The 57,671-nt window shown below is 65.6% G+C and carries 46 protein-coding genes; 38 read left to right on the top strand and 8 right to left on the bottom strand.

Features of this window, described 5'->3' with window-relative positions; genetic code table 11:
- Nucleotides 1-60: 60 nt before the first annotated feature.
- From VSR72_RS28430 to VSR72_RS28395, 8 genes are all read left to right on the top strand, one after another.
- Nucleotides 61-1,386: a nitrate/nitrite transporter gene (locus tag VSR72_RS28430; protein WP_342955668.1), complete on the top strand. Its 1,326-nt coding sequence runs from the start codon at nucleotides 61-63 to the stop codon at nucleotides 1,384-1,386.
- Between the two features lie 45 nt (nucleotides 1,387-1,431).
- Nucleotides 1,432-2,826 carry a NarK family nitrate/nitrite MFS transporter gene (locus VSR72_RS28425; protein WP_342955667.1) on the top strand — a complete coding sequence of 465 codons (1,395 nt, stop codon included), beginning with the start codon at nucleotides 1,432-1,434 and terminating at the stop codon, nucleotides 2,824-2,826.
- Nucleotides 2,827-3,032: 206 nt separating this feature from the next.
- Nucleotides 3,033-6,767 carry a nitrate reductase subunit alpha gene (locus tag VSR72_RS28420; RefSeq protein ID WP_342955666.1) on the top strand — a complete coding sequence of 1,245 codons (3,735 nt, stop codon included), beginning with the start codon at nucleotides 3,033-3,035 and terminating at the stop codon, nucleotides 6,765-6,767.
- Entirely contained in the window at nucleotides 6,764-8,317 is a 1,554-nt protein-coding gene (gene narH / locus VSR72_RS28415) for a nitrate reductase subunit beta (protein WP_342955665.1), read from the top strand. Before VSR72_RS28420 ends, narH begins: the two co-directional genes overlap by 4 nt.
- Nucleotides 8,318-8,334: 17 nt before the next feature.
- Nucleotides 8,335-9,021, top strand: a complete 687-nt coding sequence (gene narJ, locus VSR72_RS28410; RefSeq protein ID WP_342955664.1) for a nitrate reductase molybdenum cofactor assembly chaperone — start codon at nucleotides 8,335-8,337, stop codon at nucleotides 9,019-9,021.
- On the top strand, nucleotides 9,018-9,701 hold the full coding sequence (gene narI, locus VSR72_RS28405; protein WP_342955663.1) for a respiratory nitrate reductase subunit gamma: 684 nt from the start codon (nucleotides 9,018-9,020) through the stop codon (nucleotides 9,699-9,701). Before narJ ends, narI begins: the two co-directional genes overlap by 4 nt.
- Nucleotides 9,702-9,977: 276 nt before the next feature.
- Nucleotides 9,978-11,978: a type IV pili methyl-accepting chemotaxis transducer N-terminal domain-containing protein gene (locus VSR72_RS28400; RefSeq protein WP_342955662.1), complete on the top strand. Its 2,001-nt coding sequence runs from the start codon at nucleotides 9,978-9,980 to the stop codon at nucleotides 11,976-11,978.
- A 26-nt stretch (nucleotides 11,979-12,004) separates the two neighbouring features.
- On the top strand, nucleotides 12,005-12,709 hold the full coding sequence (locus VSR72_RS28395) for a response regulator transcription factor (protein WP_342955661.1): 705 nt from the start codon (nucleotides 12,005-12,007) through the stop codon (nucleotides 12,707-12,709).
- Between the two features lie 30 nt (nucleotides 12,710-12,739).
- Here VSR72_RS28395 and VSR72_RS28390 read toward each other — a convergent pair whose 3' ends face one another.
- A complete protein-coding gene (locus VSR72_RS28390) occupies nucleotides 12,740-13,825 on the bottom strand; it encodes an AI-2E family transporter (RefSeq protein ID WP_342955660.1) in 1,086 nt (361 codons plus the stop codon).
- Between the two features lie 112 nt (nucleotides 13,826-13,937).
- On the bottom strand, nucleotides 13,938-16,829 hold the full coding sequence (gene uvrA, locus VSR72_RS28385; RefSeq protein ID WP_342955659.1) for an excinuclease ABC subunit UvrA: 2,892 nt from the start codon (nucleotides 16,827-16,829) through the stop codon (nucleotides 13,938-13,940).
- A gap of 220 nt (nucleotides 16,830-17,049) precedes the next feature.
- On the opposite strand from uvrA, the gene VSR72_RS28380 reads away from it, so the two are divergent.
- The 6 genes from VSR72_RS28380 to VSR72_RS28355 all read left to right on the top strand — a co-directional run bounded on the left by VSR72_RS28380 (nucleotide 17,050) and on the right by VSR72_RS28355 (nucleotide 23,699).
- Nucleotides 17,050-18,225 carry an MFS transporter gene (locus tag VSR72_RS28380; RefSeq protein ID WP_342955749.1) on the top strand — a complete coding sequence of 392 codons (1,176 nt, stop codon included), beginning with the start codon at nucleotides 17,050-17,052 and terminating at the stop codon, nucleotides 18,223-18,225.
- 151 nt (nucleotides 18,226-18,376) lie between these two features.
- Complete coding sequence (locus tag VSR72_RS28375) at nucleotides 18,377-18,928, top strand: single-stranded DNA-binding protein (protein ID WP_342955658.1); 552 nt, start codon at nucleotides 18,377-18,379, stop codon at nucleotides 18,926-18,928.
- A gap of 271 nt (nucleotides 18,929-19,199) precedes the next feature.
- Entirely contained in the window at nucleotides 19,200-20,867 is a 1,668-nt protein-coding gene (hcp, locus tag VSR72_RS28370; protein ID WP_342955657.1) for a hydroxylamine reductase, read from the top strand.
- Between the two features lie 17 nt (nucleotides 20,868-20,884).
- Nucleotides 20,885-21,907, top strand: coding sequence for a 2Fe-2S iron-sulfur cluster binding domain-containing protein (locus tag VSR72_RS28365; protein ID WP_342955656.1), 1,023 nt, complete (start codon nucleotides 20,885-20,887; stop codon nucleotides 21,905-21,907).
- A gap of 155 nt (nucleotides 21,908-22,062) precedes the next feature.
- Nucleotides 22,063-22,731 carry a PAS domain-containing protein gene (locus VSR72_RS28360; RefSeq protein ID WP_342955655.1) on the top strand — a complete coding sequence of 223 codons (669 nt, stop codon included), beginning with the start codon at nucleotides 22,063-22,065 and terminating at the stop codon, nucleotides 22,729-22,731.
- Nucleotides 22,728-23,699: a threo-3-hydroxy-L-aspartate ammonia-lyase gene (locus tag VSR72_RS28355; RefSeq protein ID WP_342955654.1), complete on the top strand. Its 972-nt coding sequence runs from the start codon at nucleotides 22,728-22,730 to the stop codon at nucleotides 23,697-23,699. Before VSR72_RS28360 ends, VSR72_RS28355 begins: the two co-directional genes overlap by 4 nt.
- 40 nt (nucleotides 23,700-23,739) lie before the next feature.
- Here VSR72_RS28355 and VSR72_RS28350 read toward each other — a convergent pair whose 3' ends face one another.
- Complete coding sequence (locus tag VSR72_RS28350) at nucleotides 23,740-24,615, bottom strand: LysR family transcriptional regulator (RefSeq protein ID WP_342955653.1); 876 nt, start codon at nucleotides 24,613-24,615, stop codon at nucleotides 23,740-23,742.
- A 134-nt stretch (nucleotides 24,616-24,749) separates the two neighbouring features.
- On the opposite strand from VSR72_RS28350, the gene VSR72_RS28345 reads away from it, so the two are divergent.
- The 6 genes from VSR72_RS28345 (at nucleotide 24,750) to VSR72_RS28320 (ending at nucleotide 33,995) form a co-directional block, all read left to right on the top strand.
- A complete protein-coding gene (locus VSR72_RS28345; protein WP_342955652.1) occupies nucleotides 24,750-26,069 on the top strand; it encodes an MFS transporter in 1,320 nt (439 codons plus the stop codon).
- Between the two features lie 244 nt (nucleotides 26,070-26,313).
- Nucleotides 26,314-26,955 carry a response regulator transcription factor gene (locus VSR72_RS28340; RefSeq protein WP_342955651.1) on the top strand — a complete coding sequence of 214 codons (642 nt, stop codon included), beginning with the start codon at nucleotides 26,314-26,316 and terminating at the stop codon, nucleotides 26,953-26,955.
- Nucleotides 26,956-27,062: 107 nt separating this feature from the next.
- On the top strand, nucleotides 27,063-27,740 hold the full coding sequence (locus tag VSR72_RS28335) for a response regulator transcription factor (protein WP_342955748.1): 678 nt from the start codon (nucleotides 27,063-27,065) through the stop codon (nucleotides 27,738-27,740).
- Nucleotides 27,741-27,766: 26 nt separating this feature from the next.
- Nucleotides 27,767-28,447 carry a response regulator transcription factor gene (locus VSR72_RS28330; RefSeq protein ID WP_342955650.1) on the top strand — a complete coding sequence of 227 codons (681 nt, stop codon included), beginning with the start codon at nucleotides 27,767-27,769 and terminating at the stop codon, nucleotides 28,445-28,447.
- Between the two features lie 249 nt (nucleotides 28,448-28,696).
- Nucleotides 28,697-29,428 carry an aquaporin gene (locus VSR72_RS28325; RefSeq protein ID WP_342955649.1) on the top strand — a complete coding sequence of 244 codons (732 nt, stop codon included), beginning with the start codon at nucleotides 28,697-28,699 and terminating at the stop codon, nucleotides 29,426-29,428.
- 22 nt (nucleotides 29,429-29,450) lie between these two features.
- Nucleotides 29,451-33,995, top strand: coding sequence for a transporter substrate-binding domain-containing protein (locus tag VSR72_RS28320; protein ID WP_342955648.1), 4,545 nt, complete (start codon nucleotides 29,451-29,453; stop codon nucleotides 33,993-33,995).
- A gap of 172 nt (nucleotides 33,996-34,167) precedes the next feature.
- On the opposite strand, the gene VSR72_RS28315 is transcribed toward VSR72_RS28320, so the two are convergent.
- A complete protein-coding gene (locus VSR72_RS28315) occupies nucleotides 34,168-35,112 on the bottom strand; it encodes a LysR family transcriptional regulator (RefSeq protein WP_342955647.1) in 945 nt (314 codons plus the stop codon).
- A 466-nt stretch (nucleotides 35,113-35,578) separates the two neighbouring features.
- Here VSR72_RS28315 and VSR72_RS28310 point away from each other — a divergent pair, with 466 nt between their 5' ends.
- The 3 genes from VSR72_RS28310 (at nucleotide 35,579) to VSR72_RS28300 (ending at nucleotide 38,496) form a co-directional block, all read left to right on the top strand.
- Nucleotides 35,579-36,700: a porin gene (locus tag VSR72_RS28310; RefSeq protein WP_342955646.1), complete on the top strand. Its 1,122-nt coding sequence runs from the start codon at nucleotides 35,579-35,581 to the stop codon at nucleotides 36,698-36,700.
- Nucleotides 36,701-36,950: 250 nt separating this feature from the next.
- Entirely contained in the window at nucleotides 36,951-37,385 is a 435-nt protein-coding gene (locus tag VSR72_RS28305; protein ID WP_342955645.1) for a CHRD domain-containing protein, read from the top strand.
- Between the two features lie 142 nt (nucleotides 37,386-37,527).
- The gene (locus VSR72_RS28300) at nucleotides 37,528-38,496 is read left to right on the top strand and encodes an alpha/beta hydrolase (RefSeq protein WP_342955644.1); all 969 of its coding nucleotides are present in this window, start codon (nucleotides 37,528-37,530) and stop codon (nucleotides 38,494-38,496) included.
- Here VSR72_RS28300 and VSR72_RS28295 read toward each other — a convergent pair.
- Entirely contained in the window at nucleotides 38,466-39,329 is an 864-nt protein-coding gene (locus VSR72_RS28295; protein WP_342955643.1) for an EcsC family protein, read from the bottom strand. The two genes, VSR72_RS28300 and VSR72_RS28295, sit on opposite strands and share 31 nt — an antisense overlap.
- Nucleotides 39,330-39,450: 121 nt before the next feature.
- Between VSR72_RS28295 and VSR72_RS28290 the strand changes: the two genes are divergently transcribed.
- Complete coding sequence (locus VSR72_RS28290; protein WP_342955642.1) at nucleotides 39,451-41,046, top strand: MDR family MFS transporter; 1,596 nt, start codon at nucleotides 39,451-39,453, stop codon at nucleotides 41,044-41,046.
- A 78-nt stretch (nucleotides 41,047-41,124) separates the two neighbouring features.
- Nucleotides 41,125-41,601, top strand: a complete 477-nt coding sequence (locus VSR72_RS28285; protein WP_342955641.1) for a MarR family transcriptional regulator — start codon at nucleotides 41,125-41,127, stop codon at nucleotides 41,599-41,601.
- Between the two features lie 35 nt (nucleotides 41,602-41,636).
- Here the strand turns inward: VSR72_RS28285 and VSR72_RS28280 are convergent, their stop codons facing one another.
- Nucleotides 41,637-42,917 (bottom strand): amino acid deaminase, encoded by a 1,281-nt coding sequence (locus tag VSR72_RS28280; protein WP_342955640.1) that lies wholly within the window; start codon nucleotides 42,915-42,917, stop codon nucleotides 41,637-41,639.
- Between the two features lie 127 nt (nucleotides 42,918-43,044).
- Here VSR72_RS28280 and VSR72_RS28275 point away from each other — a divergent pair, with 127 nt between their 5' ends.
- The 3 genes from VSR72_RS28275 to VSR72_RS28265 all read left to right on the top strand — a co-directional run bounded on the left by VSR72_RS28275 (nucleotide 43,045) and on the right by VSR72_RS28265 (nucleotide 45,955).
- Nucleotides 43,045-43,965, top strand: a complete 921-nt coding sequence (locus VSR72_RS28275; RefSeq protein WP_342955639.1) for a MurR/RpiR family transcriptional regulator — start codon at nucleotides 43,045-43,047, stop codon at nucleotides 43,963-43,965.
- 34 nt (nucleotides 43,966-43,999) lie between these two features.
- Nucleotides 44,000-45,481 (top strand): D-aminoacylase, encoded by a 1,482-nt coding sequence (locus VSR72_RS28270; RefSeq protein WP_342955638.1) that lies wholly within the window; start codon nucleotides 44,000-44,002, stop codon nucleotides 45,479-45,481.
- An 84-nt stretch (nucleotides 45,482-45,565) separates the two neighbouring features.
- Complete coding sequence (locus VSR72_RS28265; protein ID WP_322032006.1) at nucleotides 45,566-45,955, top strand: RidA family protein; 390 nt, start codon at nucleotides 45,566-45,568, stop codon at nucleotides 45,953-45,955.
- A gap of 38 nt (nucleotides 45,956-45,993) precedes the next feature.
- Here the strand turns inward: VSR72_RS28265 and VSR72_RS28260 are convergent, their stop codons facing one another.
- Both VSR72_RS28260 and VSR72_RS28255 read right to left on the bottom strand, forming a co-directional pair.
- Nucleotides 45,994-46,335 (bottom strand): XRE family transcriptional regulator, encoded by a 342-nt coding sequence (locus tag VSR72_RS28260; RefSeq protein WP_342955637.1) that lies wholly within the window; start codon nucleotides 46,333-46,335, stop codon nucleotides 45,994-45,996.
- Entirely contained in the window at nucleotides 46,332-46,685 is a 354-nt protein-coding gene (locus tag VSR72_RS28255; protein ID WP_342955636.1) for a type II toxin-antitoxin system RelE/ParE family toxin, read from the bottom strand. Before VSR72_RS28255 ends, VSR72_RS28260 begins: the two co-directional genes overlap by 4 nt.
- A 466-nt stretch (nucleotides 46,686-47,151) precedes the next feature.
- Between VSR72_RS28255 and VSR72_RS28250 the strand changes: the two genes are divergently transcribed.
- The 10 genes from VSR72_RS28250 to VSR72_RS28205 all read left to right on the top strand — a co-directional run bounded on the left by VSR72_RS28250 (nucleotide 47,152) and on the right by VSR72_RS28205 (nucleotide 57,658).
- Nucleotides 47,152-48,087, top strand: a complete 936-nt coding sequence (locus tag VSR72_RS28250; protein WP_342955635.1) for an IclR family transcriptional regulator — start codon at nucleotides 47,152-47,154, stop codon at nucleotides 48,085-48,087.
- Complete coding sequence (locus VSR72_RS28245; RefSeq protein ID WP_342955634.1) at nucleotides 48,084-49,100, top strand: 2-dehydro-3-deoxygalactonokinase; 1,017 nt, start codon at nucleotides 48,084-48,086, stop codon at nucleotides 49,098-49,100. The genes VSR72_RS28250 and VSR72_RS28245 overlap by 4 nt, the downstream gene beginning before the upstream one ends.
- A 61-nt stretch (nucleotides 49,101-49,161) precedes the next feature.
- Nucleotides 49,162-49,839 carry a 2-dehydro-3-deoxy-6-phosphogalactonate aldolase gene (locus tag VSR72_RS28240; RefSeq protein WP_342955633.1) on the top strand — a complete coding sequence of 226 codons (678 nt, stop codon included), beginning with the start codon at nucleotides 49,162-49,164 and terminating at the stop codon, nucleotides 49,837-49,839.
- Nucleotides 49,836-50,615 carry an SDR family oxidoreductase gene (locus VSR72_RS28235; RefSeq protein ID WP_342955632.1) on the top strand — a complete coding sequence of 260 codons (780 nt, stop codon included), beginning with the start codon at nucleotides 49,836-49,838 and terminating at the stop codon, nucleotides 50,613-50,615. The genes VSR72_RS28240 and VSR72_RS28235 overlap by 4 nt, the downstream gene beginning before the upstream one ends.
- A 144-nt stretch (nucleotides 50,616-50,759) precedes the next feature.
- Entirely contained in the window at nucleotides 50,760-51,761 is a 1,002-nt protein-coding gene (locus tag VSR72_RS28230) for an arabinose ABC transporter substrate-binding protein (protein WP_342955631.1), read from the top strand.
- A gap of 96 nt (nucleotides 51,762-51,857) precedes the next feature.
- Nucleotides 51,858-53,369, top strand: coding sequence for an L-arabinose ABC transporter ATP-binding protein AraG (gene araG, locus VSR72_RS28225; RefSeq protein ID WP_342955630.1), 1,512 nt, complete (start codon nucleotides 51,858-51,860; stop codon nucleotides 53,367-53,369).
- Nucleotides 53,370-53,390: 21 nt separating this feature from the next.
- Nucleotides 53,391-54,419: an L-arabinose ABC transporter permease AraH gene (gene araH, locus VSR72_RS28220; RefSeq protein ID WP_342955629.1), complete on the top strand. Its 1,029-nt coding sequence runs from the start codon at nucleotides 53,391-53,393 to the stop codon at nucleotides 54,417-54,419.
- 19 nt (nucleotides 54,420-54,438) lie between these two features.
- Nucleotides 54,439-55,239, top strand: coding sequence for an SDR family oxidoreductase (locus VSR72_RS28215; protein ID WP_342955628.1), 801 nt, complete (start codon nucleotides 54,439-54,441; stop codon nucleotides 55,237-55,239).
- Complete coding sequence (locus VSR72_RS28210; RefSeq protein WP_342955627.1) at nucleotides 55,236-56,156, top strand: SMP-30/gluconolactonase/LRE family protein; 921 nt, start codon at nucleotides 55,236-55,238, stop codon at nucleotides 56,154-56,156. The genes VSR72_RS28215 and VSR72_RS28210 overlap by 4 nt, the downstream gene beginning before the upstream one ends.
- A gap of 320 nt (nucleotides 56,157-56,476) precedes the next feature.
- Nucleotides 56,477-57,658: an aldose 1-epimerase gene (locus VSR72_RS28205; protein ID WP_342955626.1), complete on the top strand. Its 1,182-nt coding sequence runs from the start codon at nucleotides 56,477-56,479 to the stop codon at nucleotides 57,656-57,658.
- The last annotated feature ends 13 nt before the right edge of the window (nucleotides 57,659-57,671 follow it).

The following is a 57,671-nucleotide window of genomic DNA, read 5'->3' as shown; positions in this document are numbered from 1 at the left end:
AGTCGGCACCTTTCGTCTTTCCTACGCTTGTCACGTCAACAAAACGACAAGAGGGAAAACATGAAAGCCGCCCCATTCCCGCAGGCGGAACCGGTAGCCGATAGCCGTGCCTGGCGCGTGCTCGGTTCGAGCACTTTCGCGTTCACGATCTGCTTTGCCGTCTGGATGATGTTCGCCATCCTCGGCATTCCGCTCAAGAAGCAGCTTCACCTCACCGATACCGAATTCGGCCTGATCGCCGCGATGCCCGTGCTCACCGGCTCGCTTGCCCGCGTGCCGCTCGGCATCTGGACCGATCGCGTGGGCGGCCGCAGCGTCTTCTTCATCACCATGCTCGCGACGATCGTGCCGATCTGGCTCGTCTCGTACGCAACGCAACTGTGGCAATTCCTCGTGCTCGGCCTGTTCGTGGGGTTCGCTGGCGCATCGTTCTCGGTGGGCACGCCGTATGTCGCGCGCTGGTTCCCGAAGTCGCGCCAGGGTTTCGCCATGGGCATCTTCGGCGCCGGCAACTCGGGCGCCGCGCTCAACAAGTTCGTGGCGCCCGTGCTGATCGTCGCGGCCGGCACGTGGACCATCGTACCGAAGGTCTACGCCGTCGCGATGCTCGTGACCGCGCTGCTGTTCTGGATGTTTTCCGCGAGCAACCCGGCGCACCGCGTGCCCGGCACGGCCACCGTGGCGAGCCAGATGCGCGTGCTCGCCGACCCGCGAGTGCTGCGCTATGCGCAGTACTACTCGGTGGTGTTCGGCGGCTATGTCGGCCTTTCGTTGTGGATGCCGCAGTACTACGTGAACCAGTACGGCTTCGGCATCGAGCACGCCGCGTTTCTCGCTGCCTGTTTCTCGTTGCCCGGCGGCGTACTGCGCGCGCTCGGCGGCTGGCTCTCCGACCGCTACGGTGCCTATCGCACGACGTGGGCCGTGATGTGGGTCGCGCTCGCGTGCTTCTTCCTGCTCAGCTACCCGCCAACCGACTTCACGATCCACGGCGCGCATGGCCCGATCGGCCTGCATATCGGCACGGGACCGGTGTTCTACACCGTGCTGATGTTCGTTGTCGGCATTGCGATGGCGGTGGGCAAGGCGTCGGTCTTCAAGTTCATCGGCGATGAGTACACCGAGAACATCGGCGCCGTCTCCGGCGTCGTGGGGCTGGCGGGCGGTCTCGCGGGTTTCGTGCTGCCGATCCTGTTCGGCCTGCTCGTCGACCTGACGGGCGTGCGCACCACCTGTTTCATGCTGATGTTCGGCGCCACCGTGGTGAGCCTGCTGTTCATGCACTTCTCGTTCCGTCCCGAAGCGCTCGCTGTCGGCCGCGCAAAGCTCGCCCGGAAAGTTCGAGCCGCGACGCCAGCGCTGAAGGAAATCACGTACTCCGAATGATCCCACTCGCGCCGCGCGTGCGGCGCCTACTGTACGAGCACAATCATGTCCAAATATCTCCTGACCCAATGGGAACCTGAGAACACCCGGTTCTGGCAGGCTTCCGGCGAGCAGATCGCCACCCGCAACCTGTGGATTTCGATTCCGGCGCTGATGCTGGCGTTCGTGGTGTGGTCGCTGTGGAGTGTCACGGTCGTCAATCTCGACAAGGGCGGCTTTCACTTCACGAAGAACGAACTCTTCTGGCTCACGGCGCTGCCCGCGCTTTCAGGCGCCACGCTGCGCATCTTCTATTCGTTCCTCGTGCCGATCTTCGGCGGCCGCCGCTTCACGGCGATCTCCACGGCGAGCCTGTTGATTCCGGCCTTCGGCATGGGCTTCGCACTGCGCGATCCGTCCACCTCGTATTCGACGCTGCTCGTGCTCGCATTGCTGTGCGGTCTTGGCGGCGCGAATTTCAGCTCGTCGATGGCGAACATCAGCTTCTTCTTTCCGAAGGCGCGTAAAGGCTTCGCCACCGGCCTCAATGCGGGCATCGGCAACCTCGGTGTCTCGCTCGTGCAGTTCGTCACGCCGATCGTCATCTCGACGGCCGTGTTCGCGGGCCTGCTCGGCGACGGCCAGACCTACGTGAAGAACGGCGTCGAGCACAGCATCTGGCTGCAGAACGCGGGCTTCGTGTGGATTCCGCTCATCGTCGTCTCTTCGTTCGCCGCATGGTTCGGCATGAACGACATCGCCGATGCGAAGGCCTCGTTCAGCGAGCAGGCCGTGATCTTCCGCCGCGCGCACAACTGGATCATGTGCTTCCTCTATGTCGGCACGTTCGGCTCGTTCATCGGTTTCTCGGCTGGCCTCGCGCTCCTCACGAAGGCGGAGTTTCCCGCCGTCAACCCGACCGCATGGGCCTTCCTCGGGCCGCTCGCCGGCGCGCTCACGCGCCCTGTTGGCGGCTGGATCTCGGACAAGCTCGGCGGCGCGCGCGTCACGCTCTGGACCTTTCTCGCGATGATCGTCGCGGTGATGGGCGTGATCGTGTTCCTGCCGGGCGGCGCGCTGGGCGGCGCACAGGGCAGCTTCGCCGGCTTCCTCGCGATGTTCGTCGTGCTGTTCGCGCTCACCGGCATTGGCAATGGCTCGACCTTCCGCATGATTCCCGTGATCTTCCTCACGCAGCATCAACGCGCGGCGAGGGGCAAGGGCGAAAACGCGCAACGCAGCGCGCTCGCCGAAGCGGGCAAGGAGTCGGCGGCGGTGCTCGGCTTCGCTGGCGCGATGGGCGCATACGGCGGCTTCTTCATTCCGAAGAGCTTCGGCACGTCGCTCGACATGACCGGCTCGCCGGTTGGCGCGCTCGTGTGCTTCATCGGCTTCTATGTGGTGTGCGCGGCGGTGACGTGGTTGTTCTACGCGCGCCGCAACGCGTCCATGCCGTGCTGAGTCCTGCGGGGACTAGTCCTTTGGGAGTAGCGCGGCACATGGGGACTCATCCCAAAGCGCTGCCCGAACTCTCCCCTTGATGAATGGGCAGGCAAGCGCCTGCTCGCCATACTCGGATTGATACGAGCGCCAGGCGCGACGCATGCAGCGCATGCAAACGGCGACAGGCGCGATCGATCGATTCCAGCAGCAGTTCGGAGAACCTGATGAGTCATTTTCTGGACCGGTTGAAGTTCATGTCGCGCGTGAAGTCGACGTTTTCGAAGGGCCACGGCGCGGTGGTGAACGAGGACCGCAAGTGGGAAGACGGCTATCGCAGCCGCTGGCAGCACGACAAGATCGTGCGCTCGACCCACGGCGTGAACTGCACGGGCTCGTGCTCGTGGAAGGTCTACGTGAAGAACGGCCTGATCACCTGGGAAACGCAGCAGACCGACTATCCGCGCACGCGAGCGGACCTGCCCAATCACGAACCGCGTGGCTGTCCGCGTGGCGCATCGTATAGCTGGTACGTGTACTCGGCGCAACGCGTGAAGTATCCGATGATCCGCGGCCGCCTGATCGAGATGTGGCGCGAGGCGCGCAAGACGCTCGGGCCGGTCGATGCATGGGCATCGATCGTCGAGGACCCGAAGAAGGCCGCGCACTACAAGCGTGTGCGCGGCCAGGGCGGCTTCGTGCGCGCGGACTGGGACACGGCCACCGAGATGATCGCGGCGGCCAACGCCTACACCATCGGCAAGTACGGCCCCGATCGCGTGGTGGGCTTTTCGCCCATTCCGGCCATGTCGATGGTCTCGTACGCCGCGGGCGCGCGTTATCTGAGCCTGATCGGCGGGGCGTGTCTGTCGTTCTACGACTGGTATTGCGACTTGCCGCCCTCGTCGCCGCAGGTGTGGGGCGAGCAGACGGACGTGCCCGAATCGGCCGACTGGTACAACTCCACGTATCTCATGGTGTGGGGCTCGAATGTGCCGCAAACGCGCACGCCCGACGCCCACTTCTACACCGAAGTCCGTTACAAGGGCACGAAAACGGTCGCGGTGTCGTCCGACTTCGGTGAGATGGTGAAGTTCGGTGATATCTGGCTCGCGCCGAAGCAGGGCACCGATGCGGCGCTCGCGCTCGCGATGGGCCACGTGGTGCTCAAGGAGTTTCACGCGAGCGGCAAGTCCGCGTACTTCAGCGACTACGTGAAGCAGTACACCGACATGCCGATGCTCGTCACGCTTAGCTCACGCGACGGCGCGCTCGTGCCGGACCAGTTCCTGCGCGCGTCGCAACTCGCCGCGAATCTCGACGAGGCGAACAACCCGCAATGGAAGACGCTCGCGATCGATTCGACCACCGGCGACATCGTCGCGCCGAATGGCTCGATCGGATTCCGCTGGGGCGAAAGCAAGCACGATGGCGGCAAGAAGGTGGGCCGCTGGAACCTCGAAATGAAGGACGGCGGCAGCGGCCGCGAAATCGATCCGCTGTTGTCGCTCGTCGATCAACATGACGAAGTGGTCGAAGTGGGCTTCCCGTACTTCGGCGGAGAACATGGCGCGCTGCTCGCGCGGCGTGTGCCCGTGAAGCGCGTGGCGCTGGCGGACGGCACGAGCGCGCTGGTCGCCACCGTCTACGATCTGCAGATGGCCAACTACGGCGTCGACCAGGGTCTGGGCGGCCCGAACGTCGCATCCTCCTATGACGACGACGTGCCCTGCACGCCCGCCTGGCAGGAGAAGCACACCACGGTGCCGCGCAAGCTCGTGATCCAGGTGGCGCGCGAATTCGCCGACAACGCCGACCGCACGCGCGGCAAGAGCATGGTGATCGTGGGCGCGGCGCTCAATCACTGGTATCACAACGACATGATCTACCGCGGCATCATCAACCTGCTGATGATGTGCGGCTGTATCGGCCAGAGCGGCGGCGGCTGGGCGCATTACGTGGGCCAGGAAAAGCTGCGTCCGCAGTTCGGCTGGGCGCCGCTCGCATTCGCGCTCGACTGGTCGCGTCCGCCGCGCCAGATGAACGGCACGTCGTTCTTCTACAACCACACGAGCCAGTGGCGTCACGAGAAGGTGAGCGTCGATGAGATTCTCGGCCCGGGCGCGGACCGCGAGCGCTACAAGAACCTCTCGATGCTCGACCTCAACGCGAAGTCCGAGCGCATGGGCTGGCTGCCTTCGGCGCCGCAACTGGGCGCGAATCCGCTCGACGTGGTGGACGCCGCGCAGCGCGCGGGCGTGCCGCCGATGCAATACACCGTCGATCAACTGAAGTCGGGCGCGTTGAATTTTGCCTGCGACGACCCCGACAATCCCGCGAACTTCCCGCGCAACATGTTCGTGTGGCGCTCGAACATCATGGGCAGTTCGGGCAAGGGCCACGAGTACTTCCTGAAGTACCTGCTCGGCACGCAGAATGCGCTGTTCGGCGACGAAGCCGATGCGATCAAGCCCTCCGAAGTGAACGTACGCGAAGCGGCCGAGGGCAAGCTCGACCTGCTCACCGTGCTCGACTTCCGCATGAGCACGACCTGCCTCTACGGTGACATCGTGCTGCCCTCGGCCACGTGGTACGAGAAGGACGACCTCAACACGTCGGACATGCATCCGTTCATCCATCCGCTTTCGGAGGCGGTGCAGCCGTTGTGGGAGAGCAAGACCGACTGGGAGATCTACAAGGCCATCGCGAAGAAGTTTTCGGAGATCGGCGGTGAGCATCTGGGCAAGCGCACGGACCTCGTGTGTACGCCGCTCATGCACGACACGCCCGGCGAGCTCGGTCAGGCGTTCGAGCCGCAGGACTGGCGTCTTGGCGAATGCGATCTCATCCCCGGCAAGACCGCGCCTTCGATGACGCTCGTCGAGCGCGACTATCGCGAGATCTACAACAAGTTCACCTCGGTCGGGCCGCTGCTGGAGAAGCTCGGCAACGGCGGCAAGGGCATCAACTGGAACACCGTGCACGAGGTGGGCGAGTTCGCGCAGCTCACGGGCATCCAGCAGAACCGCGGCGCGGCCGAAGGACGCCCGCGTCTGGATACGGCCATCGACGCGGCGGAGATGATCCTCACCTTCGCGCCGGAAACCAACGGCCATGTTGCAGTGAAGGCGTGGGACGCGCTCTCGAAGATCACGGGCCGCGATCACACGCATCTGGCCGAAGGCCGCGAGCACGACAAGATCCGCTTTCGCGACGTGCAGGCGCAGCCGCGCAAGATCATCTCCGCGCCGACGTGGTCGGGGCTCGAATCGGAAGAGGTGAGCTACAACGCGGGCTATACGAACGTGCACGAGCTGATTCCATGGCGCACGCTCACGGGCCGTCAGCAGTTCTATCAGGATCACCGCTGGATGCTCGACTTCGGCGAAGGCCTGTGCAACTACAAGCCCGCCATCGACACGAAGACGACTTCGCCCATGCTCGGCGCGAAACCCAACGGCGAGCACGAACTCGTGCTGAACTGGATCACGCCGCACCAGAAGTGGGGCATCCACTCCACGTACACGGACAACCTGCGCATGCTCACGCTCTCGCGCGGCGGTCCGCACGTGTGGGTATCGGAAGCCGAGGCGAAGGAAGCGGGGCTCGTCGACAACGACTGGGTCGAAGTGTTCAACGTGAACGGCACGCTCACGGCGCGCGTCGTGGTGAGCCAGCGCGTGCCGCGCGGTATGTGCCTCATGTATCACGCGCAGGAAAAGATCATCAACGTTCCCGGCGCGGAAACGAGCGGCATGCGCGGCGGCATTCACAACTCGGTCACGCGCACGGTGCTCAAACCCACGCACATGATCGGCGGCTACGCGCAACTCGCGTACGGCTTCAACTACTACGGCACGGTCGGCAGCAATCGGGACGAGTACGTGATCGTTCGCAAGATGAAGAAGGTCGAGTGGCTCGAAGGCCCGCTTTCCAACGTTGAGGAAGGAGCAGCATCATGAAAATCCGCGCCCAGGTGGCGATGGTCCTGAACCTCGACAAGTGCATTGGCTGCCATACGTGTTCCGTCACGTGCAAGAACGTGTGGACCTCGCGCGACGGCGTCGAGTACGCGTGGTTCAACAACGTCGAGACGAAGCCCGGCATCGGCTATCCGAAGGAATGGGAGAACCAGGAGAAGTGGAACGGCGGCTGGGTGCGCAACGCGAACGGCAAGATCGAGCCGCGCCAGGGCCCGAAGCTCAAGGTGCTGGCCAACTTGTTCGCGAACCCGAATCTGCCCGGCATCGACGACTATTATGAGCCGTTCACGTACGACTACGAGCATCTTCAGAACGCGCCTCTCTCGCAGACGCCGCCCACCGCGCGCCCCGTGTCGGTCATCACCGGCAAGAAGATGGACAAGATCCATTGGGGTCCTAACTGGGAAGACGACCTGGGCGGCGAGTTCGCTTCGCGCAGCCGCGACAAGCTGTTCGAGAACGTGCAGAAGGAGATGTACTCGACCTTCGAGAACACCTTCATGATGTATCTGCCGCGCCTGTGCGAGCACTGCCTGAACCCCGCGTGCGTGGCGTCGTGCCCCTCGGGCTCGGTGTACAAGCGCGAAGACGACGGCATCGTGCTCGTCGATCAGGACAAGTGCCGCGGCTGGCGCATGTGCATCTCGGGCTGCCCGTACAAGAAGATGTATTTCAACTGGAAGAGCGGCAAGGCCGAGAAGTGCATCTTCTGCTATCCGCGCATCGAGGCGGGGCAGCCTACCGTGTGCTCGGAAACCTGCGTGGGCCGCATCCGCTATCTGGGCGTGATGCTCTACGACGCGGACCGTATCAGCGAGGCGGCATCGGTCGAATCGACGCAGGATCTGTATCAATCGCAGCTCGACGTGTTCCTCGATCCGCACGATCCCGCCATCCAGGCCGAGGCGCGCCGCCAGGGCGTGCCGCAGAGCTGGCTCGACGCCGCCGTGCGCTCGCCGGTGTACCGCATGGCCGTGGAGTGGAAGATCGCGTTCCCGCTGCACCCCGAGTACCGCACGCTGCCGATGGTCTGGTACGTGCCGCCGCTTTCGCCGATCCAGTCGGCCGCGGACGCGGGCCACATCGGCATGGACGGCGTGATTCCCGATGTGGCGAGCCTGCGCATTCCCATGCGCTATCTCGCCAACCTGCTCACCGCTGGCGATGAAAAGCCCGTGATCTCGGCGCTGAACCGCATGCTGGCGATGCGCGCCTACAAGCGCGCCCAGGCCGTGGACGGCGTGAACGACAACGCGGTTCTCAACCACGCGGGCCTCACGCCCGAGCAGGTCGAGGACATGTACCGCACCATGGCGATCGCGAACTACGAGGACCGCTTCGTCGTGCCGTCGTCGCACAAGGAAATGGTCGAGGACTCGTTCAACGAGAAGGGCAGTTGCGGGTTCTCGTTCGGCAACGGGTGTTCGGGCGGCGTTTCCGAGGGCTCGCTGTTCGGCTCGAAGGTCGAAGGCAGCGTGGTGTATGTCGATATGCCGAAGTCGCGTCGCAAGACGCCTTCAGAAGCTTGAGCGGGAGGGCCACGATCATGTCGATTTATCCGGTTCTCTCCGCGCTGCTCGATTACCCCGAGGAGCCCTTGCTCGACGCGCTCGACGAGATCGAAGCCGCGCTTGTCACCGTACCGATCGGCGCATTCGCGCTGCAGGAACTGGCGCCGCTCATCGCGGCGCTGCGTGAGCGCTCGCTCGTCGAGTCGCAGGAAGCCTACGTCGCCACCTTCGACCGTAATCCCCGTCACTCGCTGCATCTGTTCGAGCACGTGCACGGCGAGAGCCGCGCGCGCGGCCAGGCGATGGTCGATCTGCTCGACGAGTACCGCACCCACGGCCTCGACATGGCGACGAGCGAACTGCCCGACTACGTGCCGCTCTTTCTCGAAGTGCTCGGCCTGATTGGCGAGGACGAGGCGAGCGCGCTGCTTGGCGAGGCGATTCATGTGCTCGCGGCGCTCGGCAATCAGCTCGAGAAGAGCGAAAGCCCCTATGCGGGCATCTTCACGGTGCTGTGCGAACTGAGCGATGTCGAGCCGTTGCCGCTCGTGGGCGCGCCCGTGCGCGACATGGACGAGGCGCTCGAACGCTTCGGCACCGGCGCGGACGGCGTCGAGCCGCTCATGCATGCGTTCGGCGCGAGCCACTCGCCGCAGGTCGTTCATTTCCACCCGCGAGCAGCGCATGCCGCTGCATCCGCCTGCGCAAAGGAATCGCCATGAACACGTTCAATCAGTTTTTGTTCGGCATCTATCCGTATATTGCCGCCGCCATCTTCCTGTTCGGCAGCCTCGCGCGCTTCGAGCGCGAGCAGTACACGTGGAAGGCGGACAGCTCGCAAATGCTCTATCGCGGGCATTTGCGGCTCGGCAATATCCTCTTTCACGTCGGCGTGCTCGGGCTCTTCTTCGGGCATCTGTTCGGTCTGCTCACGCCCGTTGCGGTGTGGGACTGGCTCGGCGTGCCGCATGCGGTCAAGCAACTCGTGGCGATGGTTGCGGGCGGCGTGATGGGCTCGATGTGTCTGGTGGGCCTCGCAATCCTGCTGCACCGCCGGCTTTCGAACGCGCGCGTTTCAGCCGTGACGCGCGTGGGCGACAAGGTGCTGTTGCTGTGGCTGCTCGTCACGCTGCTGCTCGGGCTCTCCACCATCGGCGAATCGGCGAGCCATATGGACGGCGCGATGATGGTGCGGCTCATGACCTGGGCGCAGCACATCGTCACCTTCCGCGGCGACGCCGCGAGCTACGTGATCGACGCGCCGCTCATCTTCCGCCTGCACCTCTTCATGGGCATGACGCTCTTCGTGATCTTCCCGTTCACGCGGCTCGTGCACGTGTGGAGCGGGTTCGCTTCTGTCACCTATCTCTCGCGCGCCTGGCAGCTCGTTCGTAGCCGCTAACGGCTAGCGCTTGCCACTGAAGTTTGCCTCTGGACGGCCGTGGGGATGGCCGTTCTTCGCGGGGAGCGAGCCACGCTCGCATTCCCCGCTTTTTTCACGTTGCGCACAGCTCAGGGGACCGCGCAACGTGAATCACCAGGGAAGGCAGGCGGCCTGATGCATAGTGTCGCAGTTGGCCGCGCGGACCGTGAGATGGCGCGCCGTCGGTGGTACTCCGTCAGATAATGTTGGCCATGCGCGCCGACGTTTCGGCGCAGCCGATTCCCGGTACCGGCCATGACTCCGTCTTCCGATTCCGCAACCGCTTCTGCATCCGCTGCTGCATCCGCTTCTGCATCCGCTCCTGCCGAATGTTCGGGCGCGCAGGCCGCGCCGTTCCCGAAGCGGCTTTCTACGCGCATCGTTGTGCTTTCCACGGTCGCGCTCGCGCTCGTACTCGCGATGATCAGCGGCACGCTCTGGCTCTCCTGGCAGCTCGAAGGCGGCGGCGCGGCGATCAACGATGCAGGCAGCCTGCGCATGCGCGCGAACGCGGTGGCGATCTCACTGTGGGAAGCCCGCACCGGCAAGCCCTCGCAAGTGGACGCCCAGATGCGCCAGCTCGACGAGACGCTGCGCGAATTGCGCGACGGCGATCCGGCGCGGCCGCTCTTTCTTCCCGCCGACGCGGGCATCCACGCGCAGTTCGAACGTGTCGCGGCAGCGTGGAACCAGGCGCTCAAGCCCGCTGCGCTGCGCGACCTCGCGGCCAGCGGGGGCGAGCCTTCGGCGTACATCGGCTTGCTGCCCGGCTTCGTCGACGAGGCGAACCGGCTGGTGAGCCTGATCGAGCGCGAGAACGCGCGCAAAACCGCGTGGCTGCGCATTTCGCAGGTCGCGCTCGCGGCGCTGTCGTGCGTGGGCACGATGGCGATCGTCTATCTGCTCTACCAGTGGTTCGTGGCGCCCGTGCAGCGATTGCAGGACGGGCTCGCGCGCATCGAGGCGCAGGAGTTCGACACGCGCTTGCCGGTCGAAACATACGACGAATTTGGTCATCTCACGCAGGGCTTCAACCGCATGGTCGCGGAGCTTCAGGCGCTGTACCAGGACCTTGCCGGGCGCGTGGACGCCAAGACCGCGCAACTGGCCGCGCAAAACCGCGAACTCGCCACGCTCTATGAGATGGCGGCATTTCTCAACACGCCGGGCCCGGCGGAAAGCGTGTGCCACGATTTCCTCACGCGCGTGATGCGCGAATTCGACGCCGACGGCGGCACGGTGCGCGTCGTGTCGCCTGACGACGGCAATCTGCATCTGCTCGTCTCGGAAGGCATGCCCGAATCGATCACGCGCGAGGAGCAGTGCATGCCGGCGGCCGACTGTACGTGTGGCGGCGCAACGGCCGAGGCGCCGGTCGTATTCGGGCTGATGTCGCAGAGCGGCCAAAGCGGCGCTTTTACGCAGCGTTGCCTGAAGGCGGGCTTCGTGAGCGTCGCGGTGTCGGCCATCGTCGCGCAGAACGAGACGCTCGGCACGTTCTCGCTGCACTTCCGCCGCGAGCGGGAAATTCCGCCTTCGGGCGTCCAGCTGCTTCAGACGCTAGGTCGCCACCTCGGCGTGGCGCTCATGAACCGGCGGCTCGTCGCGCTCGGGCGCCAGCTCGCCGTCTCCGAGGAGCGCAATCTCGTTGCGCAAGGGCTGCACGACAGCATTGCGCAAGGCCTGAGCTTCCTGAAGATGCAGGTGCACCTGCTCGATGCGGCCGCGGAGCAGGGTGACCTCGACGAAATTCGCGAGATCGTGCCGCTACTCGCGGGCGGCGTGGAGGAGAGCTACGACGACGTGCGCGAACTGCTGCTGAATTTCCGCACGAAGCTCGGCCCGGGCAAGCTGCGCCTGGCCGTAGAGGACACCGTGGCGCGCTTTCGCCGCCAGTCGGATGCGGACTTGACGCTCGACTATCGCGACGAAGACGGGCCCCCGCTGCCGCCCGACCAGCAGCTGCAGGTGCTCTTCGTGCTGCAGGAGGCGCTCTCGAATGCGCGCAAGCATGCGGAGGCGCTGCACGTGAGCGTGAGCGTCGTGAACGCTCGCGATTTCCGCCTCACGATCGACGACGACGGCGTGGGCTACGATCCCGCCGAAATCGCCTCGCGCGGCGAATCGCACGTGGGCTTTCACATCATGCATGAGCGCGCGAGACGTCTTGCGGCCGTGCTGACGCTGCAGAGCGCGCCGGGGCGCGGCGCGCGCGTCGAACTGGTGCTGCCCGCAGCGAGCCGCATGGCCGCGTGAACCTCCACAACACTAAAACGATCCCCATGACCATCCGCATCCTGCTCATCGACGACCACACGCTCTTTCGCTCAGGCGTGAGCGCGCTCCTGCAGCGCCAGCCTGATCTTGAGGTGGTGGGCGAGGCGGCGGACGGCGTGGAAGGCGTCAAGCGCGCGAAGCAGCACTTGCCCGACGTGATCCTGCTCGACCTGAACATGCCAGGCCTCTCGGGGCTCGAAACGCTGCAACTGCTGGTGGAGGACCTGCCGGACACGGCGGTCGTGATGCTCACCGTCTCCGAGGAAGCCGACGAACTCACCGCCGCGATGCGCGCCGGCGCGCGTGGCTTCCTGCTCAAGAGCATCGACGCCGACGCGCTGGTGGCGGCGATCCGCAAGGCCGCGAGCGGCCAGCCGGTCATTACCGAGCACATGACGGCGAAGCTCGTGGAGCAGATGCGCAAACCCGCACAATCGGCTGGCGCGACCGGGACATCGGGCACACCCGGCGCCGTGCGCGCGAGTGCGGAGGCGCTCACAGCGCGCGAGCGCGAGATCGTGCGCGAACTGGCGCGCGGCGCGAGCAACAAGGAGATTGCGCGCACGCTCGACCTGGCCGAGAGCACGGTGAAGATTCACGTGCGCAACATTCTGCGCAAGCTGAATCTCTCGAGCCGGGTGCAGGTGGCGATCTACGCAATCGAGCACGACGGCATGACCGACGTCCCTGGCGAGCCGCGCGGGCGCTGAAAGCCGCGCGCGGGCTCGGAAGAAAGCGGCTCAGACGAGCCGCAAATAGATGAGTTCGCGCTTGATATACGCGTAAAAAATAGGCGCGGCGATCACGCCCTGAATGCCGAACGCGGCTTCCATCACGAGCATTGCGACGAGCAGCTCCCACGTGCGCGCCTCGATCTGGCCGCCGACGATGCGCGCGTTCAGGAAGTACTCGAGCTTGTGGATCACGATGAGGAACGCGAGCGCCGTGACTGCCGCGGGCAGGCTCACGGTGAGCGCGATGGCGACGATCAGCGTGTTCGAGATCAGGTTGCCGATGACGGGCAAGAGGCCCACCACGAAGGTCACCACGACCAGCATCTTCGCGAGCGGCAGCGGCGCGTGAAAGAGCGGCAGCACGAGCAGCAGGAAGAGGCCGGTGAACGTCGTGTTGATGGCCGAAATCTTCACCTGCGCGAACACGATGCGGCGGAACGCGTCGGCGAAACGGGACACGCGCGCGACGAACGCCGTGGAGAGCGGCAGCCGCGTGGCATTCTTCTGCGCGCCAATGGCGATGATCGCGCCGATGATCATGCCGATCACGATATGGCCGAAGATGCGCGCGGCGTTCTTGCCGCCCTGGCCGAGCTGGGTGGCGTGCTCGTGCATGAGGGCGAGCGCCTTGAGCTTCATCTGGGCGACGTCCACGGGCAGATACGCGGCGATGGATTCGGGAATGCGCCCGCGCGCCTGGTCGACGAACGTCATCATCTGCGCCATGACCTTCTGCACGCTCGGCACGTCGCTCTCGAACTGCTCGATCACGCCAACCGTGAGGCCAGTGAGGATGCCCACGATCACGATGGAAACCAGCACCACCGAGAGCCAGCGCGCGCGGCTGCTCGACATGCGCCGCTCGATGAGCGGCGAAATGGTATGCACGAGCTGGAAGACGAGCATGCCCGCGAGCAGCGCGCCGAGCAGGTTCAGGTGCAGCACTGCCAGCATGCCGGCGAGCGCGGCCACATAGCTGCCGATCTCCACTGCCGAAAGCTTCGGCAGGCTCATGTCGCTCGTGAGCCTGACCGGCCTTGGCCGCAGGTCGCGCACCTGTTTATCTTCGGTCGCTTCGTTGCGCTTGACCATGTTGGGTGTATTCCGTCTCCAAACCTCAGGGGCGCACGCGCCCCCGACCCGTTGTTCCTGCAGCTATTTCTACTGCTAAGTTTCCGGCCCGCAGGCCAGCCAGTCTAGCTGGTCATTTGCCCGAGGCCGTGTCGAGCGCGGCAATCTGGCGCTTGAGCAGCGGCGCGAGATAGCGGCCCGTGAAGCTTGCCTTCGACTTCGCCACCTGTTCGGGCGTCCCCTGGGCCACGATCTGCCCACCGCCCGCGCCGCCTTCGGGACCCATGTCCACGACCCAGTCGGCGGTTTTGATTACATCGAGATTATGCTCGATGATGACCACCGTGTTGCCCTGATCTCGAAGCCGGTGAATCACTTCCAGCAAAAGGGCGATGTCGTGGAAGTGCAGACCGGTGGTCGGCTCGTCGAGTATATACAGCGTGCGGCCCGTGTCCCGCTTGGAAAGCTCGAGCGAGAGCTTCACGCGCTGCGCCTCGCCGCCCGAGAGCGTGGTGGCCGACTGGCCAAGACGGATATAGCCCAGGCCCACGTCGAGCAGCGTTTTGAGCTTGCGCGCGACCACCGGCACCGCCTTGAAGAACTCGTAGGCGGCTTCCACCGTCATGTCGAGCACTTCGCTGATGTTCCGGCCCTTGTATTGAATCTCCAGCGTTTCGCGGTTGTAGCGCTTGCCGTGGCAGACGTCGCAGGGCACGTACACATCGGGCAGGAAGTGCATTTCCACCTTGAGCACGCCGTCGCCCTGGCAGCTTTCGCAGCGGCCGCCCTTCACGTTGAACGAGAAGCGGCCTGACTCGTAGCCGCGCTCCTTGGCCGCCGGCACGCCCGCGAACAACTCGCGGATGGGCGTGAAAAGGCCCGTGTAGGTGGCCGGGTTCGAGCGCGGCGTGCGGCCGATCGGTGACTGATCGACGTTGATGACCTTGTCGAAGTGCTCCAGGCCCTCGATCGCCTCGAACGGCGCCGGCTCCGCCGACGATCCGTACAGATGCTGCGACACGGCGTGATAAAGCGTGTCGTTGATGAGCGTGGACTTGCCCGAGCCCGAGACGCCCGTCACGCAGGTCAAAAGACCGACGGGCAGGTCGAGCGTCACGTGCTTGAGGTTGTTGCCGTGGGCCTCGACGATGCGCAGATGCCGCTCGCCGGGCTCGATGCGCTCGTCGGGATAGTCGATGCGGCGCGCGCCCGAGAGGTACTGGCCCGTCATCGAGGCCGGATCGTGCTCGACTTCGCCCGGCGTGCCTTGCGAAATCACCATGCCGCCGTGCTCGCCCGCGCCCGGACCCATGTCGACCACATAGTCGGCCATGCGGATCATGTCCTCGTCGTGCTCGACGACGATCACCGAGTTGCCGAGGTCGCGCAGATGCTTGAGCGTGGAGATGAGGCGGTCGTTGTCGCGCTGGTGCAGGCCGATGGACGGCTCGTCGAGCACGTACATCACGCCCGTGAGACCCGAGCCGATTTGCGAGGCGAGGCGGATGCGCTGCGCTTCGCCGCCCGAAAGCGTCTCGGCGCTGCGTTCGAGCGAGAGATAGTCGAGCCCGACGTTGTTCAGGAACATGAGGCGCGCGACGATTTCCTTGACCACTTTGTCGGCGATCTCGCGCTTGGCGCCTTCGAGGCGCAGCGTCTGGAAGTAGCCGAGCGTGTCGCGCAGCGGCCAGCCGCTCACTTCGTAAATGGCACGCGCGTCTTCGCCGCCGCCGATGCGCACGAAGCGCGCTTCGCGGCGCAGGCGCGTGCCTTCGCAGTGCGGGCAGGCCTGGTTGTTCTGGTACTTCGAGAGTTCTTCGCGCACGGCGGCCGAGTCGGTCTCGCGGTAGCGGCGCTCGAGGTTCGGGATGATCCCTTCGAACGCGTGCTCGCGCACCGAAGTGCGGCCGCGCTCGTTGATGTACGAGAACGGGATCTCCTGCTTGCCCGAACCGTAGAGCAGGATCTTGCGCACTTTCTCCGGCAGGTCTTCGAACGCGGTGTCGATGTCGAAGTCGTAGAAGGCCGCCAGGCTTTGCAGCATCTGGAAGTAGAACTGGTTGCGCCGGTCCCAGCCTTTCACGGCGCCCGCCGCGAGCGAAAGCGACGGATGCGCCACCACGCGCTTCGGATCGAAGAACGTGATCTGGCCCAAACCGTCGCACTCCGGGCACGCGCCCATCGGGTTGTTGAACGAGAAAAGGCGCGGCTCGAGTTCCGGCAGCGAATACGAGCAGATCGGGCAGGCGAACTTGGAACTGAAGAGGTGCTCCTTGTTCGTGTCCATTTCGAGCGCGATGGCGCGGCCGTCGGCCAGACGCAGCGCGGTTTCGAACGACTCCGCGAGGCGCTGCTTCATGTCGGGGCGCACCTTCAGGCGGTCGACCACCACGTCGATGGTGTGGCGCTCGCTCTTCTTGAGCTTGGGCAGCGACTCGACCTCGTAGATCTTCGCTTCCCCTTCGTTGGCCGTGCCGCCGCCCGAGCGCACCCGAAAGCGCACGAAACCTTGCGCCTGCATGTCGTCGAAAAGCTCGGCGTGCTCGCCCTTGCGGTCCACGATCACGGGCGCGAGGATCATGAGCTTCGTTTCTTCGGGCAGGGCGAGCGCGGCGTCCACCATCTGCGAGACGCTTTGCGACTCCAGCGGAATCTCGTGGTCCGGACAGTAGGGCGTGCCGATCCGTGCGTAAAGCAGTCGCAGGTAGTCGTGGATCTCGGTGACGGTGCCGACCGTGGAGCGCGGGTTGTGCGACGTCGCCTTCTGCTCGATGGAAATAGCCGGCGACAGACCCTCGATCAGGTCGACGTCGGGCTTCTCCATCAGTTGCAGGAACTGACGTGCATAGGCCGAGAGGCTTTCCACATAGCGGCGCTGGCCTTCGGCGTAGAGCGTGTCGAACGCCAGCGAGGACTTGCCCGAGCCCGAAAGCCCGGTGATCACCACGAGCTTGTGGCGCGGCAGGTCCAGATTGACGTTCTTCAGGTTGTGGGTTCGGGCCCCACGGATACGGATCTGTTCCATGAACCTGCGGGAGAAAGGGAAACCAAACCTGCTACTATAACGACTTTTCCAGACCGCCGTTACGGCTTGCTGACGGTCTTTGAAAGGGCCCGGAGCGGCAAGTGCAAGGGCCTCGAAAGAGGCGCGCCAGGGAGCGTCCCGGTCAACAAACGTGCGGGCACTTGCGGTCCAAACACATAACGCTCCGATGTCCTCCAATTCACCCGCTACATCCTCACGCATGAGCGCGCCCGAGTTGCGCGCGACCGTATCGCTCGCGGCGATCTTCGCGCTGCGCATGCTCGGTCTCTTCATGATCATGCCGGTGTTTTCCGTCTACGCGAAAACGATTCCCGGCGGCGACAACCTGCTGCTGGTCGGCATCGCGCTCGGCGCGTACGGCGTCACGCAGTCGCTTCTCTATATTTTCTACGGCTGGGTGTCGGACATGGTGGGCAGAAAGCCCGTCATCGCCACCGGCCTCGTCATCTTCGCGATCGGCAGTTTCGTCGCGGCGGGCGCGCACGACATGGTGTGGATCATCGTCGGCCGGGTGATTCAGGGCATGGGCGCCGTATCTTCGGCGGTGCTCGCCTTCATCGCCGACCTGACCGCCGAGGAGCACCGCACCAAGGCCATGGCGATGGTGGGCGGCTCGATCGGCCTGTCGTTCGCCGTCGCGATCGTCGGTGCGCCGATCGTGTTCCACTGGGTCGGCATGAGCGGCCTGTTCGCGCTGGTTGGCGTGTTTTCGATTCTCGCGGTGGGCGTGGTGATCTGGGTTGTGCCCGACGCGCCGCACAAGCCCGTGCACGTGCGCGCCCCGTTTGCCGAAGTGCTGCACAACGTCGAGCTGCTGCGCCTGAACTTCGGCGTGCTCGTGCTGCACGCCACGCAAACGGCGCTTTTCCTCGTCGTGCCCCGCCTGCTCGTGGACGCGGGGCTGCCGGTCGCGTCGCACTGGATGATCTATCTGCCGGTCATGGGCCTCGCGTTCGTCATGATGGTGCCGGCCATCATCGTCGCGGAGAAGCAGGGCAAGATGAAGCCCGTGCTCGTTTCTGCGATCGGTCTTATCCTGATCGGCCAGCTTTTGCTCGGCTCGCTCGCGCATACACTTGTCATTGTGTCGGCCGTGCTGTTCGTGTACTTCCTCGGCTTCAACATTCTGGAGGCTTCGCAGCCTTCGCTCGTGTCGAAGCTCGCGCCGGGTAACCGCAAGGGCGCGGCCACGGGCGTGTACAACACCACGCAGTCGATCGGGCTCGCGCTCGGCGGCGTGGTGGGCGGCTATCTGCTCAAGCACGAGGGTGCGAGCGCGGTCTTTTACGCGTGCTCGGGGCTCGTCTTGTGCTGGCTTATAATCGCGGCCAATATGAAGGCACCGCCCAAGCGGGCTGAAGCCAAACGGGCTTGAGCCCGGCGGGCCTGAGTTAGAACCAAAGGTTCACAGCAACGCAATTCGCGGAGGCGGTCCGCAGTTGGCGAAGGCGCCTGAGACACATCGGGCGCTTGCCGGCGCGAACCGCGCGGCCGCTCCTCGCAACGGAATCAAACAGGAGAAATTCATGGCATCCGTGAACAAGGTGATCCTCGTCGGCAACCTCGGCGCCGAGCCGGAAGTGCGCTATCTGCCGAGCGGCGACGCCGTGGCGAACATTCGTCTCGCGACGACCGATCGCTACAAGGACAAGGCGTCCGGCGAGTTCAAGGAAATGACCGAATGGCACCGCGTGTCGTTCTTCGGGCGTCTGGCCGAGATCGTCTCGGAGTACCTGAAGAAGGGCTCGTCGGTGTATATCGAAGGCCGTATCCGCACGCGCAAGTGGCAGGCGCAGGACGGCACCGACCGTTATTCGACGGAAATCGTCGCCGACCAGATGCAGATGCTGGGCGGCCGCGGCGGCGGCGCCTCGGCTGGCAGCGACATGGGCGACGACGGCGGCTACAGCCGTGGGCAATCCGCACCGCGCGGCGGCGGCCGTGCCGCAGGTGGCAACAGCGGCGGCGGCGCGCCGCGTTCGAGCGGTGGCGGTGCTGGCGGCGGCGCAGGCGGCGGCCGTTCGAGCGCGCCGGCTGGCGGCGGCTTCGACGAGATGGACGACGATATTCCGTTCTAAGCGTCAGAACGCATTTGCAGGACCGGAAGCCCCGGTTCGACCGCAAGGTCGAGCCGGGGCTTTTCATTTGTGTGCGCGAAGTGTGCGAACCGAGCGCCGGCCCGCTGCGACGTTTTCGCACACATAGTCGCTCCTTCGCCTTCAGGCGACAGGTTTTCTGATTTTTGTCACGGCAAAACTCCCGCCGGCGCGCGACCATTTAAAAGATGCATGATTTTTGCATCTTACAAGACTGCTCGCGCCGTCACCCCACAAGGAAAAGGAGAAAGCCGTGTTTTGCTATCAATGTGAACAGACCGACCGCACCCAGGCCACCCCGGGATGCGCCTCGGCCAAGGGCAACTGCGGCAAGGACGCGACGACTGCGGATCTGCAGGACCTGCTGATCTACGCGGCCAAGGGCATCGCACAGTATGGCGCGCTCGCGCGCGGCCTCGGCAGCCCTGATCGCGAAGCCGACCGCTTTATGCTCTACGCGCTGTTCACGACGCTCACCAACGTCAACTTCAACGCCAGCCGTTTCGTGGCGATGCTGCGCGAGGCTGCGCAACACCGCGATCGCGTGAAGTCGACCTACGAGGCGCTCGCACTCGCGCAAGGCGTCGCCGCTGCTCATCCGGGCGGCGCTGCGCTCTGGCAGCCGGGCAACGATCTCGCCGAATTGCAGGCGCAGGCCGCGCTCGTCGGCATCAAGGCAGGGCTCCCGAAGGTGGGCGAGGATGTCGTCGGCTTGCGCGCCCTCGTGCTCTACGGTCTCAAAGGCGTGTGCGCATACGCCCATCACGCGCGCGTGCTCGGTTACGAGAGCGAAGAGGTCTACGCAGGCGTCGAGGACGCGCTCGTGTTTCTCGCAGGCGAGCCCACGCAGGCCGGCGATCTGCTCGAGCATGCGCTCGCGCTCGGCAACCTGAACCTCAAGGTGATGGAACTGCTCGACGCGGCGAACACGGGCCGCTTCGGCATGCCCGAACCCACTGCCGTGCGCGTGACGCCGGCCGCGGGCAAGGCGATCCTGGTTTCGGGCCACGACCTCGGCGATCTGGAGGCGCTGCTCGAAGCGACCCAGGGCACCGGCGTGCAGATCTACACGCACGGCGAAATGCTGCCCGCGCATGCCTACCCGAAGCTCAAGGCCTATCCGCATCTGGCCGGCAACTACGGCGGCGCATGGCAGGACCAGCAATCGGACTTCGCGAACTTCCCCGGCCCGATCCTGATGACGTCCAACTGCCTGATCGAGCCGCTGCCGCAGTACCGTCAGCGCATCTTCACGACGGGCCCGGTGGGCTGGGCCGGCGTGCGCCATCTCGAGCATCACGCGTTCGCGCCGGTCGTGCAGGCCGCGCTCGCGCTGCCGGGCTTCCGCGAAACGGCGCCGGAGGAAACCATCACCATCGGCTTTGCGCGCAACACGGTGCTCGGCGTGGCCGACAAGGTGATCGACGCGGTGAAGGCCGGCCAGATCCGCCACTTCTTCCTGATCGGCGGCTGCGACGGCGCCGCGCCCGGCCGCAACTACTACACCGAGTTCGCGCAGGGCGCGCCGGACGACACCGTCGTCATGACGCTCGGCTGCAACAAGTACCGCTTCAACCGTCACGATTTCGGCGACATCGGCGGCATTCCGCGTCTGCTCGATCTCGGCCAGTGCAACGACAGCTACTCGGCGATCCAGATTGCCATCGCGCTCTCGAAGGCCTTCGACTGCGGCGTGAACGATCTGCCGCTCACGCTCGTGGTGTCGTGGTTCGAGCAAAAGGCCGCCGCGGTGCTGCTCACGCTGCTCGCGCTCGGTCTGCGCAACATCCATCTCGGACCGACGCTGCCGGCCTTCCTCACGCCGAACGTCCTCGACATCCTCGTCAAGCAGTTCGGCATCGCGCCGATCGGCGACGCGCAAGCCGACCTGAACGCGGCCCTTACACGCAACGCCGCTTGAGCGCGGGTGAAAACGTCATGAGTTATCAAATCGAGCTCACCACGCGCGACGGCCAGGCGTTCGGCTTCGCGTGCGAGCCGGGGCAGGACGTGCTGAGCGCGGCGGCGGCGGCGGACATCACGCTGCCCTCGCAATGCCGGCGCGGCAGTTGCGGCGCGTGTCACGCCACCGTGACCGACGGTGCGTACACGCTCGGCGAACACAGCGCGGACGCGTTACCGGCTGGCGAGCCGCAGGCGGTTCTGCTGTGCCGCACGAGACCTTCGGCCGACTTGCGCGTCGCAGCGCCCTACGATCGCACGAAGGTGCTGCTGCAGCCGGTCGCCGTGCGCACGGCGCGCATCGCCGCGCTGGAAACGATTGCCGACGACACGCGCCGCCTCGAACTCCTGCTCGATGCAGATGACACGAGCGGCAGCGCCGCCGAGTTCGAAGCGGGCCAGTTCGCAGAACTGGAGTTATTGGAGGGCGGCATCAAGCGTCCGTTCTCGCTCTCCAACACGAGCAACTGGGAAGGGCGCCTCGAGTTCCTGATCCGGCTACGGCCGCAAGGCGAGTTCTCGGCGTATCTGCGCGAGCGTGCACAGCCCGGCGACGTGCTCACCGTGCATGGCCCGCAGGGCGGCTTCGGTTTGATCGCCGGCAGTCTGCGCCCGCGCTGGTTCGTGGCGGGCGGCACGGGGCTCGCTCCCGTGCTCTCGATGCTGCGCCGCATGGCCGAGTACGGCGAGATGAACGACGCGCGCCTCTTCTTCGGCGTGAATCGCGAGAGCGAGCTTTTCATGCTCGACGAGCTGGATGCGCTTCGGTCGGCGCTGCCGCAATTGCATGTCGAGCTTTGCGTTCGCGACGCGGCTGATGGCTGGCAAGGCACGCACCGCACGCCCGTCGACGCGCTCGCAGCCGCGCTCGAGGCGTCGGGCGCTGCCCCCGATCTCTACGTTTGCGGTCCGCCCGCCATGGTGAGCGCCGTGCAGGCGGTCGCGGCGCGTGCGCGCGTGCCGTCCGCACAGTTCGTCAGCGAGCGCTTCACCGTCTGAGCAGCAATCCTGTGTGTTCTTTTCTTCGTGTCTGATTGACCTCGCCTTCGGGCGGGGTTTTTTTTCGCGCATCGGGTGCGCTACGCACCGCTGCTCCGGAGCGATCCATTCAAGCGATTGACATTCAGTCATTAACTGTCAAAATGTCCAATATCATGATGCCCACCCGCAAAACCCGTCCCGCCGATTCCGCCGACGAAAACGCACTGCTGCTGCGCGAGGGCGAAAAGATCGTCGCGGCGCTCGGCCAGACACTCGCGCCGCTCGTCGAGGTAGTGCTGCACGACCTCACGCAACCCGAGCATTCCGTCGTGGCGATCGCGAACAACCTGTCAGGGCGCCAGGTCGGCGACGCCGCCACCGAAATGGGTCTCGCGCGCATCACCGATTCAGGCTTCCCCGAAGTCGTGGCCAACTATCCGAACCGCTTTCCGGACGGGCGTCCGGCCAAAAGCACCTCCATCGGCCTCAAAAACAGCGCGGGCGAGTACGTCGCGGCCCTCTGCCTGAACATGGATGTTTCGCTGCTCAGCGCGGTGACGGCGGGCCTCGGGCAGCTGATCCAGCCCAGCGCGGCCGCGCCCGTGACCGAAACGCTCGCGCCGCGCGCCGTGGGCTGCGTGCGCGAGGCGCTCGAACGCTTCGCCGCCACGCGCAACACCACGCCCATCGGCATGACGCTCGCGCAGCGCCGCGAAGCCGTGCGCGAACTCGCGGCAAACGGAATGCTGAATCTGCGTCATGCGCTCGCCGACGTCGCCACCACACTCGGCGTTGCGCGCTCGACCGTCTACACCTACCTGCCAGCCGAAGAACGACCATGAGCACTCTGCCTATTACTTTCGAAGACGTCGCCGCCGCTCACGAACGCCTGCGTGGCGTCGCGCACCGCACGCCGGTTCTGACTTCGCGCACCGCGAACGAACGCACGGGCGCGCAGCTTTTCTTCAAATGCGAGAACTTGCAGCGCATGGGTGCGTTCAAGTTCCGCGGCGCCTATAACGCGATTGCGCAATTCACGCCGGAGCAGAAGGCGGGCGGCGTGATCACGTTTTCGTCGGGCAACCATGCGCAGGCGATCGCGCTGTCGGCGAGCCTGCTCGGTGTGAAGGCCGTGATCGTCATGCCGCACGACGCGCCCGCGGTGAAGGTAGAGGCCACGCGCGGCTATGGCGGCGAAGTCGTCTTTTACGATCGCTACACCGAGGACCGCGAGGCGCTCGGCAAACGGCTCGCCGCCGAGCGCGGCCTCACGCTGATTCCGCCTTACGACCATGCGCACGTGATGGCCGGGCAGGGCACGGCCGCGAAGGAGCTCTTCGAAGAAACGGGCGAGCTCGACCTGCTGCTCACGCCGCTCGGCGGCGGCGGCCTGCTTTCGGGCTGCGCGACCGCGGCGCATGCACTCTCGCCCGCGTGCACGGTGATAGGCGTCGAGCCCGAGGCCGGCAACGACGGCCAGCGCAGCATGCAGTCGGGCGAAATCGTCCACATCGACACGCCGAAGACGCTTGCCGACGGCGCGCAAACCCAGCATCTCGGCAACCTGACCTTCGCGGTGATTCGCGAGCGCGTGAGTGAGATCGTCACGGTGAGCGACGCGGAACTCGTCGACACGATGAAGTTCTTCGCGAGCCGCATGAAGCTCGTGGTCGAACCCACGGGCTGCCTCGCAGCGGCGGCGGTGCTGCACGGCAAGGTGGACGTGCGCGGCAAGCGCGTGGGCGTGCTCATCTCCGGCGGCAACGTCGATCTGCTGCGCTTTGCCGAGCTGGTTCAGGCCGCTGGCTAAAGCGTCCCGCCGAATCTGCCCTTGCTCAGTTGGAGGGCGCCTAGCCGAGCAGTTCCGCGAGCGCCGCGCGCGCGTTCGTCACGTGCGCGGACTCGCCGGGCCGGGCTGGCAGCAGATGGAATTCGGCCGCGGGCAGCGCGGGCAAGCCGAATGAAGCCGGGCAGGGCATCAGCCCTTCGCCGATCGCCGACTCGTTCAGACACGAGATCCCCAGCCCCGCCTTGAGCGCGAGCTGCAGCCCGGCCACGCCCGAAGCCGAATGCGAAATCAGGTAGGGCATGCGCGCTTCATCGAGCAATCTCACTACGCGGCGCTGCAACTGGCAAGTCGCCGGCAGCAGCACGAGCGGCCACGGCGGCGTGAGCGCGGGCCGCTCGCGCAGCGTTTGCGCCGCGCCCACCCACACCAGTTTTTCGCGCCGTATCGGCGTGCTCTTGTGCGTGCCGCGGCCTTCCTCCATCAGCCGCAGCGATAGCCCGATGTCATAGGTGTTTTCGTCGGCGCTGCTGTCGATCACGGCGCTTGGCAGCACGGTCACATGCAGACGCAGGCGCGGATGCTGGTTCGCGAAGCGCCGGATGATCTCGGCGACGTCGTGCGGCCGGTAATAGTCCGTGATCGCAATGCGCACCTCGCCGTCGAGCGTGCGGCCAAGCATGTCGTCGAAGGCGGCGTCGCAAAGCGCGACGATGCGGCGCGCGTGGTCGAGCAGCTTGGCGCCAGCGGGCGTGGCGGACATGCCCTGCTTGCTGCGCACGAAAAGCGGCTGGCCTACGCGCTCTTCGAGCTTTTTCAACTGCTCGCTCACCGATGACTGCGAGAGGAACACCCGCTCCGCACCCGCGGAGACACTGCCCGCTTCTGTCACGGCGATAAACGTGCGCAACTGCGCGAGATCGAAACCGCGTGCGTTCATGGTTCAGTCGGACCCGGTGTGTCGTGCAATCTCATGATTCGGAAATTCCGAATTTAGCCATTCGAATTTCCCGCTTTTCCGATGGATGTTGCGCCTCTACGATGCCCTCAGTCAACCGTTTTCGGGAGGTCATCATGGGACGAAGTACAACGCGGGGTGCGGCGCACCGCTGGAAAGTGCTCGCGGTGGGCGTGGCGGCCAACGCCAGTTTTGCGGCGGCGCTAGGCGGCATTCCCGCCACCGGCGTGTTGATCCGCTCCGATTACCACATCGGCACGGGCGAACTGGGGGTCGTGCTCGGCATGCTGGGACTTGGCATCGTGCTGAGCGAGCTTCCATGGGGACTCCTGACGGACCGCTGGGGCGACCGTCGCGTGCTGCTCACGGGGCTTTCCACGACAGCGCTCGCACTTGTCGCGATGGCGCTCTGGGGCGCGCCGTCGGGCGCGCAGGCACCCAGTGCGACGATGCTCGCGGTGGGCCTGCTCGCGCTCGGCCTGCTTGGCGGCAGCGTGAACGGTTCGAGCGGGCGCGCGGTGATGGCGTGGTTCGGCACCCACGAGCGCGGCCTTGCGATGAGCATTCGGCAAACCGCCGTGCCTGCAGGCGGCGGGCTTGGCGCGCTCGTGTTGCCCGCGCTCGCCGAGCATGCAGGATTCGCGGCCGTCTATGGCGCCCTCGCTGTGATGTGTGCGGTGTCCACCGTGCTCACGATCGTCTGGTTGCACGAGCCTGCGCACGAACACGACGCCGCGCAGGCGCCGCGCGTTTCGCACGAGCAGGCGGCATCTGCGCAACGTTCAGTCTCTCCCCTGCGCAGCGTAACGGTGTGGCGCATGGTGACGGGCATTGGGGTGCTGTGCATTCCCCAGGTGGCGGTGCTCTCGTTCGCCAGCATTTTTCTGCACGACGTTGGCCATGCAGGTACGGCAGCGGTCAGCGCGACGCTCGCGGCGGTGCAGGGCGGCGCCGCGTTCATGCGCGTGTACGGCGGGCGTTGGACCGATCGGCACGGCGACCGGCGCGCGTGGTTGCGCGGCAGCGCTGCGCTCACCGTCGCGCTTTTCGTCGTGCTTGCTGCGCTGACGGCTTTCGCGTCGCATGCGCATCGCGCAAACGGCGCATTCGTCGTGCTGCTTGCTGCAGTGATCGTGTTGGGCGGCATTGCCGCTTCCGCCTGGCATGGCGTCGCCTTCACCGAACTCGCGACGCTCGCAGGCAACGGCCGTGTGGGAACCGCGCTTGCAATGGGCAACACGGGCGCATTCACTGCGTTCTTCATCGCGCCCTCGCTGATCCCGCTGCTGCTGTCGTCGTTTGGATGGCCCGCGGTCTGGGCGGCGGCCGCGCTTTGTGCAGCGCTGGCATGGCCGGCCTTCGCGGCGCCGCGTGAGCGCAGCGGTGGACGTACTGGCGACAGTCGACAACGCGCTCGCGCGCGTGCCGCGGCTTGACGTTGCCGTGTGTAGGCTTCGTCTTAAAGAAAGAGAAATGCGCGTAATAAATCTACAAAATCCGCGCGTTTGGGCATAACTCGTGTGCAAGCGCCAATTAAGGAACATTTAACGTTTCGGAAATCTCCGATTTCGACGGCAGGATTTCAATGGTCAGATGAACGACCTTGCTGATGTTGTTGGTTGCCGGTGCGCTCACGCGGCGCACCGCGCCGACGCAAATCCACCTCGAAGGAGATTCAGTGTGAAGTTACGTGTCGTTCTCGCCGACGATCATCCATTCGTTCTGCTTGGCGTTCGCTCCATGCTCCTCGCGGGGGACGATATCGAGGTCGTGGGTGAAGCGTGCGGCGCGCGAGAGTTAATACAAACGCTCGAAACCGTCGCGTGCGACGTGGTGGTCACCGACCTCAACATGCCGCCTGTTTCCGGCGAAGCCGAAGACGGCCTGCACCTCATACGACGCTTGCGCCGCGACTGGCCCCACGTTCCCGTGGTGGTGCTGACGAGCGTTGCGAACGCCGTCATCCTGCGCGCGGTGGCGCACGCGGGCGTGATCGCCATGTTGCGAAAAACCGAACCCATGGACGAACTCGCCGCCATCGTGCGCGGCGCCGCACGGGGGCTCGCCCATCTCAGTCCGGCCATCGAGCGCGAACTCGCGGCCGCCGCCTGCGCACCCGACACGTGTGTGCCGCGTTTGACGCCGCGCGAGTCGGAGGTGATCCGCAAATTCGCGAGTGGCAATTCGATCACGGATATTGCGCGCGCCCTCGGCCGCGACGTGCGCACGGTGAGCAGCCAGAAGCGCGACGCCATGGCGAAGCTCGGCGTGAGCAACGACGCAGGACTCTTCGCCTTTGTCAGGGCGCACGGACTCATATGAATCTGCTTTCCTTGCGGCAGGCGCATCACGCCGCCGAGGCGACCGCTTCCCAGCGCGCCACGCTCGACCACGGCGAACGCCGCGCGTCCCTGGCGGCGCGCAATACGATGGCTAAGGCCGACCTCGCGGCACCTGTGCGGGTGATCATTGCCGACGATCATCCGCTCGTCGTGTATGCGCTGGAAAGCATGCTCGCCAACTATCCCAACGTGCAGATTGTCGGGCGTGCGCGCAGCGTGTCCGATCTGTTCGAAGTCGCGGCGCAGCATGCATTCGATCTCGTCCTGATGGACCTTTACATGGCGTTGCCGGGCGAGCTTGACGGACCCGAGGCCGTCCGTGCCTTTCGCGCCGAGTTCCCGCAAAAGGCGGTCGTCGTGCTCACCATGGAAAGCGAAGCCTCGGTGCTGCGCAAGGCCATCGATCTCGAGGTGAATGCGGTGCTCAGCAAGCGTGACCGCATCGACCTGATCCCTGTCGCGATCATGTCGGCGATGGCGCGCGAGCAATATGTCGGGCCCGTCGTGCGCGACCTGCTGACCGAAGCGGCGCGTGCCGAGCGGCGCGAAGAAGTGCACCGCATCCTCACGCGGCGCGAACTGGAGGTATTGACGCACTACGCGGCGGGACACGGCGTGACGGAAATCGCAGGGCTGCTCGGGCGCAGCGTGAAGACGATCAGCGCGCAAAAGTGCGCCGCCATGAAGAAGCTCGCGCTCAGCAACGATATCGAGCTCTATCGCTTCGCCGTCGAATGTGGCGTGACGCAGCGCGAGCAAGTCTGAGCGGTCCTTCGCACGCAAGCGCTCGCATGCAAGCTATCGGCGTTCGAAAAACAGCGCTTCGCGCGGGCAAGCCGTTGCGCGTGATCGTTGCCGACGACCACGCGTGCATCCGGCTCGGCGTGGCGAACCTGCTGCATGCAACAGCGCAAGCCGTCGTCGTCGGCGAAGCCAGCAACACGCTTGCGCTCGCCACGCAGCTCGATATGACCGCCTGCGACATCGTCATTTCCGATCTCTGCATGCCGGGGCTGGACGGTGAATATGGCTCCCTCACCTTGCTGCGGCGCCTCGCGAAAACACGAGGCGCGCCTGCGATCGTCGTCCTGAGCATGGTGTCGACGCCGCGCGTTCTGACGGGCCTCGTGCATCACGGCCTGAACGTCATCGTCGACAAGCGCGATGTCGCACACGATCTCCTGCTTGCCGTTGCCGCCGCTCGCGCACGCACGCCGTTTATCTCGGGCCACGCACGCGAAACGCTCGCGCGCGCCGGTGCCGCGTGCGCCCCCTGCGCGGGTGTGCCGAGCGCGCGCGAATGGGAGGTCTTCCAGTTGTACGCGCAAGGTATGTCGGTCTGTCAGATCGCCCACCGGTTTCAGCGCAGCGGCAAAACGATCAGCGCGCAAAAGCGCAGCACGATGCGCAAGCTGGGGCTCGTCACGGAGCGCGATCTGAGCGACTTCGCTACGCAGGTGGGGCTGGCCTGATTCTTCTCGAAGCGCCGCGCGTCTCCAATGGATTCCCGCGTTCGTAGGCATTTCTCTCACCTTATCTTGCGCAAGGCGCACAGCGTTTTAAGAGTTCTCCTATCTGATTGCGGGGATCGTCTCCCCATAATCGCAAGCTCAACGCACGGCTTGTCAGATATTGCCGCCTCGGCAATGCGATCAAAGGACGGTCCGGTCGGAATAGGGCCGCAGTGGGACCAGGACGGGGCCGGAGAAGGAGACGAAACGATGAAGCTCGGTAGGCGTTTAGCGGTCGAGGGCGCGGGCACCGCGTGGCTCGTGTTTGCCGGCTGCGCGGCCACGGCGCTCAATGCGAGCCCGCCCTCCCAGGGCTGCAACGTTCTCGAAATGGCCGCAGCCTTCGGGCTTGCGCTGACGGTGGCGAACTACGCCGCCGCCCGCGCGGCGAGCGCCCACTTCAATCCCGCCGTCACGATCGGCTATGCGGTATCCGGGCGCTTTCCGGTGCGCGATACCGCGCCCTACCTCGCGGCGCAAACCATCGGGGCCATTCTCGGCGCGGCGTTGCTTGTTCGCGTCGCGAGCGGGCGCCCGGGTTTTTCCGTCGCGGTGTCCGACCTTGGCAGCAATGGCTACGACGATCATTCGCCGGCCGAATACGCGCTCTCCGCCGTGTTCCTGCTGGAAGTGGCGGCGTCATTCGTGTTCGTCTTCTTTCATCTGCTGATGTCAAGCACGGTCGCACGCCGCAAGACTGCTGCGCTCGCCGTTGGGGCCTGCCTTGCCGCCATCTATCTCATCGCCATCCCCGTGAGCAACGGCGGCGCGAATCCGGCGCGATCGACCGGTCCCGCACTGTTCGTCGGCGAGTGGGCGCTCGATCAACTCTGGCTCTTCTGGGCGGCGCCCTTGTGCGGAGGTGCTGCGGCTGGCCTGGCGTACCGCTTCGTGAGCCGCCGCTCGTGTGTTTTCCCCGCGCCGTTTCGCGACGGCGATTGAAATCCGGTAGTGGCGCGTGCCGATGAGGTCGATTCTCCGCATCTTCTGTCTTTGCGCGCTCGCCGCTGCGTGGGTGCTCGCATGCGCTGCTGCTGCGGACGCTGCCACTGCGTGCGAGCCGCCAGGCGAGGGCGTCGCGCTCTCGCGGGAGGTCGCCACGAGTTTGCCGCCGCAGCTTGTGGTCGGCGTGGTAGCGGGGGGCTGGGCGCCGCTCGAAGTCCTCGACGGCGGCACGCTCTCCGGCTTTAGCGCGGACTACCTGCGCCTTCTCGCCGGTGCGGGCGTCAAGCTTCAGCCACGCGTCTTTGCGGACATGCCCGCGTTGCTCGCGGCGGCCTGCGCAGGCGATATCGACATTGTGATGAGCCTCGCGCGCACGCCGTCGCGCGAGCGCTGTCTCGCATTCACGGTGCCGTACCTGAACGGCACGACGGCATTTGTCACGCGTGCCGGCAATACGGCGCTTGCGACCCAGCCGGCGCGCCTCGCGCATGCGACGTTTGCGGTCGAGCGCGGCTATGCCCTCGAATCCGCATTGCGTGAGCGTTTCGCGCAGGCGCGCATCGAAACGTTCGCAAGCACGCAGGCTGCGCTGCGCGCCGTTGCTCAAGGCAAGGCCGACGTCTACGCAGGCTTTTCGCCCGTGGCGCGCTATCAGCTCACGCTCGAAGGATTCGGCGATCTGCGCGTCGCCTTCGAGGAGCGCGAGCGCATGCGCGAGCTGCGGTATGCCGTGCCGGTCTCCAGGTCGGCCCTGCGCGACCGGCTCGATCTGCTTCTTGCCGGCGTGCGGCCTGCCGCGGCAGCGGCCGAGCGGGCACGCTGGTTCGATGGCGGCGCGCCGGGCGAGGCGTCGCCGTCCGCGTTCAGCCTGAGCGCCGACGAGCGCGCGTGGCTGCGCGCCTTGCCGCCGCTGAAAGTGGGCTACGACAGCGGCTGGATCCCGTTCAGCTTCACGAACAAGGCACGCGAGCCGTCGGGAATGGCCAACGATTATCTCGACTATCTGAGGCGCATTCTCGGCATTACCCTGGAGCGCGTGCCGATTTCACCCTGGACGAGCGCCGGGGCGGCCTTGCAGCGTGGCGAGATCGCGCTCGCCGCGACCTCGGTGAGGGACGGCGTGTTCGGCTCCGACGTGGTGTACACCGATGCGTTCGAGCACTATCCGCTCGTCATGGTGGGGCGGCGCGAAGAGCCGATGTCCCGCTCGCTGGCCGACTTTGCGGGCCGCCGCATCGTGCTGGCGCCACACGCCCCCGATATGCAGGAGCTGCCGGGCACCCAGGTCGTGCGCGCCGCAAGCCTCGACGCGGGGCTCGCAATGGTCGACCGCCACGAGGCCGATGTGCTGGTGGGCAACGCGGCCGCGCTCGACGAGCCCCTCAGCAGCACCTATCTCGACACGCTGAAAGTGCTGGGCGCCGTAGGTGTCGACGACTCGACGGCATTTGCCGTGCGCTGCAACTTCGCCCCGCTCGCGGGGCTCATCGATCGCGCGCTCGGCGCGATGCCGCCCATCGAACAGCAGCAGATCCGCAATCGCTGGACCGCTGCCGTCTCCACGCGGGCAGGCGGCTGGAGCGTGAACGCTCTGCGGCTCCTGCCGCTGCTGATCGTATTCGGCGTGCTGCTTCTCGTCACGCTGCGCGCGTACGTGCTGCTCCAGCGCGAAATGCACAGACGGCGGCGCGCGGAGCAGGTGCTCGCGCGGCAGGTGGAACTGCAGGACACGATGATGGAGATGATCCCGTATCCCCTCGGCGCGCGGGATCTCGAAAACCGGTACCTCGCGATCAATCGTGCGTACGAAGAGTCGACTGGCCTGCCGCGCGCCCAGGTGCTTGGGCGCACGGGTTCGGCCGTGATGGCTTGGGGGCCCGAAAACAGCTGCCGCATGGACGAGCTCTACCGGCTCACGATCGCCAGGGGAGAGAGCCAGCGTGTCGAGCTGAATTTCCAGAATGCGGACGGGGAGGCCCGTCATGGCATTTTCTGGACGCGCCTGTGCCGCGACCCGCAGGGCGCGCCGTTCTGCGTGCTTGGCACGATGATCGACGTCTCCGACATTCGCCGCGCCGAGCTGCGCGAGCGCGAATCGCAGCGGCTCCTCTCGGAGGTGACGGGATCACTCCCCGCGATCGTGTTCCAGCTGCGCCGCGCGCCTGATGGCCGCTACTCGTTTCCATACATCGGCGGCGACACGCAGCGGCTTCTCGGCGACACCGTTGACGCGCTTCGTCGCGCTCGTTCGCTCGATCTCTCGCGGGTGGGAAGGCGCGATCGCGCGCGCCTTTTCGCGCAGCTCGAACGCTCGGCGCGCCGCTTCATCCCCGTGCACGCCGAGTTCCGCTTTCAAGGTGCGGCCGGATTAGTGTGGGTGCGCGCGGAGTTTGCACCGCGACGTGCCGACGACGGCGCGCTCGTCTGGAGCGGCTATGCGCTGGATGCGAACGTCGAGCATGCCCGCGCAGACGAACTTGAGCACGCACGCGACACCGCGGAGGCGGCCTCTCGCGCGAAGGACGATTTTCTCGCCATGATGAGCCACGAGATCCGCACGCCGATGAACGGCGTGCTCGGTCTCGTCGAGGTGCTCGAGCGCACGCCGCTCAACCCCGATCAGGCGCAGATGATCGACATGGTGCACGAATCGGCAGGGGCGTTGTTACAGATACTCGACGATCTGCTCGACTACTCCAAGATCCAGGCCGGCCACCTGGTGATCGACTCGCAGCCGTTCGACGTGCGCGAACTCGTCGACAACGCCGTCGGGCTGCTTGCCGCGCGCGCTCACGAAAAGGGGCTGAAGGTGCGCGTGGATGTGGAGCCGGACGTCGCGGCGCTCCTGCGCGGCGACAGCGTACGGCTGCGGCAGATCCTCTTCAATCTGTTTGGCAATGCGATCAAGTTCACGCTGGCGGGCGAAGTGAGCGTGCACGTTCGCGCGCGCGATCTCGGCGCCTGCGGCGGCGCGCTTTCCTCTCATCAGCAGCTTTCGATTTCGGTGACCGACACGGGAATCGGCATTGCACCCGAAGCGCAGGCGCAACTTTTCGAGCCGTTCGTGCAGGCCGAGACTTCGACCACGCGCCGTTTTGGCGGTACCGGGCTTGGCCTCACGATCTGCCGCAAGCTCGCGGCGTTGATGGGCGGCACGCTCGAACTCGAGAGCGAAGTCGATCGTGGCACCTGCCTCACGCTGCATATCGAATTGCCAGTGGAGGCGCATAGCGGCACGGCTGCCGGAATGCGCGGCAAGCGCGCTCTCGTGACGTGCGAGGACGCGAGCGTCGCTGCCGCATTGATGCATTTCGGCGCGGCGCTCGGCATGAAAATGCGCCGCGTCGCGCCGGCTGACCTCGCCCGCGCCGCGAGCGCGGAGAAGGCCGATCTGGCGTTCGTCTCGGAAGCGCTGGTCGAGCGGTTCGGCAAGATCGGCGTGCCTGTGCTTTGCCTGACGGAGAACCCAAAACCAAGCGGCTATCGCGTTGCCGAGAGCGGCGTGCGTGTGAGCGTCAATCCGTTGTCCTGGCGTGGCTTGAGCGCTGTTTGCGCGATGGCGCTGGCGGGGCTGCCGGTCAAGGCAGCCAGCCCGGCGCGTGCCGCCACGGATGTCGAGGCGACACTCCCGGCGCCCGATCGCGAGCAGGAACGCGCTGCTGGCCGCCTCATTCTCGTGGCGGAGGACCATCCGGTGAATCAGGAGCTCATCCGCCATCAACTGGCATTGATCGGCTTCGCCTGCGACGTCGTCGACGATGGTGCGAAGGCCCTCGAAGCGCTGGCCGAATGCGAATACGGCTGCCTGATCACCGACTGTCATATGCCGAACGTATCGGGCTACGATCTGGCTCGGCGCGTGCGCGAAATGGAGCAGAAGGCGCACGGCGCGCGGCGTTTGCCGATCCTCGGCATCACGGCCAACACGGCGCCCGAGAATATGAGCCAGTGCAGCGAAGCCGGTATGGACGATTGCCTCATCAAGCCTACGCGCGTGGCCACACTGCGCGAGTATCTTGCGCGCTGGTTCGGCGTGGAGGGCACGCAGCGCGCCATGCAGGGCGAAGCCGTGCGCGAGGCTGGCGCAAGCGGGAAAACAACGGGGCGAGCGGCATCGGCGGATTCAAAGGCATTGAAGGTTTCGGGGGCATCGGATTCGGCCCCCGCGGGGGGCGTAGGTTCTCACGGTACGCTCGCGGAAAAGCCTGCAAACGCACGGACGTTCGAGCCGCTGGATCTCACGCATATGATCCAGATCTGGGGCGGGGAGGCGACTGTGAAGACCTTGCTTGGCTCGTTCGTTTCCGCGATGCGCGACGACCTGGACGCGTTGCCGCCGCTCCTCGAACAAGCCGATATCGCGCGCTTACGCGAATGGCATCATCGGCTGGCTGGTGCGGTGGGCGTGCTGCAATACCCTGCGCTACTCGCCGAACTCGAGATGTTTCGCAGTCACATGAACAGTCACACTGCCGAGCAACTGCGTGAAGAGGGCTATGCGCTCATCCGGACGTGCCAGGCGATGCTTGGCGGAATCGAGCAGCAGGCCGCGCTGCTCGCGTGAATGATGTACATCAGGAAATGAGCGGGCGCTGGGGAAAAGCGGAGCAAAACGCGGGCGAAAAAAAACGCGGCCGAAGCCGCGTTCAAGCTTGGAGACCCTTCGATGAAGAGTCACTTCTCGCAGTTCCTAGCTTAGTCGCCGGGCGACGAGAAATCGAGACAATTTCGATCAATTAACTGTTACAGGGAATGCTGGTAATCCCACTTGCCGCTGCGGTGTCGTGCCGGCGAAACCACTCGACTGTGAAGTCAACGAACGAGCGTGTTTTTGCCGGGACGTGGCGGCGGCCGGGATAGACGAGCGAGAGTTCCTTGTCCGCGTCGCGGATGTCCCACCCGCCGAGCACGCGCACGAGCTGGCCGGTTGCGAGATCGGCGTCTACCTGGTTCGCCGGAAGGATCGTGATGCCCATACCCGCGATCGCGGCCTGGCGCAGCATCACTGAGTTGTTCACAGCGTACGCCGGCTCGATCAGCACAGGCTCGCGGGCGCCGCCTGGTCCTTCGAAGTGCCATTCGTTGCCGTGGATATCGGCGGAAGGCGCAAGCAGCGTGTGCCGGGCGAGATCGGCTGGGCATTGCGGCGCCGCATGGCCCGCGAGGTAGGCGGGCGAGGCGACGGCAACCGGCGCGACGCTCAGGAGCGGGCGGCGGATCAACGTCCCGCCGCTCACCTGACGAGGCGCCACGATGCCGGCGTCGAAACCTTCCTCGATCAGATCGACCGGACGATGCAGCAGCGTAAGCGAGAGCCTGACTTTCGGGAACTCGTCGAGGTAGCACTTGAGCATCGGCGTGAGGTCGTGCAGTGAAAACGATGCGTGGGCAACGACACGCAACGTGCCGGACGGCACCGATACGCCATGCGCGATATGCGTTTCGATGCGCGCCAGATCGTCGAGGACTTGCCGGCAGCCTTGCGCGTAGGCGGCGCCGGCCTCGGTCAGCGACGCGCTGCGCGTGTTGCGGTTGATCAGCCGCGTTTCCAGATGGGCTTCGAGCAACGCCACGTAGCGGGTGACCACCGCGTTCGACATATTCAGGCTCATCGCCGCGCGGCCGAACGAGCCGTGCTCGGCAACGCTCACGAACACGCGCATGGCCTGAAGCTGGTTCATGTTTTTGGGGGACGTGGACACGAGGCGGATGGGTGCGGCGGTGAAGAAAAGTGATGTGTGAGGAGGCGCGCTGGCGCTTGCCGAGACGGATAGTACCGATGCGCGTTGGACGAGCGGAATGGGAATCGTCCGAATCATCTGAAGTCGACTCTTATCCCGAATTAACGATGTTGTATCGCGGCAACGCATTATTGGGATACCGAACGAATCGTTCGTATACGCAGAAAAGCAAGATAGGTCGTGAGCATTGCGCAACGAGCGTTTGAGGGTTAACCGCAGGGAGTTTCAACTAATTCAAAAAGGCTTTTGACGAGATATCGGGTGGTTCGTCAAAAGGCGACGCCCATAAACTTTGCCATGCAAATCAATGCGGTGTGTCATTCACCGCACGACGGAATCGCTATGCCGGCGTGAGGCCGGCGACGGCATCCATTTTTGCCGAAAGGCCTTGCATCGAAGGAAGCATATGAAAAAGAAACTCGCTATCGCGGCGGCAGTCGCTGCGACTTTTGCATCGGCGTCGTACGCGCAAAGCAGCGTCACGCTGTACGGTATCGTTGACGCCGGGTTCACGTACACGACGAACGTGAACGGCAACGCCAAATACGCTCTGACGAGCGGCAACGTCCAGGCGAGCCGTTGGGGCTTGCGCGGCGTTGAGGATCTCGGCGGCGGCCTGAAGACGATCTTCACGTTGGAAAGCGGCTTTAACGTCGCGAATGGGCAGCAGAACGGCGGCCTGTTCAATCGTCAATCGTTCGTCGGTCTGACGCAGGAGCAATACGGTACGCTGACGTTCGGTCGCCAGTTCGACTCGATGGTCGACTACATCGCGCCGCTCACCGCAGTCGGCACCTGGGGCGGCACCTACACGGCGCACGTGATCGACAACGACAACCTGAACGGCACGTTCTCGCTGAACAACTCCATCAAGTATTCCAGCCCGAACTTCTCGGGCTTCCAGTTCGGTGGCATGTACGCGTTCTCGAACCAGTCTGGTTTCGCAGTCAACCGCGCCTATAGCGCCGGCATGAGCTACGCAATCCAGGGTCTGCGTCTCGCCGCGGCTTACACGCAGATCAACGGCGTGGATAGCACCACTGGCGGCGCGGTCCAGGGTTCGTCGCTTGCGAACACGTTCGGCGCGATGGCGGCGGGTAACCGTCAGCGCACCTGGGGCGCAGGCGGAAGCTACACCTATGGCCCGATGGTCGGCGGCGTCGTGTTCACGCAGTCGCGCCTCAATGGTAAGTTCTTCGACTCGGTGCGCTACAACAACCTCGAAGCGAACTTCCGCTACAACCTGACGCCGGCGCTCGGCATTGGTGCGATGTACTCGTACACGAACGCGAACGGCGCGGGTATCGACGCCGGAACCGGCAGCTCCTCGGCGCACTGGAACCAGTTCGGTCTGCAGGCCGACTACGCGCTCTCCAAGCGCACCGACGTCTACCTCGAAGGCGTGGGCGTGTGGGGCGCGGGCCAGAACGCGGCGGGCAAAACGCAAGTGGGCTACCAGGGCGACAACAACTACTCGTCGAGCAAGAATCAGGGCATCGTCACGACGGGTATCCGTCACCGCTTCTAAGAAGAATTCGGCGTCGTCGCGTTCCCGGTCGTGGTTGTCGCAAGCATCGCGAACGGGAACGCATAACACCGGATGGCAAGCAGGTAGTAATTGGGTTGAATGGCGCCGCTCGCGGCGCCTTTTTTATTGCACGTCGCTTACGTTGGGCCGACATCGGCGCAGCGAACGCGCCCAGCGGATTTGCTCTAGCATGTGAGAGCGCGGTTTTGCGCCTTCTGGTGCAGCGCGCCACAAAAACAGGAGAAATTCCATGAATGTGCTTCGTCCGCTGCAGCTCGCTCTCGCTCTGTGTGTCCTCGCCTCCAGCGCCGCCTACGCCGACACCGTCGCGCTCAAGGCCGATCTCGAACCGTCCAGCGAAGTCCCGCCGCGTGTGAGTCAGGGCCACGGCATGCTCAACGCCACGTTCGACACGTCCACGAAAATGCTGAACTGGACCATCACCTACGAAGGCCTGTCGGGTCCGGCGGCGGCCGCGCACTTCCATGGCCCGGCTCCGGTGGGCCAGAATGCGAACGTGCAGGTCCCGATTCCGAAGGGCGAACTGGCGAGCCCGATCAAGGGCTCGGCCACGCTCAACGAGCAGCAGGTCACCCAGCTGATGGGCGGACAATGGTATTTCAACATTCACACGGCGCAGAACCCGTCCGGCGAGATTCGCGGGCAGGTGCTGCCCGCCAATTGACCGGCGCTCGATCGATCGCGTCGCTCGCCGTACTGCGCGTGCCGCTCGTTCCCGCAATCGAAGTCTGATTGCGGGACGATATCGATTGAGCGCCGCCGAGTGCTGGTTGAGCCCAGTCTGGATGCCGCGGGAGGGCTGAGCCGTGAGCTGGCAAAGCAGGCTGATCTGCAGGTTCCTGCGCCGCACCTTTCTGCCGCAAACGCGCAAGTCGATCAACGTCGCGCGCGTGCGCATGCTGACTGCGCGGCGCATCTGGACGCCAGGCGTGCCGAGCGGCTGGCGTTTGCGCGAGCAGTACGACGCGTCCGATGTCCCGTTGCGCGGCGAGTGGCTTATCCGCGAGCGCTCGTCCGCGCAGCGCACACTCCTTTATCTGCATGGCGGCGGGTATTACTTCTGCTCGCCGCGCTCGCAGCGTGCGATTTCGTTTGGTCTGGGCAAGCGCGCCGGCGCCGACGTCTTCTCGCTCGACTATCGCCTCGCGCCCGAACATCCGTTTCCAGCCGCGCTCGACGACGCAATGGCCGCGTATCGCCACTTGCTGGCAAAGGGAACGCGCCCCGGCTCGATCGTGATTGGCGGCGATTCGGCGGGCGGCGGGCTCGCACTGGCGACACTCGTTGCTTTGCGCGACGCGGGCGATCCGCTCCCTGCTGGCGCCGTGCTCTTTTCACCCTGGACCGATCTTGCGGCGACGGGCGCCTCGATACGCGAGAACGATGGGCGCGATCCCATGTTCAGCGGCGAGGTTTTCGCGCGCATTGCGCCGTTCTATCTCGGCTCGGCCAGTGCAACCGATCCCTATGTGTCGCCGCTTTATGCCGACTTTCGCGGCTTGCCGCCGCTAAGCCTCTTCGTGGGAAGCTCCGAAACGCTGCTCGACGACACGCGCCGCGTGGTCGAACGCGCGCGCGCCGCCGGCGTTTTGGTGGAGTGCGAGATTGCCAGCGGCATGCCGCATATCTGGCCGATCTATGCGCCGTTCATGCCCGAAGCGCGGCTTACGCTCGATGTCGCCGCGAGCTTCGTGCGCCGCGTGACCCCCACGCCGGCGCACGGCGACGAGAATCCGCAGCCGCCTCAATCGAGCGAGACGTCGATCGCGTCGTAGGCCGCGTGGACGGCGGCTTCGCCGTAGCGCCGCTCGAGCCGGCGCACGGTGAAGTGCCCGTGCGCCACCTGCTGGAAATGGTCGATGAAGACGGTGTTGACCATGGCGCCGAGCACTGCACCGATGGCCGGTATCGATTTCGCGGCGACCTGCTCGCTCACCTGCACGGAGAAGCGCGCGGCCACGGTCTGCATGAGCTTGAGGAGCGCGGTCGAGCCGTGGGCGGCGAAGCCCTTCGTCGCCATTTCCGACGATGCCGCCGATACCGCCTTCGCGAGCGCGCCGCGCACGATGAAATAGCCGAAGTCGGCTTCGTCGTCGGCGGCCGAGCGGCCACCCAGGCCGAATACAGTCAGGCATTGCAGCTGCGTGTCGGTGCTGGCCAGGTTTTCGCCTTCGCTGCGCGCGATATCGCAGATCGAGCGAAACATCAGCGTGGTCGTGACGGGCAGCTCGACCGGCAGCGCGAAAAGGCCGAATGCGCCGCCCGCCGCGCCGGTGGTCGCCACCGCGAATTTGTGCAGCAGGTTGCTCGGCTTCGTGCTCGCGCGCGGTTCGGCGGTGGAGAGTGCGCCTTGCTTGCCGAGCGTCTTCAGTGCGAGCTGGAGACACTTGCGCAGGGCGGTTTGCGTCGCGTCGGTCACCTTGTCGTTCGCCACGCCGGGCAGCCGCGCGATCAGCTTTTCCACCGGCGCCCCCACGATGGCCGCGAGCTTCATGCCGAGCGGCGGCGTTTCGAGCTCATGTTTGGCGCGCCGCAACGCGTCGAGATCGGCCTCGGTGAAGGCCGAGGCGGCTCCCGCGGGGGACTGGTCTGCGATTGTGGGGTCCATTGCGCTCCCGGATTTTCAGCAACGACGGCGGGCATCTCCGCCTCTGAACGCCCCAGTGTAGTAGATCGCGCCGTGCTATGATGATCAATCTTTGACGCGTCAATCGTTGCTGGATCAAAAAATGGCCGTTCATACCGCTGCCCACCATTCGAGCGGGCAGGTTCTGCCGTTCCGGGAGTCGCTGCTCGCGATGCTCGGCGTCTCGTTCGTGACGATGCTCGTCGCGCTCGACCAGACCGTCGTGGGCACCGCGCTGCCAACTATCGTCGCCGAACTGCGCGGCTTCGAGCTTTACGCGTGGGTCGCCACCTCCTATCTGCTCACCTCGGTCATCACCGTCCCCATTTTTGGGCGGCTCGGCGACTATTACGGGCGCAAGCCGTTCGTGATCGCGTCGATCGTCGTCTTCACCGCTGCTTCCGTGCTCTGCGGCGCCGCCAACAGCATGCCGTTCCTCGTGATCGCGCGCGGGCTGCAAGGCATCGGCGGCGGCATGCTGGTCGGCACGGCGTTCGCCTGCATTCCCGACCTCTTCCCCGATTCCGTCGTGCGCCTGCGCTGGCAGGTGCTCATGAGCTCCGCGTTTGGTATCGCCAATGCAGTCGGGCCCTCGCTCGGCGGCTTTCTCACGCAGTACTACGGCTGGCGTTCCGTGTTCTACGTGAACCTGCCCGTTGGCCTGCTGTCGCTGTTTTTCGTGTGGAAGTACCTGCCGCATCTGCGCCACGTCGCGCACGAGGCGCGCATGCGCCTCGACTGGCCGGGTGCGCTCCTCATCGCGGTTGCGCTCGGCAGCCTGCAGCTATTCGTGGAGCGTCTGCCGGGGCACGGCCTCAGCGCTTCGGCCATCGGCCTGCTCGTGCTCGCGCTGGCGGCCGGCTGGGCGCTGTGGCAATGGGAGCGCCGCTGCCCGCAGGCCATCTTGCCCGTCGACATGTTCCGCAACGCGAGCCTGAACGCGCTCTTCACGCTCGCCGTGCTGGGCGGCTTCACGATGTTTTCGCTGCTGTTCTATGCGCCGCTCCTGTTCCAGGGCGGCTTCGGCATGACGCCGAAAGAAGCGGGCCTCGTCATCACGCCGCTCGTGGTGTTCATCACGATCGGCAGTATCGCGAACGGGCGCATCGTCTCGCGCATCCGCAATCCGAACCTGATGCTCTACATTGGCTTCGCGATGATCGCGGCGGCATGCTTCGCGGTGGCGCTCGCCACGCGCAGCACACCGCGCGGCCTGCTCATGGCGCTCATGATCGTGGCCGGCATTGGTCTTGGCTTCGTCATGCCAAACCTCACCGTGTTCGCGCAGCAGACCGCCGGGCGCGAGCATCTGGGTATCGCCACCGCGCTGTTGCAGTCTTTGCGGATGATCGGCGGCATGATCGGCACGGCGCTCACCGGCACGATGGTTACGCAGCTTTATTCGAGCGGCGTGCAGCGCGCGCTGGACGCCGATCACGCCACACACTGGCTGCCGCAGCTCGCCGACCCGCAGATCCTCATCAACCGCGACGCGCAGGCAACGCTTATCGCCGATCTCACGCACGCCGGGCATAATGGCGCGCCGCTGCTCGAAGCCGCGCGCGAAGCGCTCGTGGGCGCGATTCACCTGGGGATTGCCGTGGCGGCGGCGATTGCGGTCGTGTCGATCTGGCAAACCCGGCGCGTGCCGCCGGTCAAGCTGCAGCGCAAGGTGGAGCCCGTGATTCACGCGGATTGAGTCGCCTTTCGCCCGTAGTAGGTACCGGCACAGAAACTGCCAAACGCGCGGCCACGAAGCCGGCAGGAAAAACAAAGCATGGAAATTCAGGATCGCATCGCCATCGTGCAGCAGTTTGGACGGACCTACCGGGCGTTCATGTCGGCGTTCGAGGCGCAGGTCGGGCATCCGCTGCCGCGTTGGCGCATTCTGCTCGCGCTTTACGAGCAGGACGGCGAGTCGTCGCAAAAGCGACTCGTCGAGCGGCTGCGCGTGGACCCGGGCGCGCTCACGCGGCAATTGAAGGCGGTGGAGTCGCTCGGCTGGATCGCGCGCCGCGCCGACGAGCGCGATAACCGCATCACCAACGTGACGTTGACAGACGCTGGCCGCGCCGTGATCGAAGAGGGCCTGCCGCGCCGCAACGCATTCCTGAACGTGACGATGTCGCTGCCCGACGACGCGCTCGCGGCGCTGTCGGGTGCGTTGGGGATGATGGAAGCGCGCCTCGGCGAGGCGGCTGCGGCCGCAGTTGCGGCCGCGCCGGCTCAAGAGGCCGAGCCCGAAGCGGGCTAGGCCTGTGTTGCCGCTTTCAACGAAGCACGCCGCACTCAGAAGAACGTTTCGATCACTTCCGTCACGCGATACTTCCCATCGAGCATCAGCACCTGGCGCCACTTGTCGAACGTGAGGCAAGGGTGCGAGATGTCGAACGCGATCATGTCGCCGACCTTCAGGTCCGCGCCCGCCGGGATCTTCAGGTAGGCGTGCTGATCCATCATCTGGAACACTTCCCAGCCTTCGTTTGCCGCCACTTCGCGCGGCGCGCCGCCGTTCGCGGGGCGATAGTGGCGCGACGGCTCCGGAAAGCCCGCGTCGAACGCGGCGTCGCGTTTGCCGAAGCCGACGATCGCGCGGCCAGGCTCCGGAATCGACTGCACGTAGGCCCACAGTTGCAACGCGGGCAGCAGCGCAACACCCATTTCGCGCGCCACGGGGTTGCGCGTGAGGATCTGCGATTGAGCCTGCTTGTAGACGCCCACGTCGTGCGTCAGGTAGCAGCCGGGGCGCAGCACCACGTCGATCGTGCCCGCCTGCGTGGCCGGTGCGAACTCTTCCGCGACGATGTCGTACCAGGCCGAGCCCGCGCCCGAAAGCAGTGCGGGCGTGCGCGCGAAGCGGCCCGCCGCGGCCAGTTCCTGGGTGACGTTCAGCGCGTCGCGCAGGAAGGTGCGCACTTCGCTTTCTTCCTTGAGGATGCCCTCGTAGATCTCCACGCCCGCTAGCTTGAGCGAGTCGGGATAGCGCGCGATGGCCGCGAGCACGGCGTTGCGCGTGTCGGTGTCGCGCACACCCGTACGGCCGCGCGGCACGCCCAGTTCGAGCAGCACCTGCAGCGTGCGGCCCGCCGCGCGGAAGAACTCGCCCAGATGCTCCACGCCTTCCACCGAATCGACGAGGCAGAAGAACTCGAAGTTCGCGTCGCTGAGCAGTTCCGCAATCATTGCCATGTTATGGCGGCCCACGAGCTGGTTCGCCATCAGCACGCGCGAGATCCCGCCGCGGTAGGCGGCGCGCGTCTGGTGCGCCGTCGCGAGCGTGATGCCCCACGCGCCTGTCTCGATCTGGCGGCGAAAGAGCTGCGGCGCCATCGTCGTCTTGCCGTGCGGGGCGAGCTTCACGCCATAGCGCGTGACGAAGTCCTGCATCCACTTGAGGTTGTGCTCGACGCGGTCCGCATAGAGCACCGCAGCGGGCAGGCTCACGTCCTCTTCGAGTAAATTCCATTCGAGGCGCCCGGCGTCCCCGAGCGGCACGCTCGCGCCCGGCACATTGCCAAGGCCCTTGCTGTTCGGGTCGATCGTTGCACTCTGATAGTTTGTAACTTTCATTTGCCTTCGCTCCATATGCTTCATGCGTCCCAGCCACGCCGGAGTCTTACGTTCCGGCGTTGACTCGGAGATAGTACACAAAGTAACATCGCTTCGTGAATTGTTATTTATTAACAGACTCCCTGCAATGAACACCGCTGCCGATCCGGCCCGCTTCGACATCGTCGCGCGAATTGCGCAATGCGTGCCCGAACTGCGTCCGGCCGAGCGCGACGTGGCCGCGCTGATCCTCGACGATCTTGCCAGCGCCGCACGCGCGAGCATTGGCGAGCTGGCGCAGCGCGCGGGCGTGAGCGTCGCCTCCGTCACGCGCTTTGCGAAGGCAGTGGGCTGCCACGACGTGCGCGAACTCAAGCTGCGGCTCGCCCAGGCGGCCGCCGTAGGCGATCGCTTCTTGCGCGGTGCCGGCGCCGTCGAAGGCGAGGGCAAGTTGCGCGCCCTGAATGCCGAAGCCGAACCGCTCGCCACGCGCGTCTATGACGAAATTCACACGGCGCTCGCGCGCAACCACGAACTGCTGTGCCAGGCGCCGTTTGCGCACGCTGCCGCGGCGCTGGCGCAGGCCCGCATGATCTACGTGTTCGGCATGGGCGGCGGCTCGAGCGCGCTTGCCGACGAAATGCGTTTTCGCCTCGTGCGCCTGGGCCGTCCGGTGGCGTCGTACCAGGACAGCTTGCTGCAGCGCATGGTGGCGAGCACGCTCTCGCCCGAAGACGTGGTCGTCGCGCTTTCCGTAACAGGGCGCGTGCCCGAACTCGTCGATGCATGCCGCATCGCGCGCGATTACGGCGCGAAGGTCGTCGCGCTCACCGCGCCCGCGTCGCCGCTCGCCGCGCTCGCCGACTGGCTCGTGCCGATCGTCGCGAGCGAGACCGATTTCATCTACAAGCCATCGTCGTCACGTTACGCGATGATGATGGCACTCGACGTGCTCGTAACCGAACTGGCGCTCGCGCAACCCGAGGAAAGCCGCGAGTTGCTGCGCCGGATGAAGCACACGCTGGACGCGCATCGCGGCGGCGGCGAACGCCAGCCGCTCGGTGACTGAGCGTCGAACTAAGAGCCATCCTGAGGAGACGCGTATGCATTCGCACCCCGAAGCCGCTGATACGTTGATCGTCGGCGCCATGCTTTATGACGGCACCGGCGCGCCGCCCCTTGAGCGCGACGTGGCGGTGCGCGACGGACGCATCGTCGCGATCGGCAACCTGTCGAACTGGCTCGCGGAAGAGGTGATCGAGGCCAATGGGCGCGCGCTCGCGCCGGGCTTCATCGACGTCCATACGCACGACGACACGCACGTGATCCGCTCGCCGCAAATGCTGCCCAAGATCAGTCAGGGCGTGACGACGGTGGTCGTCGGCAACTGCGGCATCAGCGCGTCGCCGGTGACGCTCAAGGGCGATCCGCCCGACCCCATGAACCTGCTCGGCGAGCGCGACGCGTTCAACTATCCGACTTTCTCAGCGTACGTCGATGCAGTGAACGCGGCGCGGCCCGCCGTGAACGTGGGCGCGCTAATTGGCCATACGGCGCTGCGCAATAACCACATGAGCGACTTGAAGCGCGCCGCCACCGGCGACGAGATCGCGGCCATGCGCGCGCAGCTCGAAGACGCGCTCGCGCACGGCGCGCTCGGCCTTTCCACGGGGCTCGCGTATGGTTCGGCGTTCGAGGCTTCGACCGAAGAGGTCGCCTCGCTCGCCCAGCCGCTCGCTGCCGCCGGCGCGCTCTACACGACGCATATGCGCACCGAGTTCGACGCGATTCTCGAAGCGATGAACGAGGCGTACCACATTGGCCAGCATGCGCGCGTGCCGGTGGTGATCTCGCATCTGAAGTGCGCGGGTCCTTCCAACTGGGGGCGCAGCACGGAGGTGCTCGCGTCGCTCGAAAGTGCGCGCAAGTATCAACCGGTGGGCTGCGACTGCTATCCGTATAGCCGCAGTTCGTCGACGCTGGACCTCAAGCAGGTGACGGGCGACATCGACATCACGATCACGTGGTCCACGCCGCACCCCGAGCAGGCGGGCAAGCTCATCAAGGACATCGCGGCCGAGTGGGGCGTCTCGCAGCAGGAAGCCGGCAAGCGCCTGCAGCCGGCGGGCGCGGTGTACCACAACATGTCCGAAGACGACGTGCGCCGCATTCTTTCGCACCCGGCCACGATGGTTGGCTCGGACGGTCTGCCGAACGATCCGCTGCCGCACCCGCGCCTGTGGGGCGCGTTTCCGCGCGTGCTCGGGCACTACGCGCGCGACGCGGCGCTGCTGCCGCTCGAAGAAGCGGTGCGCAAGATGACGGGCCTTTCGGCGCGGCGCTTCGGCCTTTCGCAGCGCGGCGAGGTTCATGTGGGCTGGCACGCCGATCTCGTGCTGTTCGACCCGGCAAAAGTGCGCGACGCAGCGACGTTCGAGAAGCCGCAGCAAGTGGCTGAAGGCATCGACGCGGTGTGGGTGAACGGTGTGCTCTCGTATCGCGACGGCCAACCCACGGGCGAGCGCGCGGGCCACTTCGTCGCGCGCGGCACGCGCGAGGCGCAGCCAGAGGCGAATGCCTTTTAAGCAGGCTTTATTTATCGAATTTCGACCCTCGGCGCGCGTGGCCCAAGAAGCTGCGCGCGCCGCACGATCTCAAAGGAGCAAACGATGAAACGAATTGGAGCGGAAGGCGGCAAGGGCCAGGGCGGACAACATCTGCCGTTCGCGCGCGCCGTGGAAGCCGACGGCTGGCTGTATGTCTCGGGCCAGACGCCGATGGAAGGCGGCGAGGTCATCAACGGCAACATCGTCGAGCAGTCGCACAAGGCCATTCAGAATCTTTTCGCCATCCTGAAGGAAGCGGGCTATGGCGCGGAGCACGTGGTGCGCTGCGGCGTGTGGCTTGACGACGCACGCGACTTCACGTCGTTCAACAAGGTGTTCCGCGAGTATTTCGGCGAGCATCCGCCGGCACGCGCCTGCGTGCAGTCGAGCATGGTGGTGGACTGCAAGGTCGAGGTCGACTGCGTGGCGTACAAGGCGCCGGCCGGGAAGTAAGGGGGCGACCCAAAGCGATTATGAAGCGGCTGCTGGAGTCATTCAGCAGCCGTTTTTTCTTGCGTACCGCCGTCGCGCGGAGTGGCTGCCGTGATACGCAACTCGACCTTCATGCCCGCGGCCACGGCCATGTTGATGAGCGAATCGAGCGAGAACAGATCGATCTTGCCGCGCATGAGGTCGGACACGCGCGGTTGCGTCACGCCGAAGAGCGCGGCGGCCTGCGTTTGGGTCAGCTTGTTGCGCGTGATGTGCTCTTCGAGCGCGATCATGAGGTCGCAGCGCAACGTCATGTTCTGCGCGGCTTCGGGCGTGTTTTCGAGTGCGTCCCACACGCTGTCGAAGCGCTGGCGCGGACTACGGTGCTTCTCGCGATTCATGATTTGGACTCCTTGTTGTTTAGCGCATCGCGATAGCGCCGCGCGGCAAGCGAAACATCGACGAAGGCCGTTTTCTCGGACTTCTTCTGAAAGCAATGCAGCACATAAATAGCTTCGCGAATGTGCGCGACGTAAATCACGCGAAACGCGCCGTTTGCGTCGCGGATGCGTATCTCACGCGCGCCGCGGCCGACAGGGTTCACCGGCTTCCAGTCGTGCGGATCGAGACCGCGCTGAACGCGCCGCAGCTCGCGCCCGGCTTCCTGGCGCATGGCCGGTGGAAAACTGCATAGATCGGCCAGCGCGCTGCCGCAGAATTCCAGCGGCTTAGGTTCACGTAGGTTATACAAGTTTTTATATGCATGCTAGAGATTGAGCGGCCCGGTATGTACCGGGAATGACTTGGCTCAAGTCTCTGCAGGCTCAGGCCGCCGCGCCCTCGCTTGCGTCAAGCGCCGCACATCTTCTGGCCCTCGTTAGCCGTTCGGCAGAGGGCGGCCGTTTCCCGATTTTCCCAATATATGAGCGACTCAATCACATATTGGAGAACTCGAAAAAACCTGCCTACAATCCAGCCATCCGACAAGCACTGTCGGTAGACCCAGATAAATCCGGCGCACGCGCAAGACGCGGAGCGAACCGGACAGCCAAGGAGACGTTCGCCATGCTTCAGCCAGCGCTTTGCGCGGCCACGCGCCGCCCGCCGCTACCTGTTCGAGCCCCGGACGCCCATGCGCTGGGCAGTCTCCCGAAGCACGGTTCGCGCGCCGCTTGACGGCACGCGCCTTTCCATCGTCTCCCTTCATCGCCCTCGCCATGAACAAAGCGATGTCTTCCACACTCGCCGCGAACCTCCCCGACGAGGCCGCCGCGCCAGTAGCCTCGGCTCAAGCGCAGCACAAGGCCCGCCCTGCCGCCGATGAAATCGGCGTCGCGAGCACCTTGCTCGACGGCTCGATGCAGCAGGCCGGCACCCAGACGCTCCTGCGCGGCCTCGCCATTCTCGAAGCGGCCGCCGCCGGCGTGCGCGACCTGCGCTCGTTCGGCGCGGTGCTCGGCACGACGCGCAGCACCACGCACCGTCTCGTTTCGAGCCTCGTGCAGGCGCGCTACCTGCGCCAGGTGCAGGGCGGCTACCTGCTCGGGCCGAAGCTCATCGAACTCGGCACGATCGCGCTCGAGCAGATGCCGCTCACGGCCGTTGCTCGCCCGCATCTGCAGGCGCTCGCCGACGAAACGCTCGACACGATCCACCTCGGCGTGCGCGACGGCGACGACGTGCTGTACATCGACAAGATTCCCGGCCAGCGGGGCCTCGAGATGCGTTCGCGCGTCGGGCACCGTATGCCGCTCGCGTCCACGGGCATTGGCAAGGCGATGATGCTCGACCTCACGCCGCAATCGTGGCGCGACCTGTTCGACGCGTCGCGCCGCACGCTCGCGGGCGTGAGCTTCCGCCCCGATCACAGCCTCGAACCCGATACCTTCCTCAAGCGCATGGCGACTTACTCGGCGGGCGGTTACACGTTCGATCTCGAGGAGAACGAAATTTCGATCCGCTGCGTGGCGGCGCCGGTGCGCGACGCTTCCGGCGCGATCGTGGCGGCGCTTTCGGTGGCGAGCACGATTCCCTATATGCCGCTCGAGCGCATGGACGAACTGATTCCGGTTGTCCAGCGCGAGGCGCGCGCGATTTCGCAGGAACTGGGCTGGCGCGCGCCGCAGCCCACCACGCGCAGGATTCGCCGATGAAAGCGCGTGAGAAGCCTGTAAGCGGCGCGGCCAGCGACGCAGCGATCGCTCGCGATGCCGCGCTCATTGCGCTCGACTGGGGCACGACCTCGCTGCGCGCGTATCTGTTCGATGCGGCGGGCAAGGTGATCGCCACGCGTGTTTCGACGGCGGGGATCATGAATCTGCCCGTGCCTGCCGAGGAAGGCGGCTTCGACGCGGCCTTCGACGAAGCGTGCGGCGTGTGGCTAGCCGTTGCGCCCTCGCTGCCGGTACTGGCCGCGGGCATGGTCGGCAGCGCCCAGGGCTGGGTGCAGGCGCCTTATGTCGAAACGCCTGCTAGCGCGCAGGCGCTGGTGGCGGGCATCGTGCGCGTGCGCGCTGCGTGCGGCGCCGAAGTCGCCGTAGTGCCGGGCGTGCTGGAGCCGGGTGCGCTGCCCAACGTGATGCGCGGCGAGGAAACGCAGATTTTTGGCGCGCTGGGGGCATCGGGCGAGGAGGCTGAGCAGCAAACGTCGCTCATCGGTCTGCCTGGCACGCACGCGAAATGGGTGGTGGTGGAGGGCGATCGCATTGCGCGCTTCTACACCTTCATGACGGGCGAGGTCTACGCGGCGCTGTGCGCGCATACGATCCTCGGCCGCACGATGAAGCATCCCGTCGAGCCCGACACCGCAGCGTTCCTGCGCGGCGTGGGCGTGGCGCGCGAGCAGGGCTGCGTGGGGCTGCTGGCCACGGCGTTCAGCACGCGCACGCTCGGCCTCACTGCACAGCTAGCCGCCGACGAGCAGCCCGACTATCTCTCGGGCCTCGTGATCGGGCACGAGCTGGCGGGCCTCGAAGCCGCGCTGGCACGACGCGACGTGGCGCTGGCCGGCTGTGCGCCGCAGCTCATCGGCGCCGATGCGTTGTGCGAGCGCTACCGCATGGCGCTTGCCGCATTCGGCTGCAGCGGCGCGCATCTCGTGCGTCAGGCGACCGAACACGGGCTCTGGCGCATCGCCGTGCAGGCCGGGCTCGTCGCGCCGCGCTAAAACGCGCGACGAATCGAGCCAAACCCGAATCAGACACGAAGCCAAGCAACAGGAAGCCGACATGGAACCCGAACTGAACCTGCCCGCCCCGTACACGCCACACGCCGGCTTCGTCGCCGCGTTCGGCGCGTGCCGCATGGTCGCGATCGTGCGCGGCATAAAGCCTGCCGAAGCCGCCGAGCATGGCCGCGCGCTTTACGAAGCGGGCTTCCGGCTCATCGAGGTGCCGCTCAATTCGCCGCAGCCGCTCGACAGCATCGCGGCGCTGCGCCAGGCGCTGCCTGCGGACGCGATGATCGGCGCGGGCACCGTGCTCACCACCGAGCGTGTGCGCGACGTGAGGGAAGCGGGTGGCGAATTGATCGTGATGCCGCACGCCGACACCGACGTCATCCTCGCCGCGAAGCTCCAGGGCCTCGCGTGCGTGCCCGGCGTCGCCACGCCGACCGAAGCCTTCGCGGCGCTCAAGCACGGCGCGGACGCGCTCAAGATGTTCCCCGCCGAGCAGCTCGGCCCGGCCGTGACGAAGGCGTGGCGCGCCGTGATTCCGGCGATCGTGCCCTTGCTGCCCGTAGGCGGCGTGAAGCCGGACAACATGGGCCCGCAGCTGGCCGCTGGCGCGAGCGGCTTCGGCCTTGGCTCCGCGCTCTACAAGCCAGGCCAGGACGCCGCCGCCACGCGCGCGAACGCGCTCGCTTTCATCGAAGGCTGGAAAGCCACGTACGGAGCGCAAAAGTGAATCGGCTCGCGGGCAAGGTCGCGCTCGTGACCGGCGCCGGGCGCGGCATCGGCGCGGCGATCGCGCGTGCGTTCGCCGCAGAGGGCGCGGCTGTCGTGCTTGCGGAACTGGATGGCGCGACCGCCGAAGCGACGGCGCGCGAGATCGCGAATGCTTGCGAAGGTGCGCGAACGCTCGCCGTGCAAACCGACGTGACGCAGCCTGCCTCGCTGCGCGCCGCCGTGGAAGAAGCGCAACGCGCGTTCGGCCCGGTGGACGTGCTCGTGAACAACGCAGGCATCAACGTGTTCGCCGACCCGCTCACGATGACCGACGAAGACTGGCGCCGCTGCTTCGCCGTCGATCTGGACGGCGTGTGGAACGGTTGCCGCGCGGTGCTGCCGGGCATGGTCGAACGGTGTGCGGGCAGCATCATCAACATCGCCTCGACGCACGCGTTCCAGATCATTCCGGGCTGCTTTCCGTACCCGGTGGCGAAGCACGGCGTGATCGGGCTCACGCGTGCGCTCGGCATCGAGTACGCGCCGAAGAACGTGCGCGTGAACGCTATCGCGCCTGGCTACATCGAAACGCAGCTCACGCACGACTGGTGGAACGCGCAGCCCGACCCGGAAGCGGCGCGCAAGGCCACGCTCGAGTTGCCGCCGATGAAGCGCATTGGCCGCCCGGAGGAAGTCGCGATGACCGCGGTGTTCCTGGCTTCCGACGAAGCGCCGTTCATCAACGCGAGCTGCATCACGATAGATGGCGGCCGCACGGCGCTGCATCACGAATGAAAGCCTAGAAAAAGTAATTCGCAGCACGAAGGAACAAAAGAATACGCAGGAATCCGTCGAAGCGCTGGCCGCGCGCATCGGCGGGTAAAAGAAGAGGCGGCCGGAAACCCTTCCCGTGACTGAAGAAGACAGGAGACTGACAACATGCAACGACGCATCTTTCTGACGCTGGTGGCTGCCGCCGCTACTGCCGTGTTCGCGCAAGCGCCCGTCGCGCAAGCCGCTGACCAGGTGAAGATCGGCTTTCTCGTGAAGCAGCCCGAAGAGCCGTGGTTCCAGGACGAATGGAAGTTCGCGGAAATGGCCGCGAAGGAAAAGGGCTTCACGCTGGTGAAGATCGGTGCGCCCTCGGGTGAGAAGGTGATGAGCGCGATCGACAACCTGGCCGCGCAAAAGGCGCAGGGCTTCATCATCTGCACGCCTGACGTGAAACTCGGACCGGGCATCGTTGCGAAGGCCAAGGCCGACAACCTCAAGATGATGACGGTGGACGACCGCCTCGTGGATGGCGCGGGCAAGCCGATCGAGGCGGTTCCGCACATGGGCATCTCGGCGTACAACATCGGCAAGCAGGTTGGCGACGGCATTGCCGCCGAAATCAAGAAGCGCGGCTGGGACATGAAGGACGTGGGCGCGATCGACGTGACCTACGAGCAGCTGCCGACGGCGCATGACCGCACGTCGGGTGCTACCGACGCGCTCGTGGCCGCGGGCTTCCCGAAGGCGAACATCGTCCAGGCGCCGCAGGCGAAGACCGACACGGAAAACGCCTTCAACGCCGCCAACATCGCGCTCACGAAGAACCCGCAGTACAAGCATTGGGTGGCCTACGCGCTGAACGACGAAGGCGTGCTCGGCGCCGTGCGCGCAGCGGAAGGCCGCGGCTTCAAGGCCGACAACATGATCGGTATCGGCATCGGCGGTTCGGACTCGGCGCTCAACGAGTTCAAGAAGCCGCAGCCGACGGGCTTCTACGGCACCGTCATCATCAGCCCGAAGCGTCACGGCGAAGAAACCTCGGACCTGATGTACACGTGGATCACGCAAGGCAAGGAACCGCCGCTGCTCACGCTGACGACGGGCATGCTGGCTACGCGCGACAACGTGGAGAGCGTGCGTCAGCAGATGGGTCTCGCTTCGAAGTAAGCGCGTGCTAGAAGTGGTTTAGGGTGTTTCCCGCTGCGGCGCGGTCTTGAGATTGCGATGACCGTGCCGCAGCGTATCGAATGAGAGGAAACCGAAGTGTCAGCGACACTGCGTTTTGACAATATCGGCAAGGTGTTCCCAGGCGTGCGCGCGCTCGACGGCGTGTCGTTCGAGGTGAACGCCGGCGAAGTTCATGGCCTCATGGGCGAGAACGGGGCGGGCAAGTCCACGCTCCTCAAGATTCTGGGCGGCGAGTATCAGCCGGATTCCGGCCGCATCCTGATGGACGGCAACGAGGTGCACTTCTCCGATGCGGCGGCCTCGATTGGCGCGGGCATCGCGGTGATTCACCAGGAATTGCAGTACGTGCCCGATCTCACGGTTGCGGAGAATCTGCTGCTCGGCGCGCTGCCCAATGCGCTCGGCTGGGTGAAGCGCGGCGAGGCGCGTAAGTTCGTGCGTGAACGTCTTGCGGCGATGGGCGTGGATCTCGATCCCGCCGCGAAGCTGCGCAAGCTCTCCATCGCACAGCGCCAGATGGTGGAAATCTGCAAGGCGCTCCTGCGCAACGCGCGCGTGATCGCGCTCGACGAGCCGACCAGCTCGCTCTCGCACCGCGAGACCGAAGTGCTGTTCAAGCTCGTGCGCGAACTGCGTGCGGATAACCGCGCGCTCATCTACATCTCGCACCGCATGGACGAGATCTACGAGCTGTGCAATGCCTGCACGATCTTCCGCGACGGCCGCAAGGTCGCCTCGCACGAGAAGCTCGAAGAGGTGAAGCGCGAAACGCTGGTGGCCGAAATGGTGGGCCGCGAGATCAGCGACATCTACAACTATTCGCCGCGCGAGCACGGCAACGTGCGCTTCGCGGTGCGCGGCGTGGAAGGCCATCCGCTCAACGAAGCGGCCAGCTTCGAGGTGAAGTCGGGCGAGATCGTTGGCTTCTTTGGGCTTGTGGGTGCGGGTCGCAGCGAGCTGATGCAGCTCATCTACGGCACGCACAAGCGGCGCGCGGGCGAGATCGAGCTGGACGGCAAGACCATTCGCGTGAAGAGCGCGAGCGACGCGATTCGCCACGGCATCGTGCTGTGCCCGGAAGACCGCAAGGAACAGGGCATCGTTGCGATGGCAACGGTCTCGGAGAACATCAACATCAGTTGCCGCCGGCACTTCCTGCGCGCGGGCATGTTCCTCGACCGCAAGAAGGAAGCGGAAACGGCGGATCGCTTCATCAAGCTCCTGAAGATCAAGACGCCGAGCCGCCGCCAGAAAATCCGCTTTCTCTCGGGCGGCAACCAGCAGAAAGCGATTCTGTCGCGCTGGCTCGCCGAACCGGACCTGAAGGTCGTGATTCTGGATGAGCCGACGCGCGGCATCGACGTCGGTGCGAAGCATGAAATCTACAACGTGATCTACCAGCTCGCCGCGCGCGGCTGCGCGATCGTGATGGTGTCGTCGGAGTTGCCGGAAGTGCTCGGCGTGTCGGATCGCATCGTGGTGATGCGCGAAGGCCGTATTTCGGGCGAGTTGCCGCGCAGCGCGGCGAGCGAACACGCGGTCCTTGACCTCGCGCTGCCTAAGCGCGCGCAGGCCAAGGCTGCATGAGTGGACGGGGAGGAAACTGAAATGCAAGCAAGAGAAAACCTGGCGGCCGAGTCTGCCAACAGCGCCGCCAAGAGCGTCGCCGACGCGCTGATTCCGAGTCCCACCGACAAGCAGAAGTGGTGGCAGCAGATCACCGAGTACAGCCTGATCGTGATCTTCGCGGTCATGTTCATCGTGATGTCGCTGACCGTCGATCACTTCTTCTCGATCGAGAACATGCTCGGCCTCGCGCTGTCGGTCTCGCAGATCGGCATGGTGGCCTGCACGATGATGTTCTGTCTCGCCTCGCGCGACTTCGACCTGTCCGTCGGCTCGACGGTCGCGTTCGCGGGCGTGCTCTGCGCGATGGTGCTCAACGCGACCGGCAACACGTTCATCGCCATCGTCGCGGCAGTGGCGGCGGGCGCGGCGATCGGCTTCGTGAACGGCGCGGTGATCGCGTATCTGCGCATCAACGCGCTGATCACCACGCTCGCCACGATGGAAATCGTGCGCGGCCTCGGCTTCATCGTCTCGCATGGTCAAGCGGTGGGCGTGTCGTCGGATACGTTCATCGCCATGGGCACGGTTGCGTTCTTCGGCGTGCAGATGCCGATCTGGGTCACGCTCATCTGCTTCATCGTGTTCGGCGTGATGCTCAATCAGACGGTGTACGGGCGCAATACGCTCGCCATCGGCGGCAATCCGGAAGCGTCGCGTCTCGCCGGTATCAAGGTGGAGCGCACGCGTGTGTGGATTTTCCTGATCCAGGGCGCGGTCACGGCGCTCGCGGGCGTGATTCTCGCCTCGCGTATCACCTCGGGCCAGCCGAATGCGGCCGAAGGCTTCGAGCTGAACGTGATCTCGGCGTGCGTGCTGGGCGGCGTCTCGCTGCTGGGCGGCCGCGCAACGATCTCGGGCGTGGTGATCGGCGTGCTGATCATGGGCACGGTCGAAAACGTCATGAACCTGATGAACATCGACGCGTTCTACCAGTACCTCGTGCGCGGTGCGATCCTGCTCGCGGCGGTGCTGCTCGACCAGTTGAAGAACCGCGGCGCACGCGACTGAACGAACGAGGAAGCCTGATATGTCGTCTCCGGCCAACGCCAGCGCACATCACGCGCACGAAAACTACGCGCGCTATCCGAGCCTCACGGATCGCGTCGTCCTCATCACGGGCGGCGCGACCGGCATCGGCGCGTCGTTCGTCGAGCACTTCGCTGCGCAGGGCGCGCGCGTGGCGTTCTTCGACATCGACGCGAGCGCGGGCCAGGCGCTCGCCGACGAACTCGGCGACTCGCGCAACAAGCCGCTTTTTGCCGATGTCGATCTCACCGATATCTCGGCGCTGCGCGCTGCCATCGCCGACGTGAAGGCGGCGCTCGGGCCGATCGAAGTGCTCGTGAACAACGCGGCAAACGACAAGCGTCACGCGCTGGCGGAAGTCACGCCCGAGTCGTTTGACGCGGGCGTTGCCGTGAACTTGCGGCATCAACTGTTCGCGGCGCAGGCCGTGGCCGAGGATATGAAGGCCGCGAAACGCGGGTCGATCATCAACCTCGGCTCGATTAGCTGGATGCTGAAGCAGTCGGAAATGCCGGTCTACACGATGAGCAAGTCGGCGGTCCAGGGTCTCACGCGCGGTCTCGCGAAGGACCTGGGTGCTTACGGCATTCGCGTGAATTCGCTCGTGCCGGGCTGGGTGATGACCGACAAGCAGCGCCGCCTGTGGCTCACCGACGAAGGCCGCGAGAGCATCAAGCGCGGCCAGTGCATCGACGCGGAACTGCTGCCCGCAGACCTCGCCCGCATGGCGCTTTTTCTCGCGGCCGACGACAGCCGCATGATCACGTCGCAGGACATCGTGGTAGACGGGGGCTGGGCATGAGCGCGAACGAGAGCGCTTCGAACGAAGCGGTGGCGGAACTGCTCGTCCACTCGAAGTGTGAGCTGGGCGAAGGCGCGACGTGGTGCGCGCGCAGCGGCCGGCTCTACTGGGTCGATATTTCGGGCAAGCGCTTGCAACGCTACGACGCCAATGCGTTGGGCGACAAGCACGTCACGTGGGACATGCCCGAGCGCCTCGCGTGCTTCGCGCTGTGCGAGGACGAGCGCACGCTGCTGCTCGGCCTCGCCTCTCAGCTTGCGTTCTTCGACCTGGAGACGGGCGCGATCGAACCCATCGTCGAAGTCGAGCCCGGCGTTCCGACGCGCCTGAACGACGGGCGCTGCGACCGCCAGGGCCGCTTCGTGTTCGGCACGAAGTACGAGGCGACGCCGAGACAAGCGATCGGCGGGTTCTACCGGCTCAATCACGATCTCACGCTCGAGCGCCTGCCGCTGCCCGCGCCCGCGATCTCGAACAGCATTGCGTTCAGCCCGGACGGCGCGACGATGTACTACTGCGACACGCTCACGCGCGAGATTCGTGCATGCGACTACAGTGCAGATGGAACGATTGCAAACGAACGCACTTTCGTCACGCTGACTGACGACACCGGCGTACCCGACGGCTCGACCGTCGACGCCCAGGGTGGTCTCTGGAACGCGCAATGGGGCGGCGAGCGCGTGGTGCGCTACGGTGCCGATGGCGTAGAAACCGAACGCGTAAAGATTCCCACAGCACAGCCAAGCTGCGTTACGCTCGGCGGTGCGCTTTTGGACACGCTTTACGTGACGAGCGCGCGCGAGGAAATGGAGGAGGAGGCCCTCGCACGCGAACCGCATGCGGGCGGCGTGTTCTCGGTTCAAATTGGCCGCCAGGGCCTTGAAGAACCGCGGTTCCAGGGGCGTCGGCGCGCTTGAGTTTTGTCGTATCAAACGTCGCCGCGAGGGCGCACTTGTGCTCTCGTCAGACGATAAGCACGCATCGCCTTGGGGCGTCAGTGCAACGCGCGGCAGGCAGCGCGCAACACAAACAGACGGACAGCCGTTGTAGTTCGGCAACAGATGCAGTCGATCGATAGTGTGCAGTTGGCTTTGCCAGTACCACTAGAAGGGCGAACACAAGAAGCGGCCGCAGGCCCGTGCGAAAGTGAGCAAGTTAGCGAGTGCACGGGTTGAGCAGGCCACCAGTGAGCCGCCTTTAGCGGCGGCAATCGAACATGCCTCTCGAGGAGCATCTTATGAGTGTCGCGAATTCCGCTGTGCGTCGACCCACCCGTTCCAGTACCGTTACCGCAGGCGCCGCCGCTGCAAATGTTCCGGGCGCGCCGCCTTCCGCTCCATCCGTCTCACCCGCCGCAGCCGCGCGTCGCGCGCGGCTCGAAGCCGCAACGCATCCCGTCCTGCCGGGGCCAAGCACCTCGGCGGTCGCGATTGGCGCAGCGGGCGCGAGCGACGTGGCCTGCGTGACGCTCGCGAACGCGTATCTGCGGCTCGACGTCGCGCCCCAACTGGGCGGCGGAATCACGCGCTTCGACTGGCGCAGCGAAGGGGCCTTCGAGCCGGTGTTTCGCCGCTGCGAGCGCGTGAGCGCACGCATGGATCCGAACGAACTCGCGTGCTACCCGCTGCTGCCGTTCTCGAACCGCATCGGCGAAGGGCGCTTTCACTTTGGCGGCCGCGATGTCGAGGTGCCGCGCAATCGCGCAAGTGAACCGCTGCCGATTCACGGCGACGGCTGGCTCGCACCGTGGACCATCGATGCCGCCGAGCGCGAAAACGTGCGCCTCGTGCTCGACCGCAGCGATGGCGAGCCCTATTCGTACCGCGCTGCGCTCACGTATGCGTTGGATGGCGCGACGCTCAATATTGCGCTGGAAGTGGAGAACACTGGCCGCGACGCGCTGCCGTTTGGCCTCGGCGTGCATCCGTTCCTCGCGCGCGACGCGACCACCGAGCTTTCCGCTCCCGCAAGCGGCTTGTGGCTTTCGGGCGACGACTGGCTGCCGGTGCGCCACGTGCCCGCGCCGCCCGCGTGGCAGTTCGGCGTGGCGTATCCGCTGCCTGAGCAACTCGTGAATCACGCCTTTAGCGGCTGGAGCGGGCGTGCCGCCGTGGTGTGGGAGCGCCGCCGGCTCTCGCTCTCGATCTGCGCCAACACCGATTACTACGTGCTCTATACGCCGCCGGGCGCGGACTTCTTCTGTTTCGAGCCTGTGGATCATCCGATCAACGCCGTGAATCTGCATGGCGGCGCGGACGCCAACGGCATGACCGTGCTCGCGCAAGGCGAGCGGCTCGTGCGGCGCTTCTCCTTCACCGTGGAGCGCATGGACATGCGGGCGGTGGCGAGCCCCCACCGCGCCGGGGCGCGGGGCCGGGCGGGTGCGCGGGGCGGCAAAGGTGCGCGCGGGCGCGGTTAAGGCGCCCAGAGGC

Origin of the sequence: Paraburkholderia sp. JHI869 (assembly GCF_038900775.1) — a bacterium.
Classification (GTDB): Bacteria; Pseudomonadota; Gammaproteobacteria; order Burkholderiales; family Burkholderiaceae; genus Paraburkholderia.
This window is presented reverse-complemented; position numbering and strand designations above follow the sequence as displayed.

What these genes read in the sequence shown, in the direction of transcription:
- narI (WP_342955663.1), top strand. Translation starts at nt 9,018, where the DNA reads ATGAACACGTTCAATCAGTTTTTGTTCGGCATCTATCCGTATATTGCC.
- VSR72_RS28350 (WP_342955653.1), bottom strand. Translation starts at nt 24,615, where the DNA reads ATGAACGCACGCGGTTTCGATCTCGCGCAGTTGCGCACGTTTATCGCC.
- VSR72_RS28230 (WP_342955631.1), top strand. Translation starts at nt 50,760, where the DNA reads ATGCAACGACGCATCTTTCTGACGCTGGTGGCTGCCGCCGCTACTGCC.
- uvrA (WP_342955659.1), bottom strand. Translation starts at nt 16,829, where the DNA reads ATGGAACAGATCCGTATCCGTGGGGCCCGAACCCACAACCTGAAGAAC.
- VSR72_RS28355 (WP_342955654.1), top strand. Translation starts at nt 22,728, where the DNA reads ATGAGCACTCTGCCTATTACTTTCGAAGACGTCGCCGCCGCTCACGAA.
- VSR72_RS28335 (WP_342955748.1), top strand. Translation starts at nt 27,063, where the DNA reads ATGGCTAAGGCCGACCTCGCGGCACCTGTGCGGGTGATCATTGCCGAC.
- VSR72_RS28250 (WP_342955635.1), top strand. Translation starts at nt 47,152, where the DNA reads ATGAACAAAGCGATGTCTTCCACACTCGCCGCGAACCTCCCCGACGAG.
- VSR72_RS28400 (WP_342955662.1), top strand. Translation starts at nt 9,978, where the DNA reads ATGACTCCGTCTTCCGATTCCGCAACCGCTTCTGCATCCGCTGCTGCA.
- VSR72_RS28380 (WP_342955749.1), top strand. Translation starts at nt 17,050, where the DNA reads ATGAGCGCGCCCGAGTTGCGCGCGACCGTATCGCTCGCGGCGATCTTC.
- VSR72_RS28420 (WP_342955666.1), top strand. Translation starts at nt 3,033, where the DNA reads ATGAGTCATTTTCTGGACCGGTTGAAGTTCATGTCGCGCGTGAAGTCG.
- VSR72_RS28395 (WP_342955661.1), top strand. Translation starts at nt 12,005, where the DNA reads ATGACCATCCGCATCCTGCTCATCGACGACCACACGCTCTTTCGCTCA.
- araH (WP_342955629.1), top strand. Translation starts at nt 53,391, where the DNA reads ATGCAAGCAAGAGAAAACCTGGCGGCCGAGTCTGCCAACAGCGCCGCC.
- narH (WP_342955665.1), top strand. Translation starts at nt 6,764, where the DNA reads ATGAAAATCCGCGCCCAGGTGGCGATGGTCCTGAACCTCGACAAGTGC.
- VSR72_RS28390 (WP_342955660.1), bottom strand. Translation starts at nt 13,825, where the DNA reads ATGGTCAAGCGCAACGAAGCGACCGAAGATAAACAGGTGCGCGACCTG.
- VSR72_RS28275 (WP_342955639.1), top strand. Translation starts at nt 43,045, where the DNA reads ATGAACACCGCTGCCGATCCGGCCCGCTTCGACATCGTCGCGCGAATT.
- narJ (WP_342955664.1), top strand. Translation starts at nt 8,335, where the DNA reads ATGTCGATTTATCCGGTTCTCTCCGCGCTGCTCGATTACCCCGAGGAG.
- VSR72_RS28310 (WP_342955646.1), top strand. Translation starts at nt 35,579, where the DNA reads ATGAAAAAGAAACTCGCTATCGCGGCGGCAGTCGCTGCGACTTTTGCA.
- VSR72_RS28215 (WP_342955628.1), top strand. Translation starts at nt 54,439, where the DNA reads ATGTCGTCTCCGGCCAACGCCAGCGCACATCACGCGCACGAAAACTAC.
- VSR72_RS28285 (WP_342955641.1), top strand. Translation starts at nt 41,125, where the DNA reads ATGGAAATTCAGGATCGCATCGCCATCGTGCAGCAGTTTGGACGGACC.
- VSR72_RS28430 (WP_342955668.1), top strand. Translation starts at nt 61, where the DNA reads ATGAAAGCCGCCCCATTCCCGCAGGCGGAACCGGTAGCCGATAGCCGT.
- VSR72_RS28295 (WP_342955643.1), bottom strand. Translation starts at nt 39,329, where the DNA reads ATGGACCCCACAATCGCAGACCAGTCCCCCGCGGGAGCCGCCTCGGCC.
- VSR72_RS28210 (WP_342955627.1), top strand. Translation starts at nt 55,236, where the DNA reads ATGAGCGCGAACGAGAGCGCTTCGAACGAAGCGGTGGCGGAACTGCTC.
- VSR72_RS28240 (WP_342955633.1), top strand. Translation starts at nt 49,162, where the DNA reads ATGGAACCCGAACTGAACCTGCCCGCCCCGTACACGCCACACGCCGGC.
- VSR72_RS28325 (WP_342955649.1), top strand. Translation starts at nt 28,697, where the DNA reads ATGAAGCTCGGTAGGCGTTTAGCGGTCGAGGGCGCGGGCACCGCGTGG.
- VSR72_RS28305 (WP_342955645.1), top strand. Translation starts at nt 36,951, where the DNA reads ATGAATGTGCTTCGTCCGCTGCAGCTCGCTCTCGCTCTGTGTGTCCTC.
- VSR72_RS28375 (WP_342955658.1), top strand. Translation starts at nt 18,377, where the DNA reads ATGGCATCCGTGAACAAGGTGATCCTCGTCGGCAACCTCGGCGCCGAG.
- VSR72_RS28260 (WP_342955637.1), bottom strand. Translation starts at nt 46,335, where the DNA reads ATGAATCGCGAGAAGCACCGTAGTCCGCGCCAGCGCTTCGACAGCGTG.
- VSR72_RS28205 (WP_342955626.1), top strand. Translation starts at nt 56,477, where the DNA reads ATGAGTGTCGCGAATTCCGCTGTGCGTCGACCCACCCGTTCCAGTACC.
- VSR72_RS28315 (WP_342955647.1), bottom strand. Translation starts at nt 35,112, where the DNA reads ATGAACCAGCTTCAGGCCATGCGCGTGTTCGTGAGCGTTGCCGAGCAC.
- VSR72_RS28265 (WP_322032006.1), top strand. Translation starts at nt 45,566, where the DNA reads ATGAAACGAATTGGAGCGGAAGGCGGCAAGGGCCAGGGCGGACAACAT.
- VSR72_RS28360 (WP_342955655.1), top strand. Translation starts at nt 22,063, where the DNA reads ATGATGCCCACCCGCAAAACCCGTCCCGCCGATTCCGCCGACGAAAAC.
- VSR72_RS28280 (WP_342955640.1), bottom strand. Translation starts at nt 42,917, where the DNA reads ATGAAAGTTACAAACTATCAGAGTGCAACGATCGACCCGAACAGCAAG.
- VSR72_RS28290 (WP_342955642.1), top strand. Translation starts at nt 39,451, where the DNA reads ATGGCCGTTCATACCGCTGCCCACCATTCGAGCGGGCAGGTTCTGCCG.
- VSR72_RS28330 (WP_342955650.1), top strand. Translation starts at nt 27,767, where the DNA reads ATGCAAGCTATCGGCGTTCGAAAAACAGCGCTTCGCGCGGGCAAGCCG.
- VSR72_RS28270 (WP_342955638.1), top strand. Translation starts at nt 44,000, where the DNA reads ATGCATTCGCACCCCGAAGCCGCTGATACGTTGATCGTCGGCGCCATG.
- VSR72_RS28345 (WP_342955652.1), top strand. Translation starts at nt 24,750, where the DNA reads ATGGGACGAAGTACAACGCGGGGTGCGGCGCACCGCTGGAAAGTGCTC.
- VSR72_RS28425 (WP_342955667.1), top strand. Translation starts at nt 1,432, where the DNA reads ATGTCCAAATATCTCCTGACCCAATGGGAACCTGAGAACACCCGGTTC.
- VSR72_RS28365 (WP_342955656.1), top strand. Translation starts at nt 20,885, where the DNA reads ATGAGTTATCAAATCGAGCTCACCACGCGCGACGGCCAGGCGTTCGGC.
- VSR72_RS28320 (WP_342955648.1), top strand. Translation starts at nt 29,451, where the DNA reads ATGAGGTCGATTCTCCGCATCTTCTGTCTTTGCGCGCTCGCCGCTGCG.
- VSR72_RS28245 (WP_342955634.1), top strand. Translation starts at nt 48,084, where the DNA reads ATGAAAGCGCGTGAGAAGCCTGTAAGCGGCGCGGCCAGCGACGCAGCG.